The 50,415-nt window shown below is 68.7% G+C and carries 54 protein-coding genes, 2 tRNA genes, 1 other RNA gene and 1 riboswitch (2 of these 58 cut by a window edge); of the genes, 19 read left to right on the forward strand and 38 right to left on the reverse strand.

Going from position 1 to position 50,415, the window contains the following annotated elements:
- The 4 genes from ngg to P7L68_RS09380 all read right to left on the reverse strand — a co-directional run.
- Positions 1-1,063, reverse strand: partial view of an N-acetylglutaminylglutamine synthetase gene (gene ngg / locus P7L68_RS09365; protein ID WP_372004438.1) — the 5' portion only. Its footprint begins 722 nt before the window's first position; 1,063 of the gene's 1,785 nt are visible here — the first part of the coding sequence; the start codon lies at positions 1,061-1,063; its stop codon lies beyond the left edge, outside the window.
- Between the two features lie 82 nt (positions 1,064-1,145).
- Positions 1,146-2,957: an N-acetylglutaminylglutamine amidotransferase gene (locus P7L68_RS09370; protein WP_372006807.1), complete on the reverse strand. Its 1,812-nt coding sequence runs from the start codon at positions 2,955-2,957 to the stop codon at positions 1,146-1,148.
- Between the two features lie 550 nt (positions 2,958-3,507).
- Positions 3,508-4,041 carry a carboxymuconolactone decarboxylase family protein gene (locus P7L68_RS09375; RefSeq protein ID WP_372004440.1) on the reverse strand — a complete coding sequence of 178 codons (534 nt, stop codon included), beginning with the start codon at positions 4,039-4,041 and terminating at the stop codon, positions 3,508-3,510.
- Between the two features lie 267 nt (positions 4,042-4,308).
- Positions 4,309-4,848 (reverse strand): peroxiredoxin, encoded by a 540-nt coding sequence (locus P7L68_RS09380; protein ID WP_372004443.1) that lies wholly within the window; start codon positions 4,846-4,848, stop codon positions 4,309-4,311.
- Positions 4,849-5,166: 318 nt separating this feature from the next.
- On the opposite strand from P7L68_RS09380, the gene P7L68_RS09385 reads away from it, so the two are divergent.
- Positions 5,167-6,246: a hypothetical protein gene (locus tag P7L68_RS09385; RefSeq protein WP_372004446.1), complete on the forward strand. Its 1,080-nt coding sequence runs from the start codon at positions 5,167-5,169 to the stop codon at positions 6,244-6,246.
- A 62-nt stretch (positions 6,247-6,308) separates the two neighbouring features.
- Positions 6,309-7,172, forward strand: a complete 864-nt coding sequence (locus P7L68_RS09390) for a zinc metalloprotease HtpX (RefSeq protein WP_372004449.1) — start codon at positions 6,309-6,311, stop codon at positions 7,170-7,172.
- Here the strand turns inward: P7L68_RS09390 and P7L68_RS09395 are convergent.
- Positions 7,138-8,802: a methyl-accepting chemotaxis protein gene (locus P7L68_RS09395; RefSeq protein ID WP_372004452.1), complete on the reverse strand. Its 1,665-nt coding sequence runs from the start codon at positions 8,800-8,802 to the stop codon at positions 7,138-7,140. The two genes, P7L68_RS09390 and P7L68_RS09395, sit on opposite strands and share 35 nt — an antisense overlap.
- A 309-nt stretch (positions 8,803-9,111) precedes the next feature.
- On the opposite strand from P7L68_RS09395, the gene P7L68_RS09400 reads away from it, so the two are divergent.
- The 3 genes from P7L68_RS09400 to P7L68_RS09410 all read left to right on the forward strand — a co-directional run bounded on the left by P7L68_RS09400 (position 9,112) and on the right by P7L68_RS09410 (position 12,637).
- Entirely contained in the window at positions 9,112-11,304 is a 2,193-nt protein-coding gene (locus tag P7L68_RS09400) for a methyl-accepting chemotaxis protein (protein WP_372004455.1), read from the forward strand.
- 79 nt (positions 11,305-11,383) lie between these two features.
- A complete protein-coding gene (gene arfB, locus P7L68_RS09405) occupies positions 11,384-11,827 on the forward strand; it encodes an alternative ribosome rescue aminoacyl-tRNA hydrolase ArfB (RefSeq protein WP_372004458.1) in 444 nt (147 codons plus the stop codon).
- Positions 11,828-12,040: 213 nt separating this feature from the next.
- Positions 12,041-12,637, forward strand: coding sequence for a QsdR family transcriptional regulator (locus P7L68_RS09410; RefSeq protein ID WP_372004460.1), 597 nt, complete (start codon positions 12,041-12,043; stop codon positions 12,635-12,637).
- A gap of 5 nt (positions 12,638-12,642) precedes the next feature.
- On the opposite strand, the gene P7L68_RS09415 is transcribed toward P7L68_RS09410, so the two are convergent.
- Complete coding sequence (locus P7L68_RS09415) at positions 12,643-13,569, reverse strand: ChaN family lipoprotein (RefSeq protein ID WP_372004463.1); 927 nt, start codon at positions 13,567-13,569, stop codon at positions 12,643-12,645.
- Positions 13,570-13,723: 154 nt separating this feature from the next.
- Between P7L68_RS09415 and P7L68_RS09420 the strand changes: the two genes are divergently transcribed.
- Positions 13,724-14,092, forward strand: a complete 369-nt coding sequence (locus P7L68_RS09420; RefSeq protein WP_372004465.1) for a DUF4870 family protein — start codon at positions 13,724-13,726, stop codon at positions 14,090-14,092.
- A gap of 12 nt (positions 14,093-14,104) precedes the next feature.
- On the opposite strand, the gene P7L68_RS09425 is transcribed toward P7L68_RS09420, so the two are convergent.
- The 15 genes from P7L68_RS09425 to P7L68_RS09495 all read right to left on the reverse strand — a co-directional run bounded on the left by P7L68_RS09425 (position 14,105) and on the right by P7L68_RS09495 (position 26,944).
- On the reverse strand, positions 14,105-15,547 hold the full coding sequence (locus tag P7L68_RS09425) for a hypothetical protein (protein ID WP_372004469.1): 1,443 nt from the start codon (positions 15,545-15,547) through the stop codon (positions 14,105-14,107).
- Complete coding sequence (locus P7L68_RS09430) at positions 15,547-16,101, reverse strand: N-acetyltransferase family protein (protein ID WP_372004472.1); 555 nt, start codon at positions 16,099-16,101, stop codon at positions 15,547-15,549. The genes P7L68_RS09425 and P7L68_RS09430 overlap by 1 nt, the downstream gene beginning before the upstream one ends.
- 196 nt (positions 16,102-16,297) lie before the next feature.
- Entirely contained in the window at positions 16,298-18,019 is a 1,722-nt protein-coding gene (locus P7L68_RS09435) for a proton-conducting transporter membrane subunit (RefSeq protein WP_372004475.1), read from the reverse strand.
- Positions 18,012-18,251, reverse strand: a complete 240-nt coding sequence (locus tag P7L68_RS09440; protein ID WP_372004477.1) for a hypothetical protein — start codon at positions 18,249-18,251, stop codon at positions 18,012-18,014. Before P7L68_RS09440 ends, P7L68_RS09435 begins: the two co-directional genes overlap by 8 nt.
- Positions 18,248-19,765 carry a proton-conducting transporter membrane subunit gene (locus P7L68_RS09445; RefSeq protein ID WP_372004480.1) on the reverse strand — a complete coding sequence of 506 codons (1,518 nt, stop codon included), beginning with the start codon at positions 19,763-19,765 and terminating at the stop codon, positions 18,248-18,250. Before P7L68_RS09445 ends, P7L68_RS09440 begins: the two co-directional genes overlap by 4 nt.
- 4 nt (positions 19,766-19,769) lie before the next feature.
- The gene (locus tag P7L68_RS09450; RefSeq protein ID WP_372004483.1) at positions 19,770-21,257 is read right to left on the reverse strand and encodes a monovalent cation/H+ antiporter subunit D family protein; all 1,488 of its coding nucleotides are present in this window, start codon (positions 21,255-21,257) and stop codon (positions 19,770-19,772) included.
- Positions 21,254-21,820, reverse strand: a complete 567-nt coding sequence (locus P7L68_RS09455; protein ID WP_372004486.1) for a cation:proton antiporter subunit C — start codon at positions 21,818-21,820, stop codon at positions 21,254-21,256. The genes P7L68_RS09450 and P7L68_RS09455 overlap by 4 nt, the downstream gene beginning before the upstream one ends.
- A gap of 7 nt (positions 21,821-21,827) precedes the next feature.
- Positions 21,828-22,253: a Na(+)/H(+) antiporter subunit B gene (locus tag P7L68_RS09460; RefSeq protein WP_372004489.1), complete on the reverse strand. Its 426-nt coding sequence runs from the start codon at positions 22,251-22,253 to the stop codon at positions 21,828-21,830.
- A complete protein-coding gene (locus P7L68_RS09465; protein WP_372004492.1) occupies positions 22,250-22,903 on the reverse strand; it encodes a DUF4040 domain-containing protein in 654 nt (217 codons plus the stop codon). Before P7L68_RS09465 ends, P7L68_RS09460 begins: the two co-directional genes overlap by 4 nt.
- A complete protein-coding gene (gene mnhG / locus P7L68_RS09470; RefSeq protein WP_372004494.1) occupies positions 22,900-23,256 on the reverse strand; it encodes a monovalent cation/H(+) antiporter subunit G in 357 nt (118 codons plus the stop codon). Before mnhG ends, P7L68_RS09465 begins: the two co-directional genes overlap by 4 nt.
- Positions 23,253-23,576, reverse strand: coding sequence for a monovalent cation/H+ antiporter complex subunit F (locus P7L68_RS09475; protein ID WP_372004497.1), 324 nt, complete (start codon positions 23,574-23,576; stop codon positions 23,253-23,255). The genes mnhG and P7L68_RS09475 overlap by 4 nt, the downstream gene beginning before the upstream one ends.
- A complete protein-coding gene (locus tag P7L68_RS09480; protein WP_372004500.1) occupies positions 23,576-24,049 on the reverse strand; it encodes a Na+/H+ antiporter subunit E in 474 nt (157 codons plus the stop codon). The genes P7L68_RS09475 and P7L68_RS09480 overlap by 1 nt, the downstream gene beginning before the upstream one ends.
- A 318-nt stretch (positions 24,050-24,367) precedes the next feature.
- Positions 24,368-25,339 carry an ABC transporter substrate-binding protein gene (locus P7L68_RS09485; protein WP_372004503.1) on the reverse strand — a complete coding sequence of 324 codons (972 nt, stop codon included), beginning with the start codon at positions 25,337-25,339 and terminating at the stop codon, positions 24,368-24,370.
- 40 nt (positions 25,340-25,379) lie between these two features.
- A complete protein-coding gene (locus tag P7L68_RS09490) occupies positions 25,380-26,159 on the reverse strand; it encodes an ABC transporter permease (protein WP_372004505.1) in 780 nt (259 codons plus the stop codon).
- The gene (locus P7L68_RS09495; RefSeq protein WP_372004507.1) at positions 26,156-26,944 is read right to left on the reverse strand and encodes an ABC transporter ATP-binding protein; all 789 of its coding nucleotides are present in this window, start codon (positions 26,942-26,944) and stop codon (positions 26,156-26,158) included. The genes P7L68_RS09490 and P7L68_RS09495 overlap by 4 nt, the downstream gene beginning before the upstream one ends.
- Positions 26,942-27,050, reverse strand: a riboswitch (TPP riboswitch). It overlaps the preceding gene by 3 nt.
- A gap of 316 nt (positions 27,051-27,366) precedes the next feature.
- On the opposite strand from P7L68_RS09495, the gene P7L68_RS09500 reads away from it, so the two are divergent.
- The 3 genes from P7L68_RS09500 to P7L68_RS09510 all read left to right on the forward strand — a co-directional run bounded on the left by P7L68_RS09500 (position 27,367) and on the right by P7L68_RS09510 (position 28,742).
- On the forward strand, positions 27,367-27,918 hold the full coding sequence (locus P7L68_RS09500; RefSeq protein ID WP_372004509.1) for a DUF192 domain-containing protein: 552 nt from the start codon (positions 27,367-27,369) through the stop codon (positions 27,916-27,918).
- 39 nt (positions 27,919-27,957) lie between these two features.
- Entirely contained in the window at positions 27,958-28,284 is a 327-nt protein-coding gene (locus P7L68_RS09505) for an Hpt domain-containing protein (RefSeq protein WP_372004512.1), read from the forward strand.
- 176 nt (positions 28,285-28,460) lie between these two features.
- Entirely contained in the window at positions 28,461-28,742 is a 282-nt protein-coding gene (locus P7L68_RS09510) for a hypothetical protein (protein WP_372004514.1), read from the forward strand.
- Between the two features lies 1 nt (position 28,743).
- On the opposite strand, the gene P7L68_RS09515 is transcribed toward P7L68_RS09510, so the two are convergent.
- The 3 genes from P7L68_RS09515 to P7L68_RS09525 are packed head-to-tail and all read right to left on the reverse strand — an operon-like array spanning position 28,744 to position 31,256.
- Positions 28,744-29,673 carry a carbon-nitrogen hydrolase family protein gene (locus tag P7L68_RS09515; protein ID WP_372004517.1) on the reverse strand — a complete coding sequence of 310 codons (930 nt, stop codon included), beginning with the start codon at positions 29,671-29,673 and terminating at the stop codon, positions 28,744-28,746.
- Complete coding sequence (locus P7L68_RS09520; RefSeq protein WP_372004520.1) at positions 29,670-30,272, reverse strand: GNAT family N-acetyltransferase; 603 nt, start codon at positions 30,270-30,272, stop codon at positions 29,670-29,672. Before P7L68_RS09520 ends, P7L68_RS09515 begins: the two co-directional genes overlap by 4 nt.
- A gap of 57 nt (positions 30,273-30,329) precedes the next feature.
- Entirely contained in the window at positions 30,330-31,256 is a 927-nt protein-coding gene (locus tag P7L68_RS09525) for an SMP-30/gluconolactonase/LRE family protein (RefSeq protein ID WP_372004522.1), read from the reverse strand.
- A gap of 132 nt (positions 31,257-31,388) precedes the next feature.
- Between P7L68_RS09525 and P7L68_RS09530 the strand changes: the two genes are divergently transcribed.
- Positions 31,389-31,913, forward strand: a complete 525-nt coding sequence (locus P7L68_RS09530) for a DUF488 family protein (protein WP_372004523.1) — start codon at positions 31,389-31,391, stop codon at positions 31,911-31,913.
- On the opposite strand, the gene P7L68_RS09535 is transcribed toward P7L68_RS09530, so the two are convergent.
- Positions 31,910-32,938 (reverse strand): aldo/keto reductase, encoded by a 1,029-nt coding sequence (locus P7L68_RS09535; protein WP_372004525.1) that lies wholly within the window; start codon positions 32,936-32,938, stop codon positions 31,910-31,912. The genes P7L68_RS09530 and P7L68_RS09535 overlap by 4 nt on opposite strands.
- A gap of 117 nt (positions 32,939-33,055) precedes the next feature.
- On the opposite strand from P7L68_RS09535, the gene P7L68_RS09540 reads away from it, so the two are divergent.
- Positions 33,056-34,003, forward strand: coding sequence for a LysR family transcriptional regulator (locus P7L68_RS09540; RefSeq protein WP_372004528.1), 948 nt, complete (start codon positions 33,056-33,058; stop codon positions 34,001-34,003).
- Positions 34,000-34,899, forward strand: a complete 900-nt coding sequence (locus P7L68_RS09545; protein ID WP_372004531.1) for a cation diffusion facilitator family transporter — start codon at positions 34,000-34,002, stop codon at positions 34,897-34,899. Before P7L68_RS09540 ends, P7L68_RS09545 begins: the two co-directional genes overlap by 4 nt.
- On the opposite strand, the gene P7L68_RS09550 is transcribed toward P7L68_RS09545, so the two are convergent.
- Positions 34,874-36,343, reverse strand: coding sequence for an MFS transporter (locus P7L68_RS09550; protein ID WP_372004535.1), 1,470 nt, complete (start codon positions 36,341-36,343; stop codon positions 34,874-34,876). The two genes, P7L68_RS09545 and P7L68_RS09550, sit on opposite strands and share 26 nt — an antisense overlap.
- A gap of 146 nt (positions 36,344-36,489) precedes the next feature.
- Here P7L68_RS09550 and P7L68_RS09555 point away from each other — a divergent pair, with 146 nt between their 5' ends.
- Positions 36,490-37,389 (forward strand): LysR family transcriptional regulator, encoded by a 900-nt coding sequence (locus P7L68_RS09555; RefSeq protein ID WP_372006808.1) that lies wholly within the window; start codon positions 36,490-36,492, stop codon positions 37,387-37,389.
- 349 nt (positions 37,390-37,738) lie between these two features.
- On the opposite strand, the gene P7L68_RS09560 is transcribed toward P7L68_RS09555, so the two are convergent.
- Both P7L68_RS09560 and P7L68_RS09565 read right to left on the reverse strand, forming a co-directional pair.
- The gene (locus P7L68_RS09560) at positions 37,739-38,017 is read right to left on the reverse strand and encodes a type II toxin-antitoxin system Phd/YefM family antitoxin (RefSeq protein ID WP_298649585.1); all 279 of its coding nucleotides are present in this window, start codon (positions 38,015-38,017) and stop codon (positions 37,739-37,741) included.
- A 79-nt stretch (positions 38,018-38,096) separates the two neighbouring features.
- Positions 38,097-38,969, reverse strand: coding sequence for a LysR substrate-binding domain-containing protein (locus P7L68_RS09565; RefSeq protein WP_372006809.1), 873 nt, complete (start codon positions 38,967-38,969; stop codon positions 38,097-38,099).
- 108 nt (positions 38,970-39,077) lie between these two features.
- On the opposite strand from P7L68_RS09565, the gene P7L68_RS09570 reads away from it, so the two are divergent.
- Positions 39,078-40,118, forward strand: coding sequence for a bile acid:sodium symporter family protein (locus P7L68_RS09570; protein ID WP_372004538.1), 1,041 nt, complete (start codon positions 39,078-39,080; stop codon positions 40,116-40,118).
- A gap of 79 nt (positions 40,119-40,197) precedes the next feature.
- Complete coding sequence (gene ubiM / locus P7L68_RS09575; protein WP_372004541.1) at positions 40,198-41,403, forward strand: 5-demethoxyubiquinol-8 5-hydroxylase UbiM; 1,206 nt, start codon at positions 40,198-40,200, stop codon at positions 41,401-41,403.
- Here ubiM and P7L68_RS09580 read toward each other — a convergent pair.
- The 9 genes from P7L68_RS09580 to ssrA all read right to left on the reverse strand — a co-directional run bounded on the left by P7L68_RS09580 (position 41,354) and on the right by ssrA (position 46,024).
- Positions 41,354-42,493 carry a hypothetical protein gene (locus P7L68_RS09580; protein WP_372004543.1) on the reverse strand — a complete coding sequence of 380 codons (1,140 nt, stop codon included), beginning with the start codon at positions 42,491-42,493 and terminating at the stop codon, positions 41,354-41,356. The two genes, ubiM and P7L68_RS09580, sit on opposite strands and share 50 nt — an antisense overlap.
- Before the next feature lie 195 nt (positions 42,494-42,688).
- The gene (locus P7L68_RS09585) at positions 42,689-43,294 is read right to left on the reverse strand and encodes a DUF4893 domain-containing protein (RefSeq protein ID WP_372004545.1); all 606 of its coding nucleotides are present in this window, start codon (positions 43,292-43,294) and stop codon (positions 42,689-42,691) included.
- Between the two features lie 188 nt (positions 43,295-43,482).
- Positions 43,483-43,559: transfer RNA gene (locus P7L68_RS09590), tRNA-Arg, on the reverse strand.
- 20 nt (positions 43,560-43,579) lie between these two features.
- Positions 43,580-43,873: an ETC complex I subunit gene (locus tag P7L68_RS09595; protein ID WP_372004546.1), complete on the reverse strand. Its 294-nt coding sequence runs from the start codon at positions 43,871-43,873 to the stop codon at positions 43,580-43,582.
- A 121-nt stretch (positions 43,874-43,994) separates the two neighbouring features.
- Positions 43,995-44,071 (reverse strand) — tRNA-Pro (locus P7L68_RS09600).
- 95 nt (positions 44,072-44,166) lie between these two features.
- A complete protein-coding gene (locus tag P7L68_RS09605) occupies positions 44,167-44,523 on the reverse strand; it encodes a ribbon-helix-helix domain-containing protein (RefSeq protein ID WP_372004548.1) in 357 nt (118 codons plus the stop codon).
- Positions 44,524-44,533: 10 nt separating this feature from the next.
- Positions 44,534-45,052: a YbaK/EbsC family protein gene (locus P7L68_RS09610; RefSeq protein WP_372004550.1), complete on the reverse strand. Its 519-nt coding sequence runs from the start codon at positions 45,050-45,052 to the stop codon at positions 44,534-44,536.
- A 5-nt stretch (positions 45,053-45,057) separates the two neighbouring features.
- Positions 45,058-45,573 carry an SspB family protein gene (locus P7L68_RS09615; protein ID WP_372004552.1) on the reverse strand — a complete coding sequence of 172 codons (516 nt, stop codon included), beginning with the start codon at positions 45,571-45,573 and terminating at the stop codon, positions 45,058-45,060.
- A 127-nt stretch (positions 45,574-45,700) separates the two neighbouring features.
- Positions 45,701-46,024: a transfer-messenger RNA gene (gene ssrA, locus P7L68_RS09620) on the reverse strand.
- A 103-nt stretch (positions 46,025-46,127) separates the two neighbouring features.
- Between ssrA and thyX the strand changes: the two genes are divergently transcribed.
- The 3 genes from thyX to P7L68_RS09635 all read left to right on the forward strand — a co-directional run bounded on the left by thyX (position 46,128) and on the right by P7L68_RS09635 (position 48,743).
- Positions 46,128-47,066 (forward strand): FAD-dependent thymidylate synthase, encoded by a 939-nt coding sequence (gene thyX / locus P7L68_RS09625; protein ID WP_372004555.1) that lies wholly within the window; start codon positions 46,128-46,130, stop codon positions 47,064-47,066.
- An 88-nt stretch (positions 47,067-47,154) separates the two neighbouring features.
- Positions 47,155-47,442, forward strand: a complete 288-nt coding sequence (locus P7L68_RS09630) for a YciI family protein (RefSeq protein WP_372004557.1) — start codon at positions 47,155-47,157, stop codon at positions 47,440-47,442.
- Positions 47,442-48,743 (forward strand): hypothetical protein, encoded by a 1,302-nt coding sequence (locus tag P7L68_RS09635; protein WP_372004560.1) that lies wholly within the window; start codon positions 47,442-47,444, stop codon positions 48,741-48,743. Before P7L68_RS09630 ends, P7L68_RS09635 begins: the two co-directional genes overlap by 1 nt.
- Here P7L68_RS09635 and P7L68_RS09640 read toward each other — a convergent pair.
- Positions 48,727-49,230 (reverse strand): Lrp/AsnC family transcriptional regulator, encoded by a 504-nt coding sequence (locus P7L68_RS09640; protein WP_372004564.1) that lies wholly within the window; start codon positions 49,228-49,230, stop codon positions 48,727-48,729. The two genes, P7L68_RS09635 and P7L68_RS09640, sit on opposite strands and share 17 nt — an antisense overlap.
- A 111-nt stretch (positions 49,231-49,341) precedes the next feature.
- Here P7L68_RS09640 and P7L68_RS09645 point away from each other — a divergent pair, with 111 nt between their 5' ends.
- On the forward strand, positions 49,342-50,415 hold the 5' portion of the coding sequence (locus P7L68_RS09645; RefSeq protein WP_372004566.1) for a diaminopropionate ammonia-lyase. The gene runs 153 nt beyond the window's last position; 1,074 of the gene's 1,227 nt are visible here — the first part of the coding sequence; its start codon is at positions 49,342-49,344; its stop codon lies off the right edge, out of view.

Raw genomic sequence — 50,415 nt, forward strand, 5'->3', positions numbered from 1 at the left:
CGGATGCGGTGACCTGTTCGGGCACGGACAGCCCTGCCTCGGCCAGCACGTCGCGGGTGACCCGTTTGTCCTGGCAGCGGCTCATGGCGATGGCGCTGGTCAGTTCGGTCAGGCTTTCACGACAGGTGATCGAGCGGCCGCCGGAGGTGAGGGTGAAATAGCCCCGGGCGGCGTCCAGCACCTCGACCGCGATGCCGCGGCGCCGGGCCTCGTCGACCAGGATCCGGGCATAGGGGTTCAGCGCGTCCGAAGGCGAGGGACCGATGAACAGTTTCTCGTTGATCGGGTTCTTGCGCTTCACGCAGAACACCGGCACCCGCTGGAAGCCCAGCTTCTCGTAAAGCGCGATCGCCTCGGCATTGTCGTGCATGACCGAGAGATCCATATAGGCGCGGCCGCGGGCGAGAAAATGTCCCGCCAGATGGAGGGTGAGCGCCGAGCCCACCCCCGGCAGAGAGGCCTGCGGATCCACCGCCAGCGCCCAGAGGCTGGCACCGCCTTCGGGGTCGCCGAAGGCTTGAACGTGATCGACCCCCATCACCGTGCCGATGATCGCCCCCGACGCGGTCTCGACCGCCACCAGCTGGGTGACGGTGCGCGAGCGGCGGAAGGCGAGTGCCATGTCTTCGGGCACCGGCACCATGCGCCGGGCGGCGTAGATCCGGTTGACCTCGGCGACCTCGTCGGCCGTGCGCACCCGGCGGATGGTGAAGCCGCGGCGTCGCGGCGGGGCCGGGCGATAGCGATCCATCCACAGCCGGTAGGTGTGCGACGGGTCGAGGAACAGCTCTTGCGGAGCAAGCGACAGCAGCACATGCGGCTCGGCCAGATAGAGCGCCACATCGCGCTTGCCTTCCTCTTCCATGCGGATGGCATCGGCAAGATGGTGGTTGTCGTCGAAGGTCTGGCCGAAGATCAGCCGGCCCCACCCCATGTCGACCGTCGATTCCTGACGGCTGAACGGGTTGCCATGGGCCTGGCGACCGACCAGCGAGGGGCCGGATCGTCGATCCAGACGGGTGTCCCGCGCAGGGCGGGTATCGCGGTTCTGGCGGCGCGTCATGTCGACCGGAGCCTTTCTGGTCATCTCGGAGCGGCGGGGGAGGCCGGGGGCAATATGTGCGGGTGCATCGGCCATGGCGGGATCACCCGCGGATGCCGTGGGTGTCGAGCCAGAGTTCGAGCAGGGCCAGCTGCCAGAGCTTGGAGCCCCTGAGCGGGGTGATATGCGCCTTGGGATCGGCCAGCAGCCGGTCGACCGCCGCCTGGTCGAACAGGCCGCGCGACCGGGCGCCCTCGCTGCCCAGGCTGGCGCGGACCATCTCCAGATAGGGGCCTTCCAGATGCTTCAGCGCCGGCACCGGGAAATAGCCCTTGGGCCGGTCGATCACCGCATGGGGGATCACGGCGCGGGCGGCTTCGGCCAGCACGTATTTGCCCTGGGCCAGATGGCGGCCGTCGGGGGTGGTCTTCACCTTCATCTCGGCCGGCACGCGGGCCGCCAGTTCGACCAGTTCATGGTCGAGGAAGGGCACGCGCGCCTCCAGCCCCCAGCTCATGGTCATGTTGTCGACCCGCTTCACCGGGTCGTCGACCAGCATGATGTTGCTGTCGATGCGCAGCGCCTTGTCGATCGGGCGCGTGGCGCCGGGCTGTGCGAAATGCTCGGCCACGAAACGGCGGGCATGATCCTCGTCGACCCGGTGTTCGGGCCGCACCAGCCCCAGATATTCGTCATGGGGGCGGTCGCAGAAGTGGCGGGCATAGGTCTCGACCGCGGCCTCGTCACCGGCGGCCAGCATCGGCGGATACCAGTGATAGCCGCCGAAGACCTCGTCGGCGCCCTGGCCCGACTGCACCACCTTCAGATCGCGCGAGACCGCCTCTGACAGCAGGTAGAAGCCGACCGCGTCATGGCTGACCATCGGCTCGCTCATCGCCGCCACGCAATCGGGCAGGGCTTCGAGCGTTTCCGAGGCGGAGACCCGGATCTGATGGTGATCGGTGCCGAAATGCGCGGCCACGACATCCGACCAGCGGAATTCGTCGCCCTCTTCGCCGCCGGCGGCGTCGAAGCCGATCGAATAGGTCTTGAGATCCGTCTGCCCGGCCTCGGCGATCAGCCCGGTGATCAGGCTGCTGTCCAGCCCGCCGGAGAGCAGCACGCCCACCGGCACGTCGGCGACCAGACGGCGCCGGACGGCGGTACGCAGGCTGTCCAGCACCTTCGCCTGCCAGTCCTGGAAGGACAGGTCGCGTTCATCGGCGCGCGGGCCGTAATCGGGCGCCCAATAGACCTCGTCGCGGGCGGTGCCGTCGGGCTCGATGATCCGGCGGGTGGCCGGCGGCAGCTTGCGGATGCCCTTCAGGATGGTCATCGGCGCCGGAACCACGGCGTGGAACTGGAGATAGAACTGCAGGGCCACCGGGTCGATACTGGTATCGACACCGCCGCCGGCGAGCAGGGCGGGCAGGGTACTGGCGAAGCGCAGCGTGCGGCCACGGTTCTCGATATAGAGCGGCTTGATGCCCAGGCGGTCGCGGGCCATCAGCACCCGGCCGGTATCGCGCTCCCACAGCACGAAGGCGAACATGCCGGCCAGCCGGTCGACGACCTTCGGGCCCCAGGCGCGATAGCCCTTCAGGATGACCTCGGTATCGCCGGTGGAGAAGAAGGCGAAACCCATCGCCTCCAGCTCGGCGCGCAGTTCCCGGTAATTGTAGATGGCGCCGTTATAGACCAGGCCGAGGCCCAGCCCGGCATCGATCATCGGCTGCTGGGCCTGTTCGCTGAGGTCGAAGATCTTGAGCCGGCGATGGCCGACCGCAATCCGCCCCTGGGCGTGGATCCCGGACGCATCCGGGCCACGCCTGTCCATCGCGGCGGTCATGCGTGCCACGGCTCCGACATCCGCCGTCGTGCCGTCGAACCTGATCTCGCCGCTGAAGCCGCACATGTCTGTCTCCATCCTCCTGTGATCCGAAGACGCGGACGGACCGGTTCCCGCGGGGGGCGGGACCGTTGCCGGTGGTCGGGGACGGGAGAGGAAGACGGGGCGCACCGGTGCGCGAGAATGTGAGCCGGGCCATAGCGGGCCCCGCACGTTCGGTCCGGCGACAAGGCGTCTGCCAGGGTCCCGACGTGTAGCAACGCGGCCACTGCCAAAACATCCGGCAATGGTCCGACGGTCCAAAGCGTCAAAGAGCTTCGGGCGAGCTGATCAAAGACGATCACTGCCCGATCCCGCAGAGACTAGCGGAAGATCATGGCAGGTTCACGTGTCATGGGCGTGACATGTTCAGGATCAGATGAGCCGGAAGAGGGATCAAATGATCGCGGAAGATTGTCGTGCCGCCGATTGTCCTTGAGCGGTTCGTCCGAAAACGTGTCCCAGACTTGGGGCTTCGGCTGGGAATGTCAACCTTCAGGAACGAAAAAACCCCCGCCCGCCGGTGCGGTGGCACCGGCGGGCGGGGGGCTGAAACCGGGGGATGCGGCGGCAGAGATCAGCCGGCCAGAGCCTCTTCGGCGTCGAAGGTGGCGGCCACGGCATGGATCACCGAAGCGATGCGGATCGCGTCCTGCACGCCGTCGCGGCTGATGCCCTTGTCACGGACGACCTTCTCGTGGCTGTCCATGCACATGCCGCAGCCATTGATCGCCGACACCGCCAGCGACCACAGCTCGAAATCGGCATGGTCGACGCCGGGCTTGCCGATCACGGTCATGCGCAGCTTCGCCGGCATGGAGGCGTATTCCTTGTCCGACACCAGATGGGTGTAGCGGTAATAGATGTTGTTCATGCCCATGATCGCCGCCGCAGCCCGGGCGGCCTTCTGTGCCTCGGGGCTGAGCTGGGCGTCGGCATCGGCCGCAATCGCCTTGATCACGGTCGCATTGCGGGCGGCGAGCGCCGAGGCGAGGGCGGTGCCCCAGAGCTGCTGGGCGGTCAGGTTCTCCGACTGCAGCACGTTGCCGAGGTTGAGCTTCAGATCCTTGGCATAATCCGGAAGCGCGCCGCGCAGCTGCTCGATCGACATCTCGACTCTCCTGGGGATTTCTGATGTTTGCGGAGCCGCGGGGCTGGCGCGCGCGGCTCGTGGCGGCCAATGGAAGACTGCGGAGCCAGATATCTTCATCGCGATCAGATTGCACGCGATCTATGCGCATGCGCAATACCGCCGGGCTCGACGCTGCCGTCCGGGTGACGATAAGGTGGGAGGGCGGAGGGGGCAGGCTGAAAAATCGTCGGATCGTCGGGACGGCGGACGGTGCGGAACCCCGCACCGTCCGCCGGTTCCGTCGGATCAGGCCACCTTGAGGGTGTCCTCGCCCTTCTGCCAGTTGCAGGGGCAGAGCTCATCGGTCTGGAGCGCGTCGAGGATGCGGATGATCTCCTGCGGGTTACGACCCACGTCGAGATCATTCACCGACACGTGACGGATGATGTTGTCCGGATCGACGATGAAGGTGGCGCGGAGAGCCACGCCCTCTTCCTTGTGAAGAATGCCGAGAGCGTTGCACAGCGCATGGCTGACGTCGGCGAGCATCGGGAAGGGCAGGTCGTTCAGCTCTTCCTTGTGGACGCGCCAGGCATGGTGCACGAACTCGCTGTCGGTGCTGCCGCCGAGGACGACGGCGTCACGATCTTCGAACTCGCCGTTCAGCTTGCCGAAGGCCGCAATCTCGGTCGGGCAGATGAAGGTGAAGTCCTTCGGCCAGAAGAAGTAGACCTTCCACTTGCCCCCATAGGTGTTCTCGTCGATCTCCGTGAAGGCGCTCTTCAGGTCGGTCGACACGGTGGCCTTGACCTTGAACGACGGGAACTTATCACCGATGGTCAGCATGGATCCTGCCTCTCGTTTCTGGAGGATGCCCCCGGACATCCGGCCTGGGGGCGGCAACTCTGGGTCTTGATCGCCGGAACCGTCCGGTTCGTTTTAGAACGGTTCCAATCGATGTCGACCCGGGTATATCAGTCGGTGCGGGGCAGCGCAAGAGCCTTTTTAGAAGAATTCTAAAAACTGTCATGCCGGGTTGGGCCGCAGCCCCGGCGCTTCAGTCAGCCCGTTTCGCTGCAAATTTTAAGTCGCGGTTAAGTTGGGCACCCTATACTGACCCTGCAAGGGGGCATGCCTGCGGAAACTGCAGAGGGGCGGGAGACCATGCGGATCGCTGTCGAGAGCAGCCACGACGTTGCCGGCTGGCTGATGCTCAGGGCTCGCAATGACGGCCGTATCCTGGCCCCGGCCAAGCTTCACGCCCTGCTTTTCCTGGCCCTCGGACAATTCGCCGCAGCCGGCCGCGGCCGGCTGATGCCTGCGGTCTTCGTCGTCACCGATGTCGGCCCGCGCGCGCCCGACCTGCTCAGGGTCGATGCCGCGACGCTCAGGCTCAGGCCGTTGCCGCCGATGGTCGAACGTTTCATGGAAACGGTCTGGGCGGGGCTCGGCAGCCTGGAGCTGGACCGGTTGAACGCGCTGATCGGCGGGCTGGAGACCTGGCGTCTGGCCCGGGACGGCGGCATCGGCAGCGAGATCGAACTCGACATGCTGGGACGCGAGCTGCGCGGCCTGTCGGAACGCACGCGCAGCGGCATGTCGGCCGCGGCCGCGGCCGAAATCGAGCGACGCGCCGCCCGCGACCGGGTGTCGCCGCCCCTGCCGCCGGCCCAGCCGCAGGTGAAGCTGCCGCCGGTGCCGCAGGGCCTGACGGGCCGGGGGGCGGCGGGTGACGTACCGCCCGCAGGCAGTCCCGGCCGTCCGGCACGGTGGGAGCCGGGCCGCCGGGTCCGGCGTGACGAGGTCGCCGACCGTATCGTCGGCCGGCCGGGGGCGGCGCCTGCCGAGGCGCCCAAGGCGCGGCGGCCCGACGGGCTGGCGGCGGAAATCGCCGCCGCTGCACGCAAGCGGCCGCTACCCCAGCCGATGGCGCAGCCGCGCCCGCAGATGGCAGGGCCCGACGGGTTGGATCCGCGCGCAGCGCGCGCCCTGGTCCGCGCCCTGCTGCGCGACCGCCGGCGCACCGAGGCGCCGCGCCATGCCGCCGATGTCGCCCCCACCCCCTGGCATCCGGAACGGCTGCGCCATGTCGGCCGCGCCGAGGCTGAGGCCAGCCGTCTGGTCAGTGCCGAGGGGCCGACGCTCGCCGATGCCCTGGGGGCTGATCTGCCGGGGCTGACCCGGCCGCGCCGGCAGACCCGGGTCTTCGCCCCCCGCCGCGGATCGCCGGCCGCACCCTCTTGATCCGCCGTCGGCCTTCCCCCAGATCGCCCTTCGGGGGGAGTATGACCCGGCGGAGGTGACGGATGGCGGGCACACGCCAGGTTCTGCGTAATCTCGCCTGGTCGGTTCTTCTGGTCGCGGGCATGGCGCTTGTCCTGTGCCTCACCAGCTGGATCGTCTGGGGCGCCGACGGAATCCTGTGGGGGCTGGCCGGTGCGGCGGCCGCCGCCCTGCTGCTGCCGGGGCTGCCGGCCAGGCTGGTGCTGCGGGCCCACCGCGCCCGACCGATCCCCTATGCCGCGCTTCCCGAGATCCACGACGCCCTGACGGCGCTGGCCGGCCGCGCAGGCCTCGCGTCCCGCCCGCGGCTCTGCTGGTGCCCGGCGCGCCAGCCCAATGCCTTTGCGCTCGATGATGACGGCGTGCCGGTGGTGGTGATCACCGACGGCCTGCTGCGCCGGCTGACGCCCCCGGAACTGGTGGCGGTGCTGGCCCATGAACTGGCCCATATCGCCAATGGCGATCTTGCGATCATGCGCCTGGCCGATGGGCTGGGGCGGATCACCGGGCTGATGGCCTGGCTTGGCATCGCCCTGCTGGCCCTGAATCTGCCGCTGATCCTGCTGGGTGCCGTGACCGTGCCCTGGGCGGCGGTGCTGCTGCTGATCGCTGCCCCCGGGCTTGTGGGGCTGATGCAGCTGGCGCTCTCCCGCACCCGCGAGTTTGCGGCCGATCTTGAGGCGGCACGGCTGACCGGGGAGCCGGCGGCACTGGCATCCGCCCTGCTGGCGCTGGAACGGTCGGGGCCCTGGGAGGCGATCTTCCGCCTGCGCCACCAGGGGCCCGGCCTGCTGCGGACCCATCCCGCGACGGCGGAGCGGGTCCGGCGGCTGGCCGCGATGGCCCGCCCGCTCAGGCCGCCGCTTCCGATTCGGACAGGCGGCTGACGAAGCCCGCGACCAGATCGCGCAACTCGCCCGACCGGCGCGAAACCTCGGTCGAGAAGCCGCCGACCCGGCCGGCGATGTCGTGGGTGCGGGTGGCGGTCTGGTCCAGCACCTGCACATCCCGGCGGATCTGTTCGGTGCCGTTCGCCGCTTCCTGCACGTTGCGGGTGATCTCGCCGGTGGCGGCGGACTGTTCTTCGACCGCGGTTGCGATCGAGGTGGTCATGCTGCTGATCTCGCCGATCATCCCGACGATGCGCTCGATCGAGGCGACGGCGCCGTCGGTGGCGGTCTGGACCGCGGCGACCTTGGCGCGGATCTCCTCGGTCGCCCGCCCGGTCTGGGTGGCGAGCGTCTTCACCTCGGCGGCGACCACCGCGAAGCCCTTGCCCGCCTCGCCGGCGCGCGCGGCCTCGATCGTGGCGTTGAGCGCCAGAAGATTGGTCTGGGCGGCGATGTCGGTGATCAGTGCCACCACCTGGCCGATCTCTTCGGCCGTGCGGCGCAGCCGGCTGACCTGATCGGCGGTTCGCCGGGCCTCGCTGGCACTGCTGCCCGAGGTGGAGGCGGTTTCGTTCGCCCGCGCGCTGATCTCGCCGATCGAGGCCGAAAGTTCCTCGGTCGCCGCGGCCACGGTCTGGACGTTGGCGGTGGTGCGGTCGGTGGCGGTGCTGGTGCTGGTGGTCATCCGGCTGGTCTCGGCTGCGGCGGTCGACAGCGCGCCGGCATCGGACTCCAGCCGTCTGGCCTCGTCGGCCAGACGGGCGGAGAGGCCGTTCATGCCGTCGACGAATTCCTTCACCAGCTCGGCCCGGCGGGCCAGGCGGCGGAGCGTGCGCTCTTCGGCGGCGCGCTGTTCGGCCTGCAGCCGGTCGGTTTCCTGCATCGCATCGCGGAAGGTCGCGACCGCGGCGGCCATGGCGCCGATCTCGTCGCTGCGGCCGGCATCGGCCAGATCGAAGCCGTAATCCCGAGCCTTCAGCCGTGCCATCGCCCCGGTCATCCGGCCAAGCGGGGCGATGACGCCGCGGCGTGCGACCAGGCTTGAGAGCAGGATGCCGGCCAGGATGCCGATCACGGCGGTGGCCAGCATCAGACCCATGACCGAGGTCCGGGTGTCTTCCAGCCCGGCGGAGTGGGCCGCGACCTCGGCGATGCCGTCGTCGATCATCGGGTCGGTCAGCTCCGATGCTGCACGCTCTGCCTGACGCACGCCGTTGATGAAGGCCTGATGCGCCGCATCGGTCTCCCCCGCCAGCGCCAGTTCCCGCACGCGGGTCAGGGCCCGGATCACCTCGCGCTGCAGCCCGATGAACCGACGGTCGCGGTCGCCGGCCACGGCCTCGATCGCCAGCAACTGGGCCTCCATGGTCTCGACGCGACCATCGAAGCGGCTGGCGATCGAGGCGCGGCCGGCTTCGGGTTCGAAGATCAGGTTCAGCGCATCGCGCTGCAGTGCCCGGCTGACGCTTCTGAGTTCCGATGTCTTGATCACCATGTCGGAATCCGTGGCCATACGGTGGGCGGCATCACCCATCCGGGTCAGGCCGACCATGCCGGCGAGGGCGATCAGGATGGCGATGGCGGCAAGGATCGCGACCGGCGCCAGGATCTTGTGTGCGAGCTTCATTAGAAGGCGTCCCGGGAAGTTCATAAAAACGTCCGCTTCAGAATACGGCGCCGACCTTACCAGGGCGTAAAAGTGCCATGTCATTTCTTCATCTTGCTCTTTTGGGGAAATGTCAGGCATTCATGCTGAACATATCAAATCATATGATATTCAAAGATATTTGCAGTCCTTTGTCCATGTGAGGTTGAGTTGGAAATGGAGCTAACTATTTGTTAATGAAGATCATTTGATGTCGATCAAGGCGGGTTTCCGAGCGTCGAATACTTTATGTACCAGGATTTGATTCAGGTGCGGCATGGAGGGGAAGAGATGGTGTCTGTTCTGTCGGGGCGGCTGACCAGCGTGCAGGCCAGGATCGCGCTGACCGCGGGGCTGTGCCTTGCGACGACGGTGGCGGTGCTGGTGGGCTTCAGCCTGGTGTCGGCGCGCAACACGCATGATTATGTCACCGAGGGCGTGCTCGGGATCGTCGATGGCCAGACCAAGGCGGCGCTGCAAAACCGGGCAGCGACCGAGGCGGCGGCGATCAAGGCCCAGCTGGAAGTCGGGCTCGATACCGCCCGGACGCTGGCGCGCAGCTTCGCGGTGCTGGCCACGGATGGTCCGGCGGGCACGCCGGCCGGGCAGCGGCGCGACCAGCTGAACACCGTGCTCCGCGGGGCGCTGGCGCAGGATCCGGCGTTGAACGGCACCTATTCGGCCTGGGAGCCGGATGCCCTGGACGGCGCCGATGTCGGCTTCCGCGGCGCCCGCGAGCAGGGGTCGGATGCGACCGGCCGTTTCCTGCCCTACTGGACCCGCAGCGCCGACGGCCGGATCGCAATCCAGCCGCTTGTCGAATACGACAGCAGCGACCGTCATCCCAACGGTCTGGTCAAGGGCGGCTGGTATATCGGCCCGGCCGAGACGGGCCGCGAGAACATTCTGGGTCCGCTGCCCTATATCGTGCAGGGCAAGCCGGTCTTCCTGGCGACGCTGTCGGTGCCGATCATGATCGACGGCCGTTTCCGCGGCGTGGCCGGTACCGACTATAATCTGGATTTCATCCAGGCGCTGGCGGTGAAGGTATCGAAGGCGCTCTATGACGGCCGAAGCCGGGTCGCGATCATCAGCGATGCCGGGCTGATCGTGGCCGATAGCGGTGCGCCTGAGGCGATCGGCCAGCCGGTGACCGCGGCAGGCGATGCCTGGACCGACGGGCTTGAGGTGATCCGCGCCGCCGAGGCGACGGTGCTCGACCGTCCGGATCATCCCGATATCGATGTCTTCTCGCCGATCCGCTTCGGCGACACCGCAACGCCCTGGTCGGTGGTGATCTCGGTGCCGCGGGATGTGGCGCTCGCCTCGGTCAATGCGCTCAGCGCCGATATGGCGGAGCGCTCGACGCGCGACACGCTGGTCTCGCTGGGGGGCGGGCTTGCGGTGGTGCTCGGCGCGATCCTGGTGGTGGCGCTTGCCGCCCGCGGCATCGCCCGGCCGATCCGCGCCTGCGCCGGCTTTGCCGACGGCATTGCCGAAGGGCGCTTCGACCAGAGCCTGACGATCGATCAGAAGGACGAGGTCGGCCGGCTGGCGACGGCGCTGACCCGCATGCAGGGGGATCTGCGGCGCAACATCGCCCAGCGTGCCGAGGACCAGGCGGCGGCAGAAGCGGCCCGGCGCCAGGCGATGCGCGACATGGCCGACCGCTTCGAAGCCTCGGTCGGCGGGGTTCTGAACGGGGTGACGTCGGCTGCGACCGAGCTGCGGTCGACAGCCGAGACCATGAGCGTCACGGCCGACGAGACCAGCCGGCGGTCCACCGCCGCGGCCAGCGCGACCGAACAGGCCAGCCAGAACATCCAGACCGTGGCGGCGGCGGCCGAGCAGCTTTCGGCCGCCATCGGCGAGATCGGCGACCGGGTCAACCAGTCGAGCGGCATCGTGGGCGAGGCGGTGCGCCAGGCCGATGCCACCGGCCTGCGGGTGAAGAACCTGTCCGAGGCGGCGCAGAAGGTCGGCAATGTCGTGCAGCTGATCAACGACATCGCCTCCCAGACCAATCTGCTGGCGCTGAATGCGACCATCGAGGCGGCCCGCGCCGGCGAAGCCGGCAAGGGCTTCGCGGTGGTGGCCTCTGAAGTCAAGACGCTGGCGGTGCAGACCGCGCGGGCGACCGAAGAGATTGCCGCCCAGATCCGCTCGATCCAGGACGCGACCCGCGACTCGGCCCAGGCGATCGAAGAGATCGGCGCGACGATCAACCGGGTGAACGAGATCTCGACCGCCATCTCCGCCGCCGTACAGGAACAGGGGGCGGCGACCCGCGAAATCTCGCGCAATGTCCAGGAAGCGAGCCAGGGTACGGTGGAGGTCTCAGGCAATATCGGCAGCGTCACCGCGGCGGCCCGGGAAACCGACCTCGCCGCCAGTCAGGTGCTCTCGGCCGCGGGCGATCTGGGGCGGAACGGCGAGGATCTCCGCCGGCAGGTGGAGGACTTCCTGCAGACGGTGCGGGCCTGACGACACCGGTGTGAACATGGCGATGAGCGGGGGTGCGGCATCACTTGCATGCCGCACCCCCTGCCGCCATTTTGGGGCCATGAGTCTCAGGGAAGATGATCTCGACCGCGCCGCCCGGAACGTCCGCCTCGACGAGGCGGCGATCGAGGAGAGCTATCTGCTGGCTTCCGGGCCCGGCGGGCAGAATGTGAACAAGGTGTCGACCGCCGTCCGGTTGCGCTTCCGGGTGGCCGTGGCGCAGTTTGTGGGCGATGACGAGACCCGGCGTCGCCTGCTGGCGCTGGCCGGCAGCCGGGCGACGGCCGAGGGCGATATCGTGTTGCTCGCCGACCGGTTCCGCAGCCGCGAGCGCAACCGCGAGGATGCGCGTGATCGGCTGCGCCGGATGATCGCCGAGGCCCGTCATCGCGACCCGCTGCGTCGCCCGACCCGACCGTCGCTGGGCGCGAAGCGGCGGCGGATGGACGAGAAGACCAAGCGGGGGGCGATCAAGCGCAACCGTGGCCGGCCGATGGCCGATTGATCGCCCGCAATTCCCAGGCACGGGGAGTTTCGTGATACACTGTCTCGGTGCCGGCCGCGATTTCGGCCAGGGGCATCGGATCCGCATCGGCGGCGACCACAGGCAGGATAGATGAACGACGCATCCCCGACACGATCCCGCCGCACCGCAACGGCGCGGCCGACTTCCGCCCGGGGGAAGGCGGCGAAGGCGCCCGGCCTTTCCGAAGGCGGGTTGGAAGACGACCGCCCGCGCAATGCCGCCGAGGCCGAGGTCGTAAAGGCGGCCGTGCGCCGCTACACCCGCGGCGAGGCCATCGATATGTCGGATCTGGCGATCGAGATCGGCGTCGGCCGGGCGACGCTCTACCGCCGGGTCGGCAATCGCGACCGGCTGCTGGGGCTGGTGCTGGCCGATCGCACCGAATACAGCTTCCGCCGCGCCCAGCGCGATATCCGGGAAACCGGGGTGCCCGGCATCGTGGCGCTGCTCAACCGGTTCATGACCGACGTGCTCGATGCCGAGCCGCTCAAGATCTTCGTACAGCGCGAACCGCTGCTGTTCATCCGGCTGGCAACATCGATGGGGCCGATCGAGACCCGCTCGGCGCGGCTGCTGGGCGAGGTGATGGCGACTGAGCAGGCCGCCGGCCGTTTCACCCCCTGGCTGCCGATCCCCGTGCTGGCCGAGGCGATCGTGCGCCTGGGGGACGCCTTCATGTATGCCCATCTGCTGGGCGGGCCGCGGCGGGATCTGCGCACCTCGCTCGACGTCACCTCGCTGCTGCTCGATCCGGCAGCCGCCCGCGAAGCTGCGGCTCGCGCGGGCTGACGGGTTCAGGGGCGCTTCATGTTGCGCAGCTGGTCGGCAAAGGCCTTGCACGGGTCTTCGCGCGGCTGGGCCTCTGCCACCCAGATCAGATCGAAGGGCTCGTCGTCGCGGGCCGGACGCAGATCGGGGGCGGCATCGCTCTCGCCGGTCTCGGCCAGGCCGATCGCCAGAACCGGCAGTTCGGGGGCGGCCGCCTTCAGATAGAGAGGTGCCCCCAGATCGCGGCGGACATGGCCCGATCCAGCGATCACCAGCGCCTGATCCACCCCAGGCACCGCCAGGGCGTCGAGTGCGGCGCCGGCGATGCCGGCATCGCGAGCCCGTTGCACCCGGACCATGCCTTCCAGCGCAGCACCGGGGGCATGGCCGCAGTGGCCTTCGACGATCGCCCGGGTCAGCCCGTCCTCGATATCGGGCTCCGCCGGCTCGTCGAGCGCGAAATGCTCAACGAAGCCCGAGGGCAGGGCCTGCCAGCCGTCCATCGCCAGGGTCCGCCGGGTTTCCCGCGGCCAGTCCGCCGCCCGGACCGGCAGCCCGTGTTCCAGCGCCACCGCCACGATCGGGCGATAGGCGCTCCAGTCCTGCCAGCCGCCGGCGGTGAAGCCCGAGACCTGCGGCATCCGTTCCAGCGCAATATCCAGTGCCCGCTGATCGGGTCTGCTGCCAAGCCCGGCCAGCAGGGCATCGATCGCCGGCTGGGCGTCGCGGCTGAACATCTCCATCACCAGCGCCGGCCGGCGGCCGGCGGCGATCAGCGCCCGGTAGGTTTCCTCCTGCATCAGATGATGGCCGGCATGATCGTGACGCTCGCCCAGCAGCACCACCTTCGCATCGCGGGCGGCATCGAGCAGGGCGGGCGGAATGTCGGCCTGTGCTGCCGGGGCGATCAGCATGGCAAGGGTGAGGGCGGCGGTGACGGTGCGCAGGAACATGGCCGGAGAGGGCTCCTCTGGGGGTGTTTGAGGGGCTGATGCATCGGGACGCTGGCGATGGCTCGCGACCATGCCTACATTTCGCCCGAAGCAGCCGCGAAGCCAAGCGCTTCGCGTGATGCCGCCACACCGATCGCAGGGAGCCCGGATCAGCATGGTCCAGAGCGCACCGAAATTCGAACTCAGGCCCGGCGCGGACGATCGCACCGCCCATCAGGCCGAGGTGATGCTGACCGTGACCTACGGCCTGCATCTGCTGGGCATGCTGACCGCCCTGCCGCTGGTGGTGGCCAGCATCATCGCCCATGTCCGCTTCTTCATGCTCGACACCGAAACCACGGAACGGGCGCATTACCGCTATCTGGTCGAGACCTTCTGGTTCGGCGTGATCGCCAACATCATCGGCGCCGCCCTGACCGTGGTCGTCATCGGCTTCGTGGTGCTGGCGATCGCCTGGATCTGGATGGTCTGGCGCTTCGTGCGCGGCTGGCTGCGGATGCGCGAGGGCCAGGGCCCCCGTTGAGGATGCAGGCCGTCAGCTGATCGCTCCGACCAGCGCCATGGCGCCGATATCCAGCCAGAAGGCGGCGAGCAGTGCCAGCAGCAGGGCATAGCCGATATTGCGGGTGACGGTCTGGTTCCAGGGGCTGGCGCCGGTCAGGCTGGCGAAGACCTGGCCGGTCACGCTGAAGGGCGAGGCGAGCAGGGTGAGGGTATAGCCGGCAAGGCTCGCCCCCGCGAAAACCGCCTCGCGACCGGCCACGACCTCGGCCGGCAGGGCGCCTGCAACCAGCAGGATCGAGGCGACCGGGTGCACGCCCAGATGTGACAGGCCGAAGATCACGAATTCGACCGCCAGAATGGCGAGCCAGAGCGGCATGGCATCGGCGACGGCCGAGATGCTGCCGGCAGCCGGGGCCAGGATCGCGGCCAGGCCGGCAGCCAGCGGCCCGGCCGCCGCGAAGACCGCGATTTCGTTGGCTTGAAGCGTCATGCCCGGCGGGCCGATCAGCCGCGGGCGGATCAGCCGGTCCCAGGTGGCCGCGGTACCATTGGCCCAGATCATCCAGATCAGCGCCGCGGCCAGTGCCGCCACGATCACCCAGACCAGCGTCGGGCCGGGCATGACCAGGTCGAGGCCGATGCCGAGGGCCGCGAGCCCGCCCGCCGCCAGCCAGAGCGACGGCCCGCGCCGACGCGGCCCCGACGGCAAGGGCGCCTCGTCTTCCGGCACGGCGGTTTCGACCGAACGGGCGAGGGCGGTGCGGCCATGGCGCAGGGCCGCCCCCATGTCGAGCAGGAAGGCTGCGGGGATGATCGGCAAAGTGGCGGCCAGCAGGCCCGGCCAGCCGGCCCCCGGATAGGCGATCAGCACGATCGCGACCGTCGCGTAGAACGGACTCCAGAAACCGGCAAGGCCGAAGCCGCGATGCAGGCTGCGCATCAGCCGGCCATCGCGCGCCCGCGCACCGCCCAATGCGGGCAGCAGTACCGACAGCGCCGAAATGTTGAGCAGCGCCCCCAGCACATGGCCGGTCCAGAACACCAGGGCCAGCCGGCCGAGCGGCGGCCGGCGACCTTCGGTCCCCGAGACCAGCCGGGTGAGTTCGGCAACATAGCGCGGGCTTGCGGCCGGCACCGCCAGCAGACCGCAGGCGACGATCAGCACACCGACGATGGCATTCGCCGAAAGCGCCCGGATCAGGTCATCCGGCGCGGCACCCGTGGCCAGTTGCGCCGCCCAGCCGATCGCCAGCATGGCACCGACCACCCGGCGGGTGGGGCGGCGCAGATCCTGCCAGGTCAGCGCCAGATAGGCGGCCAGCGCAATGCCTGCGGCCAGCCCCCAGCCCGGTGTCTTGAACAGCCAGGCGAGCAGCACCAGCGGCACGGCCGCCAGCATGACCACGGCGGCAGCCCGGGTCCGGCGGGGCCAGATGCGCGTGCCGCCAGCCTGCGATGCCGGGCCTGGCTTCATCAGGCGAGCGCCACGGCGCGGGGCGCGGTCTGGTCGGCGACAAGCGGCTTGCGCATGCGGTGGAAGCTTTCCCCCCGCACCACGGCGCGGCCCGAGACCGCATAGCCGAGCTTTTCATAGAGGCCGCGGGCGGCGAGGTTGCGTTCGTCGACGATCAGCGAGACGGCGGGGAAGCCGTTGCCGCGTGCCGCGGTTTCGGCCGAGACGATCAGCCGGCGGGCGATGCCGCGGCCGCGGTGTTCGGGGAAGACCGCGACATTGTCGATGTAGAACTCGTCGGCCTCGGTCACCCGCGCCTCTGCCGGGACGGCGGGGCCGGTAACCAGGCGGCCGGGATAGGCCACGACCACGCCGATGGGGCGGCCGGTCTCTTCGAAGACGCGGGCATAAAGATGCGAGGCGACGCCGGACCTGCCGCGGATCAGGGTGCGGAAGGCTTCCATTGCCTGAACCGGATCTTCGATCCCGGTCAGCCCGCCGATGCTTTTGGGGTCGGCCATGGCGACGAGGTCGGCGATCGCGGCGGCGTCTGTGGGACGTGCGGGACGCAGCATGACGGATGCTCTGTGCATGTCGATGTGAGGGGGGCCTGCGAATGATACGGCACCGACCCTTTCGCAAACCTTAGCGCCGCAAGCCCCCCGGCGACCAGCGCGGCGGCGGCATGGCGGCATTGCAAACGGCGTCTTTTAACGACGACGCCCCGCCGACAGGGTCGGCGGGGCGTCGGGAGTAGCGGGGGCCGGCTGGTCAGGCGGCGTAATAGACCACCAGACAGACCCCCAGCATCACCGTGATGCCAAGCACGGTGCCGCCGGTCGGCCAGTCGCGGGCCAGCGGTGCCTCGGGACCATGGATCCTGAAGATACCGGCCATCACGAAATCGATCCGATGGCGGATCCGCTTCGCGAGGCCGCTGCGCAGCGGATCGCCATGGATGGCGAATTCCGCCGCCAGCCGGGGCAGGAAGCTGCGATAGACCCAGTCGAAATCGCGGGTGATACCGCGGCCCGGCGCCAGCCGTGTGGCGGCGACGAACCAGACAATGGCGGCAGCTGCCAGCAGCTGGACCTGGGTGATCAGATGGTCGGCGGTGAAGACGGCATAATCGGCCGAGGCCGGGAACAGGCCGAGCAGGGTGCCCGGCACCACGCCGATGCCCACCACCAGTGCCGCCATGAAGCCCATGGCGAGCATCTGCGTCACGCCCGGATCCCCGATGCCGCGACCGCCGTGCTGGATCCGCCGCGTGCCCCAGAGCACCACCGGCAGCTTCAGTGCCGCATAAACGGTGGAGACGACCGCGATGCCGACCAGGGCGGCCCAGGCGATGCCGGCCCCATCCTTGCCCAGCGCCGAGAGGATCACGCCCTTGGAGACGAAACCGGCGGTCAGTGGGGCGGCGGCAAGGCCGAGCCCGCCCAGCAGCAGCGCCCCCCAGGTGAGCGGCATGGCCCGGCCGATGCCTGCAAGATCGGCCAGCCGGCGCCGGCCGGTGGCGGCGACCATATGGCCCGCCGCCATCACCATCAGCGACTTGTAGAGGATATGGGCGAAGGCCTGGGCCGAGGCGCCGGCCAGCGCCAGCGGCGTGCCGACGCCGACCGCGGTGACCATGAAGCCCACTTGGCTGACGATCGAGAAGGCCAGCACCCGGCGGAGATCGTTTTCGATGACCGCATAAAGCGCGCCATAGGCGGCCATGACGATACCGGTCCAGACCAGGACCTCGGCGCCCGGGAACAGACGGATCAGCACCAGCACCGCGGCCTTGGTGGTGAAGGCCGACAGGAACACCATGCCGGTGGACGAGGCCTCGGGATAGGCGTCAGACACCCAGGCCCAGAGCGGCGGGGCGCCGGCATTGATCACCACCCCCGCCAGAATGAACCAGGCGGCCCAGCTGCCGGCATCGATGTCGGCGGTGAGTGCGGCCAGCGTGTTGGCCCCGCCGCCGGTGATGTGGCCGACGATGCCGATCATCAGGATCATGCCGCCGGCCAGATGGATCTGCAGATAGCGCATCGCGGCCCGGCGCGCGCGTTCGGTACCGGCGGCCCAGATGACCACGGTCGAGCCGATGGCGAGGACTTCCCAGAACACCAGCACGGTGAGCAGATCGCCCGCGAAGGCGAGACCGACCGCCCCCGCACCATAGGCCTGGGCCGCGACCAGTTCGGTGGTCGAGGCCCGGGGCAGGGCGTAGAGCCCGCCGGCGAGGGCCGCCAGCGCGAAGATGGTGGCGAAGGCCCGGCCGGTCGCATCGACGGTGACGGGAACCAGAACCTGATCGAGCCAGGCATGGCCGGCACCGGCACCGTCGGGCAGCAGCCAGGCTGCCGCCAGCACGCCCAGAGGGGCTGCCATCACCGGCAGGGCGCGCAGGCTGCGGGGCAGCAGAGCGGTGAGCAGGGCGCCGAGCAGCAGAAGGGTGGCCGGCGGCAGGGTGGCGAAGAGGCCGGGCTCAGTCATCCTCCGCCTCCGTCTGTTCCGGGCGGCCGAGGGAGAGGGCGAGGGCGCGGGCGCCCACCACCGCCACACCACCGGCGATCAGGCCGAACCAGGCGTGGAAGGCGAAGATCCCGTCGAAGCCCAGATAGCCGTGACGATGGATGGCGAGTTCGGCGAGCGCGGCCAGGATCAGCACCGCGCCCGCGACGGCAAGCCCGGTCTTCTGCAGCCGTGGGGAAATGGGACCGGTCAACGCAGGCCTCCCTGTGTGACGGTGCCGGCCATGGCCTCGGCCAGCGCAAGCACGGGGTCGGGGTAGAGGAACAGCAGGAAGGTGAGCCCCGCCGTGGTCAGGATCGCCAGCACCATCGGCAGCGGCGCCTCACCATGATCGTGGTGGCCATCCGCACCATGGGGGGCGGCGGCACCCACCGATTTCGCCGCGACCGGCGCCCGGAAGAAGGCACGCCAGACGATCGGCAGGAAATAGGCCGCGTTCAGCAGGGTGGAGGCGCCGAGGGCGGCGACCGCGATCCACTGATCGCGTGAGACCGCGCCCTCCAGGATGAACCATTTGCTGGTGAAACCGACCGCCGGTGGCAGGCCGATCATCGACAGGGTGGCGAGGGCGAAGGCGCCCATGGTCCAGGGCATGCGCCGGCCGATGCCGTCCAGCTGGCTGACATAGTCCTTATGGGCGGCGGTGTGGATGGAGCCTGCGGCGAAGAACAGGGTGATCTTGCCGACCGCATGGGCCGCGATGTGCATGGCCGCCCCCACCAGCGACAGCGGTGCCATGATCGCCGCCGCCAGTGTCACATAGGCCAGCTGGCTGACGGTCGAATAGGCGAGGCGGCGCTTCAGGTGATCCTGGGTGAGCGCGATCGACGAGGCGACCACGATCGAGGCCGCCGCCACCCAGACCAGCCAGTCATTGGCGCCGGCGGCCGAGAGGCGGTCGGCGCCCAGCGTGTAGGCCACGACCTTGACCACCGCGAAGGCGCCGCCCTTGACCACCGCCACCGCATGCAGCAGGGCCGAGACCGGGGTGGGCGCCACCATCGCGGCCGGCAGCCAGGCATGGAGCGGCATCAGCGCGACCTTGCCGATGCCATAGGCGAAGAGGCCGAGCAGCAGGCCGAGCAGCGCGGGAGACAGGCCATCGGGCAGCACGCCGCCGGCGGTGAAGGCGACCGTGCCGGCCAGGACATAGACACCGATGATCGCAGTCAGCTGGAAGCCGATCGAGGTACCGAGCAGGATGCCCAGATAGGTGCGGCCGGCCTTCATCGCCTCTTTGGTGCCCGAATGGGTGACCAGCGGATAGGTCGAGAGCGTCAGCACCTCGTAGGCGATGAACATCGACAGCAGGCCGTCGGAATAGGCGAGCGCCAGCGCGCTGACGATCGCCAGCGCAAAGCAGAAGTGGAACCGGGTCTGATGCGCTTCGTGGTTCCCGCGCATATAGCCGATCGAATAGACCGCGGTAATCGGCCAGAGCGTGCCGGCGACGGCGGCGAAGATCATGCCCAGGGGCTCGACCGCGAAGCCGATCGGCAGGCCGGGCATCAGCTCGTGCAGGGTGAGCACGGGCCGGGCGCCGTCCAGCACCCGGGCCGCCAGCATCAGGGTGAAGACGGCGGTGACCACCGCCGCCGCCACCATCAGGATGTCGCGTGCCCCCGGCGAGCGGCCGGCGGCAAGGATCAGGATGCCACCCGCCACCGGCGAGAGCAGTGACGCGACGAGCAGGAATTCAGGCGTCATGGCGTCAGGCCCCCCCGATCAGGGCGCGGGTCGCAAGCTCGGCAAGCCCGGCCGTTGCCCTGGTGTCGATGCCGAGATAGATGCAGAGCGCCGCCGCGAACCAGGCCGGCCAGGCCAGCCAGGGATTGGACGGACCCGCGCAGGCCTCGACAGCGCCGTCGACCGGTGCGCGGAAATACATCGTCTCGACCAGACGCCAGACATAGATCACCGCCAGCAGCGAGCTTGCCATCACCAGCACGGCGAGCGGCCACATGCCGGCATCGAGCGCCGCCGAAACCAGATACCACTTGCTGATGAAGCCCGAGGTCAGCGGCACGCCGACCAGGCTGAGCCCGCCGATCACGATCGCGGCCGCCGTGACCGGCATGGTCCGGCCCAGCCCCTGGAGATGTTCAAGCCGCGTGCCGCCCAGGCGGACGGCGATCAGGCCCAGCGCCAGGAACAGCGCCGCCTTCATCACGCCGTGATTGACCAGATGAATGAGGGCGGCCGAGACGCCGTGCTGATTGCCCAGCGCCAGGCCCAGCATGATGTAGCCGATCTGCGCGACGCTGGAATAGGCGAGCAGGCGCTTGACGTCGACCTGGAAGATCGCGACCAGAGAGCCCGCGAACATCGCCAGCACCGCAAAGGGGATCAGCGTCCAGCCGAGCGGCATGGCCTCGAAGGCATAAGAGGCGCCGAAGACCGAGACGATGAAGCGCAGCAGCACATAGATGCCGACCTTGGTCGCGGTCGCCGCCTGGAAGGCCGAAACCAGCGAGGGCGCGAAGGCATAGGCGTTGGGCAGCCAGACATGCAGCGGGAAGAGCGCGATCTTGATCGCAAGCCCGATCACCAGGAAGGCGAAGCCCGCGACCACCACCCGGCTGCCTTCGACCGCCGGCAGGCGCTGAGCCAGATCGGCGATGTTGAGCGTGCCGGTCATCATGTAGATCAGGCCGATGCCGATCAGGATGAAGGTCGCGCCGATCGTGCCGATGATCAGGTACTGGAAGGCGGCGGAAAGCGCACGCCGGTCCGGCCCCATGGCGACGAGCGCATAGGTCGACAGCGAGGTGATCTCGATGAAGACGTAGATGTTGAAGGCGTCGCCCGTCGCCACCATGCCCGAGAGGCCGGCAAGTGCCAGCAGGTACATGGCGACGAAGGCGGGAATGCGCTTCGCGGGGATTTCGGCCGAGATCGAGGCGGGGGCATAGGGGGCGCAGATCGCGGCGATGCCCGAGACCAGAAGCAAAGCGAGGCAGGTCAGCAGGTCGATGCGGTATTCGATGCCCCAGGGCGGCGCCCAGCCGCCCATCTCATAGGAAATCGGCCCCTGGTTCAGCACCTCGATGGTGAGGGTGACGGCGCTGGCGAAGCTCGCCAGGCTGACCAGGACCAGCACGGCATAGGCGAAGCTGCGCCGGCCGGCGATGGCCACGAACAGAGCGGCGACCAGGGGCGTGGCGACCTGGAGCGCCGGCAGATGGGTGACCAGGCTCATGGACGGCCCTTCCCTTTGCGGGGCGCGCTCTTGCGGCGGCTCATCGGCCCGCGCTTGGGCGCGGGCGGGCGGGGTGCCGCCGCCGGGCGGGCGGCCTGCTTCGCGGGCTCAGGGGGCGTCACGCGCGGCGTGGCGCTGCGGGGCAGCCAGCCCAGCCGGCGCTTGGCCTCGCGGATGGTCGGCGGCATGGCGTCTTCCGCACGCTCGTCGGCCATGTCCATGGCGATGGTCTTGTCCTCTTCGACGGTGCCGTAGGCCTCGCGGATGCGCACCACGATCGCGAGGCCGACCGCGGTGGTCGCGATCGAGACCACGATCGCGGTCAGGATCAGCACGCTGGTCAGCGGGTTGGAGTAGGTGTTCTCGGAAAAGGGCACGCCGTCGATCAGATAGGGCGCAGTCGCCCCCCGGATCTTGCCCATGCTGATGTAGAGCAGGAAGACGGCGGTCTGGAACATGCTGAGGCCGATCAGCTTCTTCACCATGTTCGTCCGCGCGATCACGGTGTAGAAGCCGGCCATCATCAGGAAGACGGCCATCCAGTAGTTGAAATGCTCGAACACGCCCACCTCAGCTCCGCCGTTCCGAGAAGGTGAAGAAGATCAGGATCATCGAAGCTGCGACGGCCAGGCCCACGCCCAGTTCCACCACGATGATGCCGATGAGCAGGCCGAGCTTCGGGTCGTTCGGCGCGAAGGCCGCGTACTCCAGGAAATTGCCCCCGAAGAACAGGGTCACGAAGCCGGTGCCGACGAAGAACAGGGCGCCCAGCGGGGCCAGGATGCGGCAGACCGAAAGCATGCCGATGCGCTGCCGGTCGGTAAGGCCGAAGATCAGCGCGTAGAGGATCAGGCCGGCGGCGACGATCACGCCGGCCTGAAATCCGCCGCCCGGGCCGTACTCGCCGTGGAACTGGACGTAGAGCCCGAACATCACGATGAAGGGGATCAGGACCTTCGAGACGACGCGCAGGATCAGGTAATGGTCGCGCATCATGGGCGGTTTCCTCCCCTCGCATCCTCGTTCTGTCCCTGGACCGAGGGATCCGTCTCCTCGGCATCGTCGCGCTCGGCATGACGACGGCGGCGGCCGAGCGTGGCGGCGCCGCCGCCCAGGATCATGGTCACCGCCAGGGCCGCCGTGAACACGACCACCGTCTCACCCATGGTGTCGTAGCCGCGATAGCTGGCCAGCACGTTGGTCACGATGTTGGGAATGCCGTGCTCGGTGACCGAGCCCTCGATATAGCGCGGCACGGTATGGGTCTGGACGGGGGCCTCGGGGTCGCCGAAGGCCGGCATGTCGGCCGTGGCATAGAGCAGGGCGGCGCCGGTGGCGACCACCGCGATCATCGGCAGCACGGGTTTGTGGCCGCGATCTTCCTCGCGCCCGGTCAGGACCAGGGCGGCCAGGAACAGAACGGTGGAGATGCCGGCCCCGACCGCCGCCTCGGTGAAGGCGACGTCCATGGCATCCAGCACCATCCAGAGGGCGGCGATCAGCAGGGAGTAGGCGCTCTGCAGCAGCACCGCGGTCAGCAGGCTGCGGGTCCGCACGATCGCGATCGCGATGCCCCCCAGCATCAGCAGCAGGGCCATGTTCAGCAGATCGGCAGTCAGGATCGACCAGGGTCCGATGACGATCACGGGCGCGTCTCCCGATGGGCACCGGCAGACGACGGTTCGGGCGTATCGAGACGCCGGCCGGACGGCTTCACGCCCGACACCAGCGCCGCATTGGCGACGATGTGCGAGGCGGTGGGCGAGGTGAAGAACAGGAACAGGCCGATGATGATCAGCTTGGCCGTGACCAGGGTGAATCCTGCCTGGACACACATGCCGGCCAGCATCAGCCAGGCGCCGAAGGTGTCGATCATGCCGGCCGGATGCAGACGGGTGTAGAAATCGGGCATCCGGACCAGGCCCACGGCACCGGTGATGACGAACAGCGCGCCGCCCAGGATCAGGGCCCAGGAGATCAGGTCGATGACCAGTGTCATGCGCGGCCTCCCTTGCGCTTCGCGGCGGCATCCATCTCGTCGGCGGCCACGTCCTCGGTGGTCAGGCTGCGGAGGTGGCGGTGGCGCAACAGCTTCAGGATCGCGACGGTGGCGATGAAGTTGATCAGCGCATAGGTCAGCGCCAGGTCGAGGAAATGCGGACGCTCGGTCAGAAAGCCAATCACCGACAGCAGCAGCACGATCTTGGTGCCGATGGCGTTGGCGGCGAGCACCCGGTCGAAGAGGGTGGGGCCCAGAACGGCGCGGGCGAGGCCCAGCACCAGGGCGACGACAAGGGCGGCGGTTGCGGCGATGAACATCAGACGCGGCCCTCCAGCGCGGTGCAGCGGCGATCCATCTCACCCTCGTCCATGCCGTCCAGCGCACTGGAATGCAGGGCATGGGCGACGATCATCCCGCCTTCGAAATCCACCGACACCGTGCCCGGTGTCAGGGTGATCGACTGGGCGTAGATCACCCGGCCCAGATCGGTCGTCTGGCTGGTGGGCACCCGCTTCCAGGCGGGATCGATCGGGGCCAGGCCCCAGACCCGCTTGAAGACGTCGATGTTCGATTTGATGATCTCGACCGACAGCCAGAACCAGTAGGGGATTGCACGCGGCAGCATGCCGAGCGGCGCCCCTTCACGGTCCAGGATGCCGAGCCAGTGTGCGATCCACACCGAAAAGGCGCAGGACAGCACGCCGAAGCCGATGATCAGCGGCTTGTAAATGCCCGACATCAGCAGCCAGGTCGTGAGCAGTGCCAGAAACAGGCCGAAGGCTCGCGCCACCGCAGTCTCCCCTGAGTGGTTGGTCTCCTTTACGGCAAGGAGGCGCCGGCGCGCCACCGGCCGAAAGTTGTGTTCAGCCGGACGCGAAGCGGAGATGGCGCATGCAGAGCGCGTGTCCGTCCCGTCGAACAGCGTCCTCCCTGGCCCGCGTTTTTCCCAGGAAACCCGGGACGGGTCAAGGAAATCCGGACGAATTAAGTCCGATAAGTCCTTGGCATAGCATGAGACCGGCGGGGGGCGTGGTAAAGACGACGCCCGCTTGCGGCACATGGTCGCAAGCGGGCGTTTCAGGCTTGATCAGACGGATGACAGGCCCGGTCAGCGCCAGTCCTGGGCGTAGGCTTCGACCGGCTTCGGGCTGTCGATCAACCCCGCCTCGTGCATGAAGGCGGCGAAATTGCGCCAGCGGCCATGGTCGAGTGCGGCGGGGCTGTGGGCGAAGCGCGGCAGCGTCGCCTCCAGCGACTGCCGGTTGCCTTCGTCCGCAATCTCGGGCCGACCCTTGATGTACAGCTCCCAGGACTGATCGGGGTGGTTGATCAGGAATTGCACGCCCTTTTCCAGGGCGCGGTTGAAGGCGGCGAAGCGCGGATCGGCCGCCTTGTCGGCGCGGGCGGCCACGACCAGCTCGTCATAGGGCGGCACGCCGTGCTCTTCCACCAGGAAAGCGCGACCGGGGCGGCCTTCCAGTGCCATCTGCACCAGTTCGACATTGCGATAGGCACCGATCACCGCATCCACCTGCCCCGACATCACCGAGGGGGCGAGGGCGAAGTTGACGTTGATCAGGGTGACGTCGTCGATGGTAAGCCCGGCACTCGCCAGCATGCGGCCGAGCAGCGCGTCCTCGAAACCTGCGACCGAATAGCCGATCCTGCGGCCCTTGAGGTCGGCCAGCGTCTTCACCGGGCCGTCGGCCAGCGTGATGATGCTGTTGAGCGGGGTGGCGACCAGGGTGGAGACCCGCTTCAGCGGCAGGCCTTCATGCACCATGGCGATCAGCTGCGGCTGATAGGTGATGGCAAGATCGGCCCGGCCGGCGGCGACCAGCTTGGGCGGGTCCGACGGATCGGCCGGGGCGATCATCTCCACCTCCAGCCCTTCCTCGGCGAAATAGCCCTTTTCCTGGGCGACCAGCAGGGGGGCGTGGTCGGGGTTCACATACCAGTCGAGCAGCAGGGTCAGCTTTTCGGCCGCCTGGACGGCCGGGGCGGCCAGGGTGGTGGCGGCAACCAGGGTGGCGGCCAGCACACGGCGCATGCCGCGCCGCGTGGGAACACGCTGCGTCATGGGGCATCTCCTCCGGGAGTGATGATATGGATGCGGGGTGTCAGCTTCGCTGGCCGCCGTCGAGCGCATCCGCCTGCCAGGGCATGGCGGCGCGCAGCGCCCGGTCGACCACGAGATAAAGAACCAGGGTCAGGACGACCAGCACGGCGAGGGCCGCGAACATCTGGTCGGTCTTCATCCGGCCGTTGGCATGCAGCATCAGATAGCCGAGGCCGGCGGAAGAGCCGACCCATTCGCCGACCACGGCCCCGATCGGCGCCACCGCGGCCGCGACCCGGAGCCCCGAGGCGAGGGCCGGCAGCGCGGCGGGCAGGCGGATGAGCAGCAGGCTGCGCCGGCGCGATGCGCCCATCACCCGGGCCATGTCGAGCCAGCCGGGCTCGGTGCGCCTCAGCCCGTCCAGAAAGGCGACGGCGACGGGAAAGAAGATGATCAGCGCGGCCATCACGATCTTGGGCGCATAGCCATAGCCGAACCAGAGGGTCAGCAGCGGGGCAAGCGCGAAGACCGGCAGGGCCTGGGCACCCACCATCACCGGCATCATCCAGCGACCGAGCCGGGGGGCGCCGGCGATCGCCAGTGCCGAGGTGACGCCGATGGCGGTACCGGCCCCGAGCCCCAGCGCGATTTCCAGTGCGGTAACCGCGGCGTGATCGGCCAGCAGCGCCCGATTGGTCCAGATCGCCTGCGCCACCTGATCGGGAGCGGGCAGCAGGAAGGGCGGAAGGTCCGTGGCGAGCACCGCCGCCCACCAGATCGCGATCAGCCCCGCAACCGCCACCAGACCGCGCCACCAGGCGCCCGAAGCCTGTCCGGTCATGACCGCACCTCCAGCACCGCCATCAACCGGGCGAGCCGGTCGCCCAGATCGGGGGCATCCACCGGGCGCGGCACCGGTCCGGGCGGCGCCGTGACTGCCATCGGCCGGGCCGGGTTGCCGGTCAGCACCACGATCTCGTCGCCCATGCGCAGCGCTTCCAGCGGATCATGGGTGACCAGCAGCACGGTGCGGCCGCGCAGCATGCGGCAGGCCAGATCCTGAAGCCCGTGGCGGGTGACGGCATCGAGCGCGCCGAAGGGTTCGTCCATCAGCACCACCGGCCGGTCTTCCATCAGCGTGCGGGCCAGGGCCACCCGCTGGCGCATGCCGCCCGAAAGAGCTGCGGGGCGAAGAGCGGCGGTGCCGGCCAGGCCCAGCCGGTCGAGCAGGTCGAGCGCCCGGGCACGATCGGCTCTCCGGCCACGCAGCCGGTCGCCCAGCGTGACATTGTCGATGACCCGCGCCCAGGGCATCAGCAGATCCTGCTGGGCCATCCAGGCGATCCGGCCATCGAGAGGCCGGCCGTCGGAGGCCGTGACCCGGCCGCGTTCCAGCCCCGCGACATCGAGGCCCGCGATCAGGCGCAGCAGCGTGGTCTTGCCCGAACCGCTGGCGCCGAGCAGCGCCGTGATACGGCCGGCGGTGATATCGAGGCTGAGCCCGTTGGTCACCAGCCGCCCGCCCGGGCGGATGGTGACATCGGCGAGATGCAGGGCAGGCGCCTGCACCCGGACCGCGGGCTCTGCGGTCAACGGATGGATGAGGGGACGAATGTCGTCGGGCATGGCATGCGCACTTGTTCCTCCGCCGGTGCGAACCGGATCAGGTTCAGGGGTCGTTCCGAACCGGGAACCTCTCAGCCGCCGCACCGCGGCTCCCCCCAAGTGAAGGCCGAACTATGCACCGGCGGTATCCAGGGTGCAAGATCCCATGGCGCACCTTGCGTCATGCGCGTGTTTTGGGGGGTATCGAGCGTTCCGGTTGCGCGCGACGCCGGGCCGGAGTATGACCGAAGACGCAGCCCGGCCGTCTTCCCGTTCGGATGACCCCGTCCGGAGGTCGGCCGCGGCGCAGGCTCCGCCACGTCCCCCGACCGCACCAAGCCGCGACGGCCGACGCGACGACCGCTTTCCGGGTGTATGTCCTGTACATCTCCGGGCAGGCAGGCGACGGTAACGGCCACGTGAGCCCCCGACGAGGAACGCGTATGCTGGACCAGGTCCTGAACCGGTGCCGTGCCGGCCACCGGGCATTGCTCTGTCTGCTGATCGCAACCATGATGCTGGCCGCAAACTGCGCCTGGGCGTGGCCGGCGGTGGCGGCGAGATCATGGCCGAGCGCGGTGATCCAGGCTCAGGCCCTGCCGGAACAGCCGCTGGAGCCGCTGGCGATCCGTCCGGCCGAGGGCGGCAAGGCGCGCATGTTCCGGGTGGAGGTCGCCCGATCGCACGAGGCGCGATCCATGGGGCTGATGTTCCGCTCCGATCTCGATGCCGATCGCGGCATGCTGTTCGTCTTCCCCGAAGGCAGCCAGCCGACCATGTGGATGCGCAACACCTATGTGCCGCTCGACATGCTGTTTCTGGACGCCGAGGGTGTGGTGGTCGACATCGCGGCCGATACCGTGCCGCTGACCGACACGCCCATCGGCTCCAAGCATGCCGCACGTGCGGTGCTGGAACTGAATGCCGGCACCGCCCGGCTGCTCGGCATCCGGCCGGGCGACACGGTGGTGCATGCGGAATTCCCGCTAGACTGATCGCCACGCCCCGAAAGAATGCCGGTGAAGGAGATGCCGGTGGAGATCTTCGACCTCGACCAGCTCAGATCCTATACCCTCGGTGACCGGGATCTCGAAGACGAGGTCTTCGGCCTGTTCGAGGCGGGGGCGTTGGACTATCTGGCGGCGCTGGATGCGGCTCTCGGGACCGGCGGCGAGCCCTGGCGGCGCGCGGCCCATGGCTTCAAAGGCTCCGCCGCCAATCTGGGAGCCAGGGCGCTGGCCGCCGAACTGGCCGCGGCCGAGCCGCTGGCGACGGCCGATGCCGCCGCCCGGGCGGCGGCGCTGCATGCCATCCGCCATCTTTTCGAGCACAGCCGGGCAGTGTTCCACAATCGGCCGTAATCCCGCCTCAGGTCCATAATCCCGCCTCAATCGCCTGATGCCCCGACATGCTCTTACCCCGGCGCGCGGAAGATGCCATATGCTGATCCGCGGCGGCGGCGCTGCGCCGCATTGCCACGGCGCCGTCGCGCCGCATCGTCTGTTTCAGGACCGCGACCATCCCGAGGACCCTGCCCATGCCGCCGCCCAAGCCGGCCGGAACCCGACGCTATCTGATCACCCTGGCGGCGACGGAAACCCCGTCGACCGGACGAGGGCTCGCGGCCGCCGCCGCCGATACCGCCCGCCGCGCCCGCGGCCTGCAGGCAGAGGCGGAACGTCTCGGCCTGGCCGATCATCTGGTCTGGATCGGCCCACCCACCGCCTTCGGCATGGTGCCGGTGGCCTGTAGTGCCGAACTGGTCGAGGCGCTTCGTGCAAGTCCGGTGGTTGCGCGGATCGAGGCGGAAGCCGACTAGATCATGCCCGGCCGGCGGATGCCTGCTCGTCCCAGTGGCGGAGCGGCAGCACCTGTCCGTCGGCCCGCACCCGCCTGAGTGCGCCAAGATCGAGCGTGGCGATGGTCCAGCCCGGCTGGTCCATCCCGCCCAGTGCCACCACCCCGTCATCGGGCAGGCCGCGATCCGGCGGCGCGAAGATGCCAGCCGCTCCCCGGTTTACATCCACCGCTTCCGACCAGTCGGCCGTGCCGACGGTCGGCGACTGGATCACGAAGCACTGGCCTTCCAGCGCCCGTGCTCCGGCTGCGACCCGCACGCGGTGATAGCCGGCGGCGCTGTCGGTGCAGCTTGGCACCAGCACGATTTCGGCGCCGGCCGCGACCATGTCGCGCACCTCCAGCGGGAATTCCGCATCATAGCAGATGGCGATGCCGATCGTGCCGAGGGCGGTGTCGAAGACCTTCCGGGCATCGCCCGGACCGATCCCCCAGCTTTCCCGTTCGAACCGGGTCATCATCCGCTTGTCCTGATGCGCCGCGCTGCCGTCGGGGGCGACCAGCCAGCAGCGATTGACCGGCAGGGCATGGGCCGGGTCGCGCACCGGCAGGCTGCCGGTCAGAAGATGGATCCGGTGGCGGCGGGCAAGCCTGCGGTGCAGGTCCAGCCAGGCGCCGGCCATATCCGAGGCGGCATCGATATCGGCGGCAAGGTCGCCGGGTCGCCAGCGGGGCGAGAGCGGGCCTGCCTCTATGCCGCCATATTCCGGGAAGACCGCAAGCTCTGCGCCCCCGGCCACAGCCTGGCCGAGCCACTGGTCGAGACGCGCTTCCAGCGCCCCCGGGCTTTCCGGCCGGGCAACCTGCCAGGCGGCCGCGGCGACGGTGATCCGGTCAGGGCCGGGGGCCGGGGCGCTGCGGCCGCGGGCGGGGCGCGGGGTGATGCCGCTCATAGCGCGCGGGCCCAGAACTGCATGGGCTTGGGTGTCTCGGCCGTCTCGTCCAGATCGCGCCACGAGATGTCGCCAACCGCGCCGGCCACCGGTTCATAGCCCCGGCGACGCCAGAAACCATCGAGCGGCACGAAGCCGTCGGGGCGGCGCGGATGGTCGTCGGGCCTGACCACGCCACAGAAGCAGGCATGGGTCATCGGGCCCAGCGCCCGGGCATGGGCTTCCCGGGCGTTGAAGAAGCCGACGCCGATGCCGGTCCCGCGCCAGGGGGCAAGCAGCACCGATTCGCCGAAATAGAACAGCCGGTCGATGTCGTAGCCCGCCTGCCGCATCGGGCCCGTCAGTGTCTCGGGCTCGTGGCGCATCGGCAGACCGGTGGCGGCGCCGACCACCCGGCCGGTCGCCGCCTCGATCGCGGCCACGATCACGCTGCCTTCCGCCTCGGCATAGGTGGCGAGATAGCGGCGCTCGTAATCGGCGTTGCCGTCATAGAGATAGGGCCAGTCGCGGAACACGGCGATGCGCAGCGCCGCCAGATCGTCGAGCCGGTCGTGCAGCGCCCGGCCGGTCAGGCTTTCGATATGGATCGCAGAGGACATGGCGGCCCCGTTTTTGGGATGATCTCACCCCCGGATAGCCCCGCCCCGGCCCGCCCGTCAACCATGGGCCAGTCTGAGTCCCGCCCGCGGCCAGGGCACGCTGACCAGCCGTCCGGTGCCGGAGAGGGTGATGTAGGCGGTTTTCAGGTCGGGGCCGCCGAAGCAGATATTGGTGGTATAGGGGTCGTCGAACGGCACGAAATCGATCACCGGTCCGTCGGGGGCATAGACCTCGATGCCGCCGATGCGCAGCGAGGCGACGCAGATATTGCCCGAGGCTTCCACCGCCAGGCTGTCATAGCGCCGGAAGCCGGGGGCCGGGCCCATCAGGCGCGGATGGTCGACCTCGGGCCAGCTCTGCGGCGCCAGCTCTCCCGGCCCGGTGATGGTCCAGGCCCAGAGCCGGCCGGTGGTGGTCTCGGCGGCATAGACCGTGCGGCCGTCGGGCGAGAGGCCGATGCCGTTGGGGTTGCTGACCGGCCAGGCGGCGGTGCGGATCAGCGAGCCGTCGGCTTTGGCATAGTGGATCGCACCGTGATCGATCCGGTCGTGGAAGGTCTTGCCCAGATCGGTGAACCAGAACCCGCCCTGGTCGTCGAAGACGATGTCGTTGGGGCCGCGCAGGCCCCGGCCGTCGCTTTCGGTGTAGAGCACCTCGACCTTGCCGGTCTCAGGATCGACCCGCTCGATCCGCCCACCCGACCAGTCGGCCGGCGTGCCCGCAGGTTTGGTGAAGCCCTTCTCGACCGCCCATGCGAAACCGCCATTGTTGCAGATGTAGAGCATGCCGTCGGGGCCGATCGCGGCACCGTTGGGGCCGCCGCCGGGTTCCGCCACGGTCAGCTTGCGGCCGTCGGGCATCACCCGGGTGATGCGGCCGGCGGCGATCTCGACCAGGATCACCGAACCGTCGGGCATGGCGACCGGCCCTTCGGGAAAAGCCAGGCCTTCGGCAAGCAGGGTGATGGGGGGTGTCTCGGACATGGTCGTTCCTCCTGGGGGCTCTTCGCGTGTTTTCCGAAGCCTAACCCGATCGGCGGCGGCCTGCGCCGACGGCGTGCATCGCGGCCGGTCTGCGGAATTGCAGCGGCAGGCATGGCGGATCATGATGGCCCCATGGAGGATCCGAGCGACGATACCGAGGGGATGGCACCGGTCTTCTGGACCATCGGCCATTCCGACCACCCGATCGACCGCTTCGTCGCCCTGCTGCGGGCGGTGGAGATCACGGCCGTGGCCGATCTGCGCTCGGTGCCCTGGTCCCGGCGTCATCCGCAATTCGGTGCCCGGCCGCTGGCGGCGGCGCTGAAGACGGCCGGCATCGCCCATGTGCCGCTGGGCGCCGAGCTGGGCGGGCGGCCGCCGGCCGATATCGATCCGGCCCGACTTGCCGAGGCGCGGGCGCGCGGCATCACCCGTCTGCTCGACGGTGCCCGTCGCCATCGCATCGCGTTGATGTGCGCCGAGCGCGATCCGCTGGACTGCCACCGCTTCCATCTGGTCACGCCGCTGTTAAGGGCGGCGGGGGCACAGTTGGTGCATCTGACCCCCGATGGCGGGGCAGAGAGCGACGGGGCGGCACTGGAGCGCCTGGCGCGCCGCTGCCCGGCGCCGGCCGCGATCGGCGATCTGTTCGGCTAGGCGGAGAGGGCTGCCGCCATCGGCGCATCGACCAGGCCCTGAATGAACCAGTGCGGATAGACCGGAGCCAGGGCCGTGGCGGCGTCGAGAGCCGCGATCTCGTCTTCCGACAGGCGCAGGCCGGCGGCCCTGACGGTGTCGTCCAGCTGGTCCGGGCGACTCGCCCCCAGGATGACGCTGGAGACGCCCGGCCGTGCCAGCAGCCAGGCGATGGCGAGCTGTGCCAGGCTGGCCCCATGGGCTGCTGCGATCGGCCGCATCACATCGAGCAGGGCGAACCCGCGCGCCTTGTCGAAGGGCAGCAGGTCGAAGCCCGACAGCCGGCCATCGGGGCGATCCAGGCTGTTTCGATCATATTTGCCGGTCAGGAAGCCACCCGACAGCGGCCCCCAGACCGTGAGACCCAGGCCATAGCGGGCGGCCATGGGCAGGAAGTCGCGTTCGATGTCGCGGCCGAGCAGCGAGTAATGCATCTGGGCATGGGTGAAGCGGGCGAGGCCGCGGGCGCGCTGGATTTCCAGGGCCGCGGCGATTTTCCAGGGCTGCCAGTTGGAGACGCCGAGATAGAGCGCCTTGCCGGCGCGGACCACCGCATCGAGCGCCTCCAGCGTCTCGTCCAGCGGGGTGTGCGGGTCTTCGCGATGGGCGACATAAAGCTCCACCCGGTCGGTACCCAGCCGGGTGAGGCTTTCATCGATCGACCGCAGGATGTGGCGGCGGGACAGGCCCTGGCGGTCGAGCGCCGGGCCGTTGCGGAATCCGACCTTGGTGGTGATGGCGACGTGGTCGCGATGAGGCCGGAGGGCCCGGCCGAGCATGACCTCGCTTTCGCCGCCGGCATAGCCGTCGGCCGTGTCGAACAGGGTGATGCCGGCATCGAGCGCGCGGCCGATCATGGCCTCCGCCTCGGCGGTGCCGGTCTTGTAGATCGTGGGCATGTCGGCATTGCCGGCAGTGAAGGTCATGGCGCCGAAAGCGAGGCGCGAGACGACGAGGCCGCTCTGGCCGAGGGTCGTGTTGTGCATGCGCGGGGCCTTTCCCGATCGAGGCGTTGATGCCTGATGATCCCGCAGTGAAAGCGTCATGAAAATCGTGTAGTCATATCCAATCTGTTAAGCTTAACTTTCTAATCGAGGTGTCCGATGTCGCGGAGCGACGCCTTTCAGGGCGTGGCTGAATTCCTGGCGGTGGCCGAACAGGCGAGTTTCCGGCGCGCGGCCGGCGTGCTGGGGGTGACGCCGGCCGCCGTCAGTCAGGCCGTACGGGCGCTGGAACTGCGCACCGGCGTGGCGCTTTTCCACCGCACCACCCGCAAGGTGGGGCTGACCGAGGCGGGGGAGGCGCTGAAGGCGAGGCTGGCCCCGGCCATGGCCGACATGACCGCCGCCTTCGACCGGCTGGACGATTTTCGCGGCCGTCCGCAGGGCCATCTGCGTCTGACCGTCCCGCGTCTGGCCGTGGAACTGGTGGTGGCGCCGGTGCTGCCGGTTTTCCGCCGGCTTTATCCGGAGGTGACGGTGGAGGTCGCGGTGCAGGATGCGGCGGTGGATCTGGCCGATGAAGGCTTCGATGCCGGCATCCGGATCGGCGAGTTCGTCGCCCGCGACATGATCACCGTGGCGCTGACCCGCGATTTCCGCTGGGTGGTCGCCGGAACGCCCGGCTATTTCGACACCCATGGCCGGCCGTCGGACCCGCGGGCGCTGTTCGATGGCCATGACTGCATCCGCTATCGCTACCCCACCTCCGGCATGATCTATCGCTGGGAGTTCGAGCGCACGGGCGAGGCCTTCCGGCTGGATCCGCCGGGGGCCATGATCGTCAATGACGCCGCGCTGATGCGCGAGCTGGCGCTGGCCGGGCTGGGACTGATCTATGCCGCAGATCTGCAGATCGCGGGCGATGTCGCGGCGGGCCGGCTGGAGACGGTGCTGGCGGAGTGGCTGCCGGTCTCGGACGGGCTGCGGCTCTATTTTCCGGACCGCAGCCGCAACCAGCCGAAGCTGCGCGCCTTCATCGATGTCGCGCGGCGGGTGCTGCGCGAACGGGCGGCGGCTCTGCCCATATCCGACCAGGAGGATCGCTCATGACCGCCGCGCGCGAAGCACAGGTTCTGCGTCGGTCGATCGCCGCCACCCTGCTGGTCTCGGCGCTGGGCATCGGTTTCGGCCTGGTGTCGGGTGCGCAGTCGATCATCTTCGACGGTGTGTTCTCGGTGCTGGATGCGGCCCTCTCGCTGCTGTCGCTGATGGTCACGCGGCTGGTTGCCCGCGAGGACAGCCGGCGCTTCCAGCACGGTTTCTGGCATATCGAGCCCATGGTGATCGCGGTCAATGGCGGCATCACCCTGCTGCTCTGCGGTTATGCCTTCGTGACCGCGGCCACTGATCTGCTGGCCGGCGGCCGGCCGCTCGCCTTCGGCTGGGCAGCCGGTTATGCGGTGGTGGTGGCCGCGATGGGTTTCGCCATGTTCGCCTATGGCCGCCGCGCCAACCGGCAGATCGGCTCGGACCTGCTGGCGCTGGATGCCCGGGGCTGGCTGCTGTCGGCGCTGATCACCAGCGCACTGCTGGTGGCCTTCGTCGCGGGGGCCATTCTGGACGGCACGCCTTATGCCTGGCTCACCCCCTATGTCGATCCGGCGGTGCTGATGGTGCTGACGCTCTGTCTGCTGCCGGTGCCGGCGCGGATCGTGTGGCGGGCGGCGACCGAGATTTTCCTGATGACCCCCGATACGCTGGATGCCCGGGTGCGGCGGGTGATGGATGAGGTGGTGGCACGGCATGGCTTCACCACCTATTCCAGCTATGCGGCAAAGGTCGGCCGCGGTCGGTTCATCGAGATCCATGTCGTGGTGCCCTCCGATCACCCGGGTACCACCGCCTGGTTCGACGAGATCCGCCGCGAAATCGGCGACGCGCTGGGCGGCGCCGGCCCGCATCGCTGGCTGACCATCGTGTTCACGACCGATCCCGCCTGGATCTGACCGCCGATGCCGGCCGTTCCGCCACCCTGCGCCCGACGAGCGCAATGACGATGCCGGTCAGCATCAGCAGGGCGGCGGTGGCGAAGGTGATGCGCAGCCCCCGGGCGACGGCATCGGCGCCGGCGGTGGTGACGTTGCCGCCTGCGGCAGCGGCGAAGATCGCGCCCATCACCGCCGCACCGGTCACCAGCCCCAGATTGCGGGCGAGGCCCAGCATACCCGAGGTGACGCCGCGCCGGTCTGCGGGCACCTTGGCCATGATCTGGGTGTTGTTGGCGGCCTGGAACAGCTGATAGCCGGGGGTGAGTACCAGGATGCCGGCGAGATAGCCGGTCAGGCCGAACCAGGTGGGGAGGAGTGCGAGCAGGGCGGCACCCGTCGCCATGGCGGCGAGCCCCGCGACCGCCATCAGCCCGGCATCGCCACGGTCGACCAGCCGGCCGAGCGGCAGGCCGGTCAGGGCCGACAGCACCGGGCCCACCGACATCACCAGACCGACCCGCGCGGTGCCGAGGCCGAGCGTGTGCGAGAGGTAGAAGGGGGCGACCACCAGCGTGGTCATGATCACGGTCGCGATCAGCAGGTTGCAGATCAGCGCAGATGCGAGCAGCGGTTCGCGGAGCGCCGCCGGCCGGATCAGCGGTGCCCGGGCGCAGCGCTCCACGGCCACGAAGATCGCGATGCCGAGGGCGGTGATGCCGAGCAGGATGAAAGCAGCGGTGTCGGGCCCGTGCGGCCGGGTCATCGCCAGGGCATAGGCGCCGAGGCTGAAGGCCAGAACCAGCGTCCCGGGCAGGTCGAGCCCCTGACGGGGTGCCGTTGTCGGGGTGGGGGTGGGCGCGGCCGGCAGGCCGCGGCGGATCAGCAGCAGGGCGGCGAGTGCCGCCGGCACCAGCACGATGAACACCGCCCGCCAGCCGGCGGCGGCGATCAGCAGCCCGCCCATGGAGGGACCGAGGGCGGTGCCGATGGCCGAGGTGGTGCCGAGCAGGCCCATGGCGGCGCCTGTACGCTCTGCGGCCACCGTCTCGCGGACCAGTGCCAGGGTCAGCGCCATCAGCACGGCGGCCCCCAGCCCCTGAAGCGCGCGGGCGGCGATCAGCAGCCCGAAGGACGGTGCCAGCCCGCAGAAGGCGGAGGCGAGGGCGAAGAGCACAAGCCCGGCCGAGAGCACGCGCCGGCGTCCGAGCGCGTCGCCCAGCCGGCCCGCGCCCACGATCGCGACCGTCACCGCCAGCAGATAGGCCAGCACCACCCATTGCACCGCCTGAAACGGTACGTCGAGGGCGTGGGCAAGCGTCGGCAGGGCGACATTGGCGATGCTGACGCCGAGCGAGGCGGTCAGCATCGACAGTGCCAGACCGGTCAGGCCAAGGCGGCCGGCGCGGGAAGGATCGGCCCCGGGGGACGTGGTTCGGGTGGAGGAGGGGGGCATGTCGGTCATCGGGGGCTCCGTCGGTCGCCTGCTCCGGCTCGGGAGCTGCATGACAGCCTGCGCCCGGCCATGACATGGCGGAAGCTGCAGCATTTGCAGTCAAAGGCTGCATCCGGCGCCATATGTCGGGCGCCATGGCGTGCTATCATCCCGACATGGCGATTCCGGATCTCAATCTGCTCATCGCGCTCGACGCGTTGCTCGGCGAATGCAGTGTCGCCCGGGCGGCGGCTCGGCTGCAGCTCAGCGCCTCGGCGACCAGCCGGGTGCTGGCGCGGCTGCGCGAGACCACCGGCGATCCGCTGCTGGTCCGGGCCGGCCGCGGCCTGGTGCCGACCCCGCGGGCGCTGGAACTGCGGGACGAGGCGGCGCGGCTGGTGCGCGAGGCCGAGATTCTGCTGCGGCCGGCAGCCCCGCCCGATCTGGCCCGGATCGAGCGGTCGTTCACCTTCAGGACCCGCGAAGGCTTCGTCGAGACCTTCGGCCTGGCCCTGCTCGGGCGCATCGCGCAGGAGGCGCCGGGGGTGCGGCTGCATTTCGTCGCCCGCACCGACAAGGACGGCACGGCGCTGCGCAACGGGGTGGTGGATCTGGAGACGGGGGTGGCGAGCGGGACCGCGGGCCCCGAACTGCGCGCCCAGGCGCTGTTCCGCGACCGCTTCGTGGCGGTGGTGCGCGCCGACCATGCGCTGGCCCGCACGCCACAGCCGACACCGGCGCTTTATGCCGCGGGGGATCATGTCCGCGTGGCGCGCCGGCCTGCGGGCCAAGAGACCGTTGATCAGGCGCTGGCGGTGCTGGGGCTGGAGCGGCGGGTGATCACCACCGTCGCCAGCTTCCCGGCCGCCCTTTTCCTGGTCCGCGATGGCGGGCTGATCGCCACCGTGCCCGAGCGGTCGACCGGCCGGCTGCGCGACGGGCTCGTCACCATCCCTCTGCCGCTGCCGGTGCCCGACCTCACCATCTCGCTGCTCTGGCACCCGCGGATGGACGCCGATCCGGTCCATCGCTGGCTGCGCGGGGTGGTGCGGGAGGTGGTTGGGGAACGGCGCTGACGGCGCGTGGCCCACGTCTATTCCGTGCGCCGTACTGTCCGCAGCCGTCTTGCTTTTGCCAGGACACCGACCCGCCGGCGCAGTTCAAGGACCGCAAACCATCAAGGCCGAGGCGCTGCTTGGTCTCGGCAGGAAGTTCCAGAGCCGCATCGGGATCGCCGGGCGGTGAATGGGTGATCGGCAGGACCGTCACCTGTTTGAGGCCGTCTTCATCAAGGCTGACCAGGACCACGGCACAAGGCCTGTCCTTCACCCCTTCTTCTTGCCCGGCGCGGTGTTCAGACCACCAGAGAAAACTGTAGCGAACGACCAGGCCCGGGGTCGGATCGGGGGCTCTCACCGTCCCCGCTCACTTCCAGCCATGTGCGGGGAATTCGTGGTCAAACTGCGCGCATTCGGGGCCGGGCTCGGCGGCCTCGATGGCAGCGATGTCGTCGTCGGAAAGATCTTCGACCCGCAAAACCTCCCGATCCCGCCGCTTCAGGCGACGATACTCGTTCATCGAAATCAGAACCACGGCGTCTTCCCCTTCGTCCAGGACGACAACCGGCTGATGTTTTGCAGCCGACCTGTACCGGCTGAAGTTGTGCTCAAATTCCTCAGAGGGAATTTCAAGAGTGTCACTCATATCGGGCCTCCCGATTGTCGTTCTACTTTAGAGATGGGGGGCGCATGCGTCAATTTCAGCGCCGCATATCGCGGCCGGTTCACCCATTCCGCCAGATCCCCCCCACCACCAGCGCCTCGGTCAGGATCCGGGCGGCGCGGGCTTCGGGGCTGTCGGGCGGGCGGCGGACCGAGACGTCCTCGATGATGAACTCCACCTCTTCCAGCGCCGGCAGGCCGGGGCCACCCTCAAGTTCCACCAGGCCATGAGGACGCATGCTGCGGGGCTGGACCATCACGCCCAGCCCGGCATCGGCCGCGGCCTTGAGCCCGCTCAGGCTGCCCGAGGTGCAGACGATCCGCCAGGCCCGGCCGGCACGGTCGAGCGCGTCAATCGCCGCCGCCCGGGTGATGCTGGGCGGCGGAAAGGCGATCAGCGGCAGCGGTCGGGCGGGATCGGCGATGTCGGCGCTGCGCGCCGCCCAGATCAGCGGCTCGCGGTGCACCGGCCGGCCGCGGGGCCGGCCCAGGCGCCGCTTGGCCAGCACCAGATCCAGCAACCCGTCATCCAGCATGCGGTGCAGCGTGCCCGAGAGCGCGACGGTGATTTCCAGATCGATGGCGGGATGGTCGCGCACGAAGCTTTCCAGCACCCGGCCGAGCCGGCTGGTGACGAAGTCTTCCGAGGCGCCGAAGCGCAGCCGGCCATGGAGTTCACGGTCGGCGAAATGCGCCCGTGCGCGATCTTCGACCGCCAGCATGGCGCGGGCGAAGCCGAGCATGGCTTCGCCATCCGTCGTCAGCGACAGATGATGGGTGTCGCGATCGATGAGCCGCCGGCCGGCCGCCGCCTCCAGCCGGGCGACATGCTGGCTGACGGTCGACTGGCCGAGCCCCAGCCCGCGGGCGGCGGCGGTAAAACTGCCGGCCTCGGCCACGGCCATGAAACTGCGCAGCTGAACGGGATCGAGCATCGGCTCGGCCTCTTCGGGGATGGGGATCCGGTCATCGTGAAACATGATGCCTGTTATTCCTTCCATCCTGAACCGCGATGGCGCAGAACAACAAAAAGGAGGACGGCCATGGCCCTGTTGTCGCGCATTCTACCGGACCGTTTCGTGCTGGCGCTGATCCTGGCGGTTGCGACCGCCTCGATCCTGCCCGTGGACGGCCGGGCGTCGGAGATCCTGCACGATGTGGCCACCGTGGCGATTGCGGCGGTGTTCTTCCTCCATGGCGGCCGGCTCTCCCGTGCGACGGTGATCGAGGGCATGACCAACTGGCGCCTGCATATCGCGGTGCTGGCCACGACTTTCGTGATCTTCCCGGTGCTGGGCCTTGCCATCACCCATCTGCTGCCGGAAAGCGTGCTGTCGCCGGCGATCGCGATGGGGCTGCTGTTCCTCTGCGTGCTGCCTTCCACCGTTCAGTCGTCCATCGCCTTCACCGCCATCGCCGGCGGCAATGTCCCGGCGGCGGTGTGCTCGGCCTCGGCCTCGAACATCCTCGGCATGTTCATCACCCCGGCCATGGTGGCGCTGCTGTTCGGTGCCAGCGGCCAGGGGGTGTCGCTGGATCAGGTGGAGGCGATCGTCTTCCAGCTGCTGGTGCCGTTCATCGCCGGCCAGGTGCTGGAACGCTGGATCGGCGGCTGGCTGCGCCGCCACCGCAAGCCGCTGGGGCTGGTCGATCGCGGCTCGATCGTGCTGGTGGTTTATCTCGCCTTTTCGGGCGCGGTGGTCTCGGGCTTCTGGAACCGGGTCGGTGCGCTGGACCTGGCGGTGATGCTGGTGGTCGACTGCCTGCTGCTGGCCCTGGTGCTGGCGATCACCATGCTGGGCTCGCGCTGGCTGGGCTTTTCGCGGGCCGACCGGATCACCATCGTGTTCTGCGGCTCGAAGAAGACACTCGCTTCGGGCGTGCCCATGGCCAATGTGATCTTCGCCGGCCGCGACACCGGTGCGATCCTGATGCCGCTGATGCTGTTCCACCAGATCCAGCTGATGGTCTGCGCGGTGCTGGCCCGCCGCTATGCCCGGCTCGCCGAGGCGGAGGCAGAGGCCGAAGCGGACGCCGGGGCAAAGGGTGGCGGTGCTGCCGCCACCGGACACAACGCCGCATAGCCCCGCACCGCGGCCGCTGCTAGCCTGTCGCCCGCGAGGCCGTCACGGCCTGGCGGCCGGTGTCACGGAGGAGGGGCGCATGCAGACGGATGTGGCGGTGATCGGCGCGGGCCCGGCAGGGCTTGCCTTCGCGCGGGCGCTGGACGGCACCGGGCTCGACGTCACCCTGATCGATCCGCAGCCGGCGGCCATGCTGGCCGACCCGCCTTTCGACGGCCGCGAGATCGCGCTCACCCATCATTCGATGGCAGTGCTGGAACGGCTGGGCGCCTGGGCGCGGATCCCGGCCGGGGAGACCGCCCCGCTTCGCGCCGCCCGGGTGCTGAACGGGGCCGGCCATCGCAGCCTGATCTTCGACGGCGCCGCCGATGGTCGCCCGCTCGGCCGTCTGGTGCCCAATCACCTGATCCGGCGGGCGCTTCATGACGCGGTACGCGAGCAGACTTCCGCGACGATCCTGGACGGTCTGAAGGCGACCGGCATCCGGGTGCGCCCGCATGGGATGGCGGTCGATCTGGAGGACGGCCGCGCGCTGACCGCCCGCCTGGTGGTCGCCGCCGATACCCGGTTCTCGAAGATGCGCGAGGCCCGCGGCATCCAGGCCGATCAGGTGGATTTCGGCAAGACCATGCTGGTCTGCCGGATGAACCACGATCAGGTCGATCACGGCGGTGTGGCGACCGAATGGTTCGGTCACGGCCAGACGGTGGCGTTGCTGCCGCTGGGCGGCCGCCGTTCCTCGGTGGTGCTGACGCTGCCCCATGCCGAGATCGCGCGGCTGACCGCGCTCGATCCCGTGGCCTTCGCGGATGAGATCATGGTCCGGCTGGACGGTCGGCTCGGCCGGCTGCAGCTTGAGAGCACCCGCCATGGCTGGCCGCTGGTCGCCGTCCAGGCCCGCCGCTTCGTCGGCCATCGCTTCGCGCTGATCGGCGATGCCGCGGTCGGCATGCATCCGGTCACCGCCCATGGCTTCAATCTGGGCCTGAAGAGCGCGGAACGCCTGGCCGACGGCATTGCCCGCGCCGCCCGCACCGATGGCGATATCGCCTCGCCCCTGATGCTGCATCGCTATGAAGCCGGCCACAAGCTGACCGCGGCGCCGCTCTGGGCCGCGACCAACGCCATCGTCGGGCTCTACACCCGCGACGACCCTGCCGCACGCCTCGCCCGGCGGGCGGTGATGGATCTGGGCCGCGGCGCGGCGCCGGTGCGCCGGGCGATTTCGGCGCTGCTCATGGATGGCGGTCGCGAGATAGGGAGGGCGGCTCGTTTGTCGTCTTGAAAGCGGCAGGATTGGCGGGCCTGTCATTGCTGGTGAGTTGCCGTGGATCAAACGATATGTTCCAGAGGCGCTTGGCAACAAGAAGCGCGTTCGCGTTTATAAGATCTTTTTCCGATGTTTTTTCAATGGAGATCAGGAGATGGGCGATCGACCTGGCGAAAGCGACTAACTGTTCGATACGCGCATCTTTCCCATTATGCTGTACTCCGATACCATTCAGACTATCTCGAAAAACGTTCATCCATATGGAATTATTATATAGGATTTTCTCGAAATCGCTGTAACTAATGATTCGAAATCGTCGCGTAGAATTATGATCGGGTGCCAGCATGATATCGCCGATTGCTTCCTGCCAATCCCTATATATGAGAGATTCGACATCCGCTATAATTTTTATAGCGCGATCGGTTCTGTCTTGAAGCATGTGATATGGTTTGCTGTGGGAGCGTAATTTACTTATAATTGATCCATATATTGATCTGCAAATCATGTTTTTTTCTTGGGTGGAGAGTGACTGAAGGCGATCTATATGTTTGGATTCATGGCGAATTAAGGCCTCATGAATTTTGATATCGATATCGATTATGATCTCTTTTCTGTTGAGGGCGTCAATTTCTTTAATATCAATCTCCCAGATCTCGCAAAGCCGCTCAAGCCGACGCTGTTCAGCCTGAGGTCCATCGGCTAGAGCGCTCCGAATTCCTTCAATCGCGACTGAAATGACGCCTGGGAATGCATCGGGTTTCCTCGGTAAAGCGTCAAGCTCCAGCTGTATTGCGCGCAGCCATCCAAGCAAACTTGCAATTCTATACAAAGAAGATGTTCTTTTGTATTGAACATGAACAAAATCATGATCCACGGTGAGGTACATGCGCTTGTCTAAAATGATTTCACCAAATCTCCATATTATATTCTCTGAGCATCTAATTAACGGGGCCGCATAATTTCTGAACAGCTCTTCTTTCTGCGCACGTTCGCGCCGCCTTGAAAAAAAATTCTGAAAAAGAACGGTACAAAAAGTGCTGAGGATGGCGACGAGCGCTGTCGCCAAAATATTTAGAAAGTCACCTGTTTCATTCGGTATAGCCACGGCGCGCCTCGTAAAAATTCGGAGGTACGGAGACCGTCTGATGCCATTTGCGGCGGCGGCTTCTGAAGAGGGTCTTCCTGCCGAACCGACGATTCTGGTGTTTCAGCCCCCACCGCTGGAGAGGCATGATAATATCTCGCCACAAAAATTCTATCCAGGGTTATGTCCGGTGCGCCGGGGCCGTCATGAGTGAATTCAGCGCCGGAGTTCCAGAATGTCGAACTTGGATTCGAACTGCGGCAGCGGCAGTTCCAGCCGCATGCGCTCGGGGCCGAGCACCACCAGATAGCCGACCTGGTTGCGTTCGGTCTCCGTGCCGTAGCGCGCGGGGGCCTCGCCCGCCACCCAGCCGGCGCCGGCATAGCCCAGCCGGGTTTTGTCGGCCAGATCATAGAAGGTGCCGCCGGTCCGCTGCGAGCCGGTCAGCTTTTCCAGTCGCAGCCCGGCGCCGTCATCGGTGATCCGGCACTTGAAGTCGCGATAGACGGTAAGCGGCAACAGCCCGCCCAGCTTGATCGTCCGGCAGCGCCAGATCCCGACCATCTCGGCCGGCTCCATCGTGGTCGGCCGGCCGCTCAGCACCTCGTCCAGCACCGATACATCCTCGGGCGACCCGCCGGCGCGCGCCTCGGCGACCGCCTCGGCACGGGCAGTGTCGAAAGCCTCCAGCCGCTGCTGATCCAGGGTGGTGAGGCTGGTGGGGAAGACACCGTCGGCACGGGCGGGCAGGGCGGTGGTGGCGATGGCGAGCATGGCGGCCAGGGCGACCGGCACCGCCTTGCGGGCGTTCAAGGGCATCATGTCCTCCGGTTTCCGGACAGCAGGGGCTGGCCCACAGCATGAGCGCGTGGAGACGATGTCGCCACCCTCTGCGCCTCATGTCTCAGCAAGAACACGGGGAGGACGCAGCCGGAAAATGGCCGCCGTGTCCGCAAGGCCCCGAAACGGACACGCCGCAGCCCGGCGGACCGGACTGCGGCGTGGAAGACTGGCGTGCCCTGCAGGATTCGAACCTGCGACCGCCGGCTTAGAAGGCCGATGCTCTATCCAACTGAGCTAAGGGCACCCGTCAGGCCGGAACGCTGTTCAGCGCACGCGGTCCCAGCGGAACTTGTCGGCATAGGCCTGAATCTTCAGGTCGCGCATATGCGGCTCGTAGACCTCGTAGGTCAGGCCCTTGCGCTTGGCGAAGGCAATGGCCTCGTCCAGGGTCTCGAACCGCAGCACGACCTGCTGGTCGGTGTCGGCAGAGCCGGTCCAGCCCATCAGGGGGTCCAGGCGCTTCGCCGCTGCGGGTTCCATTTCCAGCACCCATTTGCGGGTGTTGGCGCGGCCGGACTGCATGGCGTTCTTCGCCGGCAGGTAGATGCGCGCGTCCATCGCCTCACACGATCCTTGTCGACGGGCCTCGATACCGGTCGCTCGGGGCCGGCGGGCCGTTTCTGGTGGTCCGGTTTGCGGCCGCGGGCCGAGAGGCCGGCACGGCCGGACAGGATAGAAATGGTCGGGGCGGCGTGATTCGAACACGCGACCCTCTGCTCCCAAAGCAGATGCGCTACCAGACTGCGCTACGCCCCGCCAAAATCGGAGGTGTGGCCGCGGACGAGGCGTCCGTGTCCAACCCCGGTCCAGAGATATACCACGCGGATGCTGCGGCGCAAGCGCCGGGGGTGTCACACCTCGCCGGAGGCATCCTCCCGAGGGCTTTGCACGGCGGGTTCATGCCCGAATCGGGGGGCCGGGCCCCGGCGCTCTGCCTCTGCCAGCGCAAAGAGCCGGAGCGCACTCGACAGATTGACGCGGTCTACCCGTCGGGCGGCATCGATCGCAGCGACCAGGGCGCCCAGCGACATGCCGCGGTCGCGTGCGGCCTGCTTCAGCACCCGCCAGAACGGTGTCTCCAGCGATACGCTGGTGCGATGGCCCTGGATCGAGACCGAACGCTTCTCGACCGCCGCCTCAAGAGGGGGCAGCGCCAGATCCTGCGGGGGATCGTCGTCGTCAAGCGGGTCCGGGGGGAGGGCGGCCATGGTTGGCCGGTCAGGCCGCGGGTGTGGCGGCCACGGCCGCAATCTGCGCGCCGGTGATCCGGGCCAGATCGGCCGGTGTGGTTTCGAACACCGCATGCGGGGTGCCGGCGGCCGCCCAGGCGGTAGAGAGCGCCAGCAGGCCCTCGTCCATCACCACCACTGCGGGGGTGGCATGACCGAGCGGCGGCACGCCGCCGATGGCATAGCCGGTGGTCCGGCGCACGAAATCGGCATCGGCGCGGCCGGTCTTCGACCCCACGACCTCGGCGAGCCTTGCGGTATCCACCCGGTCGGCTCCGCCGATCAGCACCAGCACCGCGGCATCGTCGCTGCTGCGCCGGAAGATCAGCGATTTGACGATCTCTTCCGTCCGGCAGCCGACGGCGGCGGCGGCCTCGGCGGCGGAGCGGGTGCTGTCGGGGAAGATACGGATCACTGCCGGATGGCCGGCGGCTTCAAGCGCTGCGGCCACCCGGCGGGCAGCCGCAGGCAGATCGGCGGACTTGTCGGCGGTGGTCGCCTCCGCCATCGGGTTCAGCGCTTGCGGAACCGGTCGAGCGCCACGACGTTGTCGCCGGCCTCGGCCTCAGGGAGCGGTGCCGTGCGGCCATTGTCCTGGCCGTCGGAGAGCCGGTCCTCGATCTCGAACATGTCCTCGTCGACCTCTTCGTCCTCGTCGTCGAACAGGTCGTCGGAATCGTCGATGGCGTGGAACTGGAGGCCGAACTTGACGCTCGGATCGGCAAAGCCGGTGATCGCGACGAAGGGCACGACCAGACGTTCATGGCGGCCACCGAAGGCCAGCGTCACCGCAAAACCGTGCTGGTTCACGTCCAGGCCCCAGAATTCGTGCTCCAGCACGATGGTCATCTCTTCGGGGTAGCGGGCGCGAAGATACTCCGGCACCTCGACGCCCGGCGCCTGGGTGCGGAAGGTCAGGTAGAAATGATGGCCGTCGCTCAGGCCGCTTTCTGCAGCCTGTTCGAGAACGGTGCGGACCACCCCACGCAGAGCGGTGTCGATGAGCTGGTCGTAGGCGATCTGCGGCATGCGGCGTCCGGTCTCGATGATCGTCGGTTGAAGATGATCGTCGGCTAGAAAAGGGTTCAGGGCTGACCGCAGCGGCGGATCCCGCATCCCGCGACACGGCACCCGCACCGGCTGCGGCCGGCGATCGAGTGGGGGGCTTCTGTTGCCCGGTGCCCCCCGGACCGCGCTTGCCTAGTTAGGCAGCGAGGGCGACACGGTTGTCGTTCGCACCTGTTTGAGTGACCCGATAACGGCGGTATCATGCCGGGCGAAGACCAAACCTTTACCACGCACGTCGATCCTGGCTCGCCCCCATGGAGCACCGGCCCGAAGGCCGGTGATCTGAACTGGTGGAGGCGCCGGGCACTGCCCCCGGGTCCGATACGTTTATTCCGAGAGGCCCTGTATCGCCATAGCCGGCCTTGCGACCGGCCCCTCATATATAGGCCCTCGGCCGTGACATGCAAAGCCCAAGCTGCGGCCATGCGATGCAGGGGTACGCCGCACCCTTGCCTGCGGGGGGCTGCCCCTGTATCCAGAGGCCACCAGATCCACGCCGGAAGGAGACCGACGCGATGACCGTAACCCCCGAGCAGCAGGCCGAAATCGATGCCCTGCGCGCCGAGGCGGTGCCCACCCTGCGCACGGTCTCGACCGGTATGGAGAGCATTCTTCACACCGCTTTCCCGGTGCTCGACCACGGTTTCGTGCGGGTGGTCGACTATATGGGGGATGATGCCGCGGTGGTTCAGGCGGCGCGGGTCTCGTATGGCCGCGGCACCCGCAAGGTCAACGAGGACCGCGGGCTGATCAATTACCTGATGCGCCACCGGCACACCACGCCGTTCGAGATGTGCGAGATCAAGCTGCATGTGAAGCTGCCGATCTTCGTGGCCCGCCAGTGGATCCGCCACCGCACCGCCAACGTCAACGAGTACTCGGCGCGCTATTCGATTCTGGATCGGGAGTTCTATGTGCCGGCGGCCGACCAGGTGGCAGCGCAGTCGACCAGCAACCGCCAGGGCCGCGAGGCGCTGCTGCCCGCCGATCAGGCCGGCCGGGTGATTGACATCCTGCGCGACGACGCCCGCCGGGTGTACGACAATTACCGCTGGATGCTGAACGAAACCGACGAGGGCGAGGTCGAGGATCCGGCCCGCGACCGCCTGGCGCGCGAGCTGGCGCGGATGAACCTGACCCTGAACTACTACACGCAGTGGTACTGGAAGACCGATCTGCACAACCTGCTGCACTTTCTGTCGCTGCGTGCCGATCCGCATGCCCAGTATGAAATCCGCGCCTATGCCGAGACCATGATGGACATCACCCATCGCTGGGTCCCCCTGGTCGCCGCTGCCTTCGAGGAATACCGCCTGGGTGGCGCGCAGCTGTCGCGCAGCGCCCTGCATGTCGTCCGGCGCATGCTGGCCGGCGAAACGCCGGCGCGCGAGGAGACCGGCATGAGCCCGCGCGAATGGCGCGAGCTGATGGCCCTGCTCGGCCGCGACGCCTGATCCGGCCCGAACAGAGATGCGACACGCCCGGCCGGCGGCAGACCGGCCGGGACGAGGGAAGCCGAGACGAGGGAAAAGGAGCCCCCCCATGCAGTTCCTGGTCATCGCCCGCGACGGTACCGATGCCGAAGCGCCGGCCCGCCGTGCGGCGGCGCGCCCGGCCCATCTGGAAAATGCACGCAGAATGAAGGCCGACGGCCATCTGATCATCGGCGGCGCGATGCTGGACGAGGCCGGCACCATGATCGGTTCGTCCATGCTGGCCGAATATCCCGACCGGGCGGCGCTGGATGCCGCCCTTGCCGCCGATCCCTATACCGTGCAGGGCGTGTGGCAGAGTTTCGAGATCCGGCCGTTCCGGATCGCCGATCTCTGATGTCGCGGCGCCCGGCCTTCAGGGTTCTGGCTGCGGCCGTCGCGGCGCTGGGCATTGCCCGTGCGCCGGCTGCCGCGCCCGTCTCGCCTGAGACGCCGCTGCCCGAAGCCGCCCGGCCGCTCTGCCAGGCGATGGCCGGGCGGGTGGACGCGATCGGCGGCGCCGGGCCGGTCTTTCTGCGCAGCTGGGATGCCCCCGCGGGGGCGGGCCTGCATCCGGACCCGGCGCTTGCCGGCGCCGCCTTCGCTTATGACAACGCCCTGGCGCTTCGGGCGTTGATCGCCTGCGGCCGCAGCGATGCCGCCGCCAGAATCGCCGCCGCCTTCACCGATGCCGTGCTGTCGGAAGATCCGCGCCAGGCCGGCGTCGATCGCGGCCGTGTGCGCAATGCCTATCGGGCCGGTGCCCAGACGGAAAGCCCGCCGCCGCCCAATGGCTGGTGGGACGATGCCGCCGGCCGCTGGGTGGAAGATCCCTATCAGGCCGGTACCGCCACCGGCAATGCGGCCTGGGTGGGCCTCGCGTTGCTCGCGGTGGTCGAGCGACCGGAGGATACCGCCTTCCCGGCCGATCTGCGCGGGCATGCGCTGGACGCCACGCGCCGGATCGGCCGCTGGGTGATCGATCAGACCGCCGATGAAGCAGGCCCGGGCGGCTATACCGGTGGGGTGGACGGTTCGGGAACGGGGCTGCGCCGGATCGGCTGGAAATCGACCGAACATCACGCCGATCTGGTGGCGCTTTTTTCCCGTCTCGCGGCGGCCGATCCCGGCAATGCCGACTGGCCGGCCGCTGCCGATCGGGCCCGCGCCTTCCTCGACCGGATGTGGCAGGCCGGCCGGGATCATTTTCCGACCGGCACGCTGCCCGACGGGGCGACCGTGAACACCGCGACTTCTGGTCTGGATGCCCAGCTCTGGCCGCTGCTGCTGGGGGACGCGCCCCGGCTCTGGCAAGGCGCCTGGGCCTGGGCGGGGGACGCGCATGGCATCGACGGCGGGTTCGATTTCAACGACGATCGCGACGGGATCTGGATCGAGGGCACCGCCCAGGCCGCCCTGGTCGCCGACCGTCTGGGCCAGACGGACGAGGCGCAGCGTCTGCTCCATCTGGTGCTGGGCGAGGCTTCTCCCGGCGGCTGGCTCTGGGCGACACGCAACCCCTCCATCACCACCGGCCTCGCCATCGGGCCGGACAGTGTGATCGACGATTTCCGCTACCACCGCTGGCCGCATCTGGGGGCCACGGCCTGGGCGGTGCTGGCGGCGGCCCGGGCCAATCCGTTTACGAGCGCCCGTTGACGGCAGTATCCACCGGTACCGTCAGCCCGACCTTCACGCGCTCCATGGCGACGAAAGTCCGGAAGCGGCGGACATTGGGGTCGTCGAGGAACAGCCGGCGGGTGAGCGCCTGATAGGCGCCCATATCCGGGACCGTCACCACCAGCACGAAATCGGCCTCGCCGGTGACGTAGTAGCATTGCTGGACCTCGGGGGCCGCGGCAAAGGCGGCCCGGGTGGCATCCAGCGGTGCCGCCTGTTCGCTTTCCACCTCCACCAGAACCAGAATGGTGATCGGCCGGCCCACCCGCGCCGGATCGACGATCGCGGCATTGGCCAGAATGACGCCGATTTCCTCCAGCCGCCGGATCCGCCGCTGCACCGCCGGCGTCGACAGCGCCACCGCCTCGGCGATCCTGCGTTGCGGGAGGCGGGCATCCTGCTGAAGCAACGCCAGGATCGCCAGATCGAAGCCGTCGAGTTCGGCGCGGTTGGATCCTATCGTCATCCGGCGGTCCTCTGGTGAGAAAAAATTGCGCGGTTACCCGCGGATCAAAGCGCCTTTCTCTGCCGTCACGCAATATCCTTCCATTCTCTCACAGCAGTCAGAGGATGGACCATGTATCTGCCCAACATGCTCGCCGATGCCGGCCGGTCGCTCGATCCCGACGACGAGGCCGCCTTCGGTGCCGGGGCCGCGGCAGCGGCGGAAGCCCTTTTCGCCGTCACCCATGGCGAGGGGCCGACACCGCTGGTCGATCTGCCGGGGCTCGCGGCCGCCTCGGGGCTGGGCGCGCTGCTGGTGAAGGATGAAAGCGGTCGTCACGGCCTGGGCAGCTTCAAGGCGCTGGGTGGTGCCCATGCCGCCATCCGCCTGGCGCTGGACGAGGCCGGGCGGCGGGCAGGGCGCCCATTCGGGCCTGAAGATCTCGGCACGCCCGCCCTCAGGGCGGTTACCCGCAGCCTCACAATGGCCTGTGCCACCGACGGCAATCATGGCCGGTCGGTCGCAGCCGGGGCGCGGCTGGTGGGCGCGCGCGCCGTGGTCTTTCTGCATCAGGGCGTGCGCGAGGTGCGTGCCGACGCGATCCGGGCCGAGGGCGCCGAAATTCTGCGGGTCGCGGGTGACTATGACGACAGCCTGGCCGCGGTTGCCCGCAGCTGTGCGGCCGAAGGCTGGATCAACGTCTCCGATATGGCCCTGCCGGGGCAGGAGCGGATCCCGACCCTGGTGATGCAGGGCTATACCGTGATGGCGGCGGAGATCCTGCGCCAATGCGGCGACCGGCCGCCGACCCATCTGTTCCTGCAGGCCGGCGTCGGCGGCATGGCGGCGGCGGTTGCGGCACATCTGGCCCTGGCCGGTCTGGGCGCCCGGCTGGTGGTGGTGGAACCCGAAGGGGCCGCCTGCCTGCTGGAGAGCGCGCGCGCCGGGCGGCGGTTGCAACTCGCCACCCATGCGCCGACCGTGATGGCGCTGCTTGAATGCCGCGAGCCTTCGGCGACCGGCTGGCGTATCCTCTCCCGCCTCGCCCGCGATTTCATGGCGGTGCCCGATACGGCGGCACGGGCGGCGGTGAACCGGCTGGCGCGTCCGCTTGCCGGTGATCCGGCACTGGTGGTGGGCGAGAGTGGGGCGGCGGGGCTTGCCGGGGTGTTGCAGGCGGTCGCCGATCCGGCTCTTCAGGCGGCG

It is taken from the genome of Tistrella mobilis (assembly GCF_041468085.1).
GTDB lineage: Bacteria > Pseudomonadota > Alphaproteobacteria > Tistrellales > Tistrellaceae > Tistrella > Tistrella mobilis_A.

Excerpts from the sequence above, each read along its gene's own strand:
- P7L68_RS09370 (WP_372006807.1), bottom strand. The coding sequence starts at position 2,957 with ATGTGCGGCTTCAGCGGCGAGATCAGGTTCGACGGCACGACGGCGGAT.
- P7L68_RS09375 (WP_372004440.1), bottom strand. The coding sequence starts at position 4,041 with ATGTCGATCGAGCAGCTGCGCGGCGCGCTTCCGGATTATGCCAAGGAT.
- P7L68_RS09380 (WP_372004443.1), bottom strand. The coding sequence starts at position 4,848 with ATGCTGACCATCGGTGATAAGTTCCCGTCGTTCAAGGTCAAGGCCACC.
- P7L68_RS09385 (WP_372004446.1), top strand. The coding sequence starts at position 5,167 with ATGCGGATCGCTGTCGAGAGCAGCCACGACGTTGCCGGCTGGCTGATG.
- P7L68_RS09390 (WP_372004449.1), top strand. The coding sequence starts at position 6,309 with ATGGCGGGCACACGCCAGGTTCTGCGTAATCTCGCCTGGTCGGTTCTT.
- P7L68_RS09395 (WP_372004452.1), bottom strand. The coding sequence starts at position 8,802 with ATGAAGCTCGCACACAAGATCCTGGCGCCGGTCGCGATCCTTGCCGCC.
- P7L68_RS09400 (WP_372004455.1), top strand. The coding sequence starts at position 9,112 with ATGGTGTCTGTTCTGTCGGGGCGGCTGACCAGCGTGCAGGCCAGGATC.
- arfB (WP_372004458.1), top strand. The coding sequence starts at position 11,384 with ATGAGTCTCAGGGAAGATGATCTCGACCGCGCCGCCCGGAACGTCCGC.
- P7L68_RS09415 (WP_372004463.1), bottom strand. The coding sequence starts at position 13,569 with ATGTTCCTGCGCACCGTCACCGCCGCCCTCACCCTTGCCATGCTGATC.
- P7L68_RS09420 (WP_372004465.1), top strand. The coding sequence starts at position 13,724 with ATGGTCCAGAGCGCACCGAAATTCGAACTCAGGCCCGGCGCGGACGAT.
- P7L68_RS09425 (WP_372004469.1), bottom strand. The coding sequence starts at position 15,547 with ATGAAGCCAGGCCCGGCATCGCAGGCTGGCGGCACGCGCATCTGGCCC.
- P7L68_RS09430 (WP_372004472.1), bottom strand. The coding sequence starts at position 16,101 with ATGCTGCGTCCCGCACGTCCCACAGACGCCGCCGCGATCGCCGACCTC.
- P7L68_RS09435 (WP_372004475.1), bottom strand. The coding sequence starts at position 18,019 with ATGACTGAGCCCGGCCTCTTCGCCACCCTGCCGCCGGCCACCCTTCTG.
- P7L68_RS09445 (WP_372004480.1), bottom strand. The coding sequence starts at position 19,765 with ATGACGCCTGAATTCCTGCTCGTCGCGTCACTGCTCTCGCCGGTGGCG.
- P7L68_RS09450 (WP_372004483.1), bottom strand. The coding sequence starts at position 21,257 with ATGAGCCTGGTCACCCATCTGCCGGCGCTCCAGGTCGCCACGCCCCTG.
- P7L68_RS09460 (WP_372004489.1), bottom strand. The coding sequence starts at position 22,253 with ATGATGCGCGACCATTACCTGATCCTGCGCGTCGTCTCGAAGGTCCTG.
- mnhG (WP_372004494.1), bottom strand. The coding sequence starts at position 23,256 with ATGACACTGGTCATCGACCTGATCTCCTGGGCCCTGATCCTGGGCGGC.
- P7L68_RS09475 (WP_372004497.1), bottom strand. The coding sequence starts at position 23,576 with ATGTTCATCGCCGCAACCGCCGCCCTTGTCGTCGCCCTGGTGCTGGGC.
- P7L68_RS09485 (WP_372004503.1), bottom strand. The coding sequence starts at position 25,339 with ATGACGCAGCGTGTTCCCACGCGGCGCGGCATGCGCCGTGTGCTGGCC.
- P7L68_RS09490 (WP_372004505.1), bottom strand. The coding sequence starts at position 26,159 with ATGACCGGACAGGCTTCGGGCGCCTGGTGGCGCGGTCTGGTGGCGGTT.
- P7L68_RS09495 (WP_372004507.1), bottom strand. The coding sequence starts at position 26,944 with ATGCCCGACGACATTCGTCCCCTCATCCATCCGTTGACCGCAGAGCCC.
- P7L68_RS09500 (WP_372004509.1), top strand. The coding sequence starts at position 27,367 with ATGCTGGACCAGGTCCTGAACCGGTGCCGTGCCGGCCACCGGGCATTG.
- P7L68_RS09510 (WP_372004514.1), top strand. The coding sequence starts at position 28,461 with ATGCCGCCGCCCAAGCCGGCCGGAACCCGACGCTATCTGATCACCCTG.
- P7L68_RS09515 (WP_372004517.1), bottom strand. The coding sequence starts at position 29,673 with ATGAGCGGCATCACCCCGCGCCCCGCCCGCGGCCGCAGCGCCCCGGCC.
- P7L68_RS09520 (WP_372004520.1), bottom strand. The coding sequence starts at position 30,272 with ATGTCCTCTGCGATCCATATCGAAAGCCTGACCGGCCGGGCGCTGCAC.
- P7L68_RS09525 (WP_372004522.1), bottom strand. The coding sequence starts at position 31,256 with ATGTCCGAGACACCCCCCATCACCCTGCTTGCCGAAGGCCTGGCTTTT.
- P7L68_RS09530 (WP_372004523.1), top strand. The coding sequence starts at position 31,389 with ATGGAGGATCCGAGCGACGATACCGAGGGGATGGCACCGGTCTTCTGG.
- P7L68_RS09535 (WP_372004525.1), bottom strand. The coding sequence starts at position 32,938 with ATGCACAACACGACCCTCGGCCAGAGCGGCCTCGTCGTCTCGCGCCTC.
- P7L68_RS09540 (WP_372004528.1), top strand. The coding sequence starts at position 33,056 with ATGTCGCGGAGCGACGCCTTTCAGGGCGTGGCTGAATTCCTGGCGGTG.
- P7L68_RS09545 (WP_372004531.1), top strand. The coding sequence starts at position 34,000 with ATGACCGCCGCGCGCGAAGCACAGGTTCTGCGTCGGTCGATCGCCGCC.
- P7L68_RS09550 (WP_372004535.1), bottom strand. The coding sequence starts at position 36,343 with ATGACCGACATGCCCCCCTCCTCCACCCGAACCACGTCCCCCGGGGCC.
- P7L68_RS09555 (WP_372006808.1), top strand. The coding sequence starts at position 36,490 with ATGGCGATTCCGGATCTCAATCTGCTCATCGCGCTCGACGCGTTGCTC.
- P7L68_RS09560 (WP_298649585.1), bottom strand. The coding sequence starts at position 38,017 with ATGAGTGACACTCTTGAAATTCCCTCTGAGGAATTTGAGCACAACTTC.
- P7L68_RS09565 (WP_372006809.1), bottom strand. The coding sequence starts at position 38,969 with ATGCTCGATCCCGTTCAGCTGCGCAGTTTCATGGCCGTGGCCGAGGCC.
- P7L68_RS09570 (WP_372004538.1), top strand. The coding sequence starts at position 39,078 with ATGGCCCTGTTGTCGCGCATTCTACCGGACCGTTTCGTGCTGGCGCTG.
- ubiM (WP_372004541.1), top strand. The coding sequence starts at position 40,198 with ATGCAGACGGATGTGGCGGTGATCGGCGCGGGCCCGGCAGGGCTTGCC.
- P7L68_RS09585 (WP_372004545.1), bottom strand. The coding sequence starts at position 43,294 with ATGATGCCCTTGAACGCCCGCAAGGCGGTGCCGGTCGCCCTGGCCGCC.
- P7L68_RS09595 (WP_372004546.1), bottom strand. The coding sequence starts at position 43,873 with ATGGACGCGCGCATCTACCTGCCGGCGAAGAACGCCATGCAGTCCGGC.
- P7L68_RS09605 (WP_372004548.1), bottom strand. The coding sequence starts at position 44,523 with ATGGCCGCCCTCCCCCCGGACCCGCTTGACGACGACGATCCCCCGCAG.
- P7L68_RS09610 (WP_372004550.1), bottom strand. The coding sequence starts at position 45,052 with ATGGCGGAGGCGACCACCGCCGACAAGTCCGCCGATCTGCCTGCGGCT.
- P7L68_RS09615 (WP_372004552.1), bottom strand. The coding sequence starts at position 45,573 with ATGCCGCAGATCGCCTACGACCAGCTCATCGACACCGCTCTGCGTGGG.
- thyX (WP_372004555.1), top strand. The coding sequence starts at position 46,128 with ATGACCGTAACCCCCGAGCAGCAGGCCGAAATCGATGCCCTGCGCGCC.
- P7L68_RS09630 (WP_372004557.1), top strand. The coding sequence starts at position 47,155 with ATGCAGTTCCTGGTCATCGCCCGCGACGGTACCGATGCCGAAGCGCCG.
- P7L68_RS09635 (WP_372004560.1), top strand. The coding sequence starts at position 47,442 with ATGTCGCGGCGCCCGGCCTTCAGGGTTCTGGCTGCGGCCGTCGCGGCG.
- P7L68_RS09640 (WP_372004564.1), bottom strand. The coding sequence starts at position 49,230 with ATGACGATAGGATCCAACCGCGCCGAACTCGACGGCTTCGATCTGGCG.